The organism is Serratia sp. HNCC26DJ206 (genome assembly GCF_057180605.1).
The window spans coordinates 1-57,671 of the sequence record NZ_JBXUGP010000006.1; the positions used below are offsets into that span (position 1 = coordinate 1).

General features: G+C 53.0%; 29 protein-coding genes (1 of these 29 running past the window's edge). 3 read left to right on the forward strand and 26 right to left on the reverse strand.

Annotated elements, in window-relative coordinates:
- The 23 genes from AC2A1E_RS05380 to AC2A1E_RS05490 all read right to left on the reverse strand — a co-directional run.
- Positions 1 to 451, reverse strand: a 451-nt coding sequence (locus tag AC2A1E_RS05380; RefSeq protein ID WP_484382903.1) for a DUF6708 domain-containing protein, incomplete at its 3' end; no start/stop codon positions are given.
- Between the two features lie 27 nt (positions 452 to 478).
- Positions 479 to 1,201, reverse strand: coding sequence for a DUF6708 domain-containing protein (locus tag AC2A1E_RS05385; RefSeq protein ID WP_484383018.1), 723 nt, complete (start codon positions 1,199 to 1,201; stop codon positions 479 to 481).
- Positions 1,202 to 1,309: 108 nt separating this feature from the next.
- Complete coding sequence (locus AC2A1E_RS05390) at positions 1,310 to 2,113, reverse strand: DUF6708 domain-containing protein (protein WP_484382904.1); 804 nt, start codon at positions 2,111 to 2,113, stop codon at positions 1,310 to 1,312.
- A 14-nt stretch (positions 2,114 to 2,127) separates the two neighbouring features.
- A complete protein-coding gene (locus AC2A1E_RS05395) occupies positions 2,128 to 5,289 on the reverse strand; it encodes a T6SS effector BTH_I2691 family protein (RefSeq protein ID WP_484382905.1) in 3,162 nt (1,053 codons plus the stop codon).
- Between the two features lie 25 nt (positions 5,290 to 5,314).
- A complete protein-coding gene (locus AC2A1E_RS05400) occupies positions 5,315 to 6,196 on the reverse strand; it encodes a hypothetical protein (RefSeq protein ID WP_484382906.1) in 882 nt (293 codons plus the stop codon).
- An 11-nt stretch (positions 6,197 to 6,207) separates the two neighbouring features.
- On the reverse strand, positions 6,208 to 8,547 hold the full coding sequence (locus tag AC2A1E_RS05405) for a type VI secretion system Vgr family protein (RefSeq protein ID WP_484382907.1): 2,340 nt from the start codon (positions 8,545 to 8,547) through the stop codon (positions 6,208 to 6,210).
- On the reverse strand, positions 8,544 to 11,171 hold the full coding sequence (gene tssH / locus AC2A1E_RS05410) for a type VI secretion system ATPase TssH (RefSeq protein WP_484382908.1): 2,628 nt from the start codon (positions 11,169 to 11,171) through the stop codon (positions 8,544 to 8,546). The genes AC2A1E_RS05405 and tssH overlap by 4 nt, the downstream gene beginning before the upstream one ends.
- Before the next feature lie 183 nt (positions 11,172 to 11,354).
- Positions 11,355 to 11,846: an Hcp family type VI secretion system effector gene (locus tag AC2A1E_RS05415; protein ID WP_473190765.1), complete on the reverse strand. Its 492-nt coding sequence runs from the start codon at positions 11,844 to 11,846 to the stop codon at positions 11,355 to 11,357.
- Between the two features lie 12 nt (positions 11,847 to 11,858).
- On the reverse strand, positions 11,859 to 13,550 hold the full coding sequence (locus AC2A1E_RS05420; protein WP_484382909.1) for an OmpA family protein: 1,692 nt from the start codon (positions 13,548 to 13,550) through the stop codon (positions 11,859 to 11,861).
- A gap of 29 nt (positions 13,551 to 13,579) precedes the next feature.
- Positions 13,580 to 14,266 carry a type VI secretion system protein TssL, short form gene (tssL, locus tag AC2A1E_RS05425; protein WP_484382910.1) on the reverse strand — a complete coding sequence of 229 codons (687 nt, stop codon included), beginning with the start codon at positions 14,264 to 14,266 and terminating at the stop codon, positions 13,580 to 13,582.
- Positions 14,263 to 15,615 (reverse strand): type VI secretion system baseplate subunit TssK, encoded by a 1,353-nt coding sequence (gene tssK, locus AC2A1E_RS05430; protein WP_484382911.1) that lies wholly within the window; start codon positions 15,613 to 15,615, stop codon positions 14,263 to 14,265. Before tssK ends, tssL begins: the two co-directional genes overlap by 4 nt.
- Before the next feature lie 11 nt (positions 15,616 to 15,626).
- A complete protein-coding gene (tssC, locus tag AC2A1E_RS05435; RefSeq protein WP_484382912.1) occupies positions 15,627 to 17,195 on the reverse strand; it encodes a type VI secretion system contractile sheath large subunit in 1,569 nt (522 codons plus the stop codon).
- A 27-nt stretch (positions 17,196 to 17,222) separates the two neighbouring features.
- Entirely contained in the window at positions 17,223 to 17,720 is a 498-nt protein-coding gene (gene tssB / locus AC2A1E_RS05440; RefSeq protein ID WP_484382913.1) for a type VI secretion system contractile sheath small subunit, read from the reverse strand.
- Positions 17,721 to 18,888: 1,168 nt separating this feature from the next.
- The gene (locus AC2A1E_RS05445; RefSeq protein ID WP_484382914.1) at positions 18,889 to 20,418 is read right to left on the reverse strand and encodes a cryptochrome/photolyase family protein; all 1,530 of its coding nucleotides are present in this window, start codon (positions 20,416 to 20,418) and stop codon (positions 18,889 to 18,891) included.
- 75 nt (positions 20,419 to 20,493) lie between these two features.
- Positions 20,494 to 20,979 (reverse strand): TspO/MBR family protein, encoded by a 486-nt coding sequence (locus AC2A1E_RS05450; protein WP_484382915.1) that lies wholly within the window; start codon positions 20,977 to 20,979, stop codon positions 20,494 to 20,496.
- Between the two features lie 201 nt (positions 20,980 to 21,180).
- Entirely contained in the window at positions 21,181 to 21,831 is a 651-nt protein-coding gene (locus tag AC2A1E_RS05455; RefSeq protein ID WP_484382916.1) for a response regulator, read from the reverse strand.
- Between the two features lie 273 nt (positions 21,832 to 22,104).
- Positions 22,105 to 23,715 carry a TolC family protein gene (locus AC2A1E_RS05460; protein WP_484382917.1) on the reverse strand — a complete coding sequence of 537 codons (1,611 nt, stop codon included), beginning with the start codon at positions 23,713 to 23,715 and terminating at the stop codon, positions 22,105 to 22,107.
- A 6-nt stretch (positions 23,716 to 23,721) separates the two neighbouring features.
- A complete protein-coding gene (locus AC2A1E_RS05465) occupies positions 23,722 to 24,975 on the reverse strand; it encodes an HlyD family type I secretion periplasmic adaptor subunit (protein WP_484382918.1) in 1,254 nt (417 codons plus the stop codon).
- A 50-nt stretch (positions 24,976 to 25,025) separates the two neighbouring features.
- A complete protein-coding gene (locus AC2A1E_RS05470; RefSeq protein WP_484382919.1) occupies positions 25,026 to 27,284 on the reverse strand; it encodes a type I secretion system permease/ATPase in 2,259 nt (752 codons plus the stop codon).
- A gap of 497 nt (positions 27,285 to 27,781) precedes the next feature.
- Complete coding sequence (locus AC2A1E_RS05475; protein WP_484382920.1) at positions 27,782 to 28,267, reverse strand: LuxR C-terminal-related transcriptional regulator; 486 nt, start codon at positions 28,265 to 28,267, stop codon at positions 27,782 to 27,784.
- 267 nt (positions 28,268 to 28,534) lie between these two features.
- Positions 28,535 to 29,041: a hypothetical protein gene (locus AC2A1E_RS05480; protein ID WP_484382921.1), complete on the reverse strand. Its 507-nt coding sequence runs from the start codon at positions 29,039 to 29,041 to the stop codon at positions 28,535 to 28,537.
- Between the two features lie 109 nt (positions 29,042 to 29,150).
- Positions 29,151 to 35,189, reverse strand: coding sequence for an Ig-like domain-containing protein (locus tag AC2A1E_RS05485; protein WP_484382922.1), 6,039 nt, complete (start codon positions 35,187 to 35,189; stop codon positions 29,151 to 29,153).
- Positions 35,190 to 35,841: 652 nt separating this feature from the next.
- Complete coding sequence (locus tag AC2A1E_RS05490; protein WP_484382923.1) at positions 35,842 to 41,922, reverse strand: Ig-like domain-containing protein; 6,081 nt, start codon at positions 41,920 to 41,922, stop codon at positions 35,842 to 35,844.
- An 898-nt stretch (positions 41,923 to 42,820) separates the two neighbouring features.
- Here AC2A1E_RS05490 and AC2A1E_RS05495 point away from each other — a divergent pair.
- Positions 42,821 to 47,893, forward strand: a complete 5,073-nt coding sequence (locus AC2A1E_RS05495; RefSeq protein WP_484382924.1) for an Ig-like domain-containing protein — start codon at positions 42,821 to 42,823, stop codon at positions 47,891 to 47,893.
- A gap of 206 nt (positions 47,894 to 48,099) precedes the next feature.
- Here AC2A1E_RS05495 and AC2A1E_RS05500 read toward each other — a convergent pair whose 3' ends face one another.
- Together AC2A1E_RS05500 and AC2A1E_RS05505 are read right to left on the reverse strand one after the other, a co-directional pair.
- On the reverse strand, positions 48,100 to 51,540 hold the full coding sequence (locus AC2A1E_RS05500) for an ATP-binding protein (RefSeq protein WP_484382925.1): 3,441 nt from the start codon (positions 51,538 to 51,540) through the stop codon (positions 48,100 to 48,102).
- Positions 51,541 to 51,740: 200 nt separating this feature from the next.
- The gene (locus AC2A1E_RS05505; protein ID WP_484382926.1) at positions 51,741 to 54,320 is read right to left on the reverse strand and encodes an ATP-binding protein; all 2,580 of its coding nucleotides are present in this window, start codon (positions 54,318 to 54,320) and stop codon (positions 51,741 to 51,743) included.
- A 992-nt stretch (positions 54,321 to 55,312) separates the two neighbouring features.
- On the opposite strand from AC2A1E_RS05505, the gene AC2A1E_RS05510 reads away from it, so the two are divergent.
- Both AC2A1E_RS05510 and AC2A1E_RS05515 read left to right on the forward strand, forming a co-directional pair.
- Positions 55,313 to 55,957 (forward strand): response regulator, encoded by a 645-nt coding sequence (locus AC2A1E_RS05510; protein WP_484382927.1) that lies wholly within the window; start codon positions 55,313 to 55,315, stop codon positions 55,955 to 55,957.
- A 327-nt stretch (positions 55,958 to 56,284) separates the two neighbouring features.
- Positions 56,285 to 56,809 carry an NlpC/P60 family protein gene (locus tag AC2A1E_RS05515; RefSeq protein WP_484382928.1) on the forward strand — a complete coding sequence of 175 codons (525 nt, stop codon included), beginning with the start codon at positions 56,285 to 56,287 and terminating at the stop codon, positions 56,807 to 56,809.
- Positions 56,810 to 57,139: 330 nt separating this feature from the next.
- Here the strand turns inward: AC2A1E_RS05515 and AC2A1E_RS05520 are convergent, their stop codons facing one another.
- Positions 57,140 to 57,671: the 3' portion of an AAA family ATPase gene (locus tag AC2A1E_RS05520; RefSeq protein WP_484382929.1), read on the reverse strand. The gene runs 20 nt beyond the window's last position; the window shows 532 of its 552 coding nt (coding positions 21–552); its start codon lies off the right edge, out of view; the stop codon is at positions 57,140 to 57,142.

The window sequence follows — 57,671 nt, forward strand, 5'->3', positions numbered from 1 at the left end:
TGGACCATTTCCAACACGGGTTCCACCAGATACGTTTATAATCGAAAACGTAGATTTTTTGCCGTTTGCGATTAAAGCGAATAGGTTGATCGCGAGGCTCAAAAAAATAAACTCTCAGTGCGTAGACAAACCATAAAAAAAACACTCCCCCCCAAAAAATAAGTGGACTAATTACACTTAACTCATCCTCAAGTGACATAAATAAAATGACAAGAAAAAAAGACATAATAAAAAAAATTAGTACAGCCAAAAAAAACATCCCCCCCCAAGCCATTGGGCTATAGCGGGGAATTTCTAGCCAAATATCATTCAACTGATTCACCCACATCAAACGGGGCGGTACCCACTGTGGCTGACTGTTTTCTGGCATATCCTCCTGCCAGCGGTAAATGGGCGGATGAAGCCGGGATTCCGGCTGTTTGTCGAATAAAGGAAACGGGTTGGGTGCCATTTGATATTTTCCTTAATATACCCGTCATCATTCGAGTAAGGGCGCTATTGACTCACCTGCCAGCTGCCGCTGCGGGGCCGTGGTGGATTCCTGCTCCATCGCCGCAGGCCAACGGTCTGCCTTGCGGGGGCTCCAGTTATCTGGGCGACCAGGGTATTCCGGCTCCTGCGGCACGGGTTCATGTTTCATATATAAGCACAGGTAACTCCACAACTGGTGAAACTGCTGTGGAGAACCACCGCTGACCTTAAAACGTTCGATCACGTTATAAGTGCCGGGTTGGCAAACAGAGAAAAACAGTTGAAACCCGCCGCTGTAATGATCGCTGGAAAAACGGACTTCACCATGCACATCGGCCCAGTTAAACACACGGATCCTAGTGGGCCATTTCCACCACGGGTTCCACCAGATGCGTTTATAATCGAAAACGTAGATTTTTTGACGTTTGCGATTAAAGCGAATAGGTTGATCGCGAGGCTCACAAAAATAAACTCTGACGTAATAAATTAAATGTGAAAGAAATATAAATTCCACCATAAAAAATGAAATATTCATACCTAGATCAGAACTATCAAAAGGCAACATGGAAACAAGGCAGATAATCATAATAAACGGCATAATAATAACAAGAAAAAGCATTATCCCCCAAACAATAACGCCATAGCGGGGAATTTCCAGCCAAATATCATTAAGCTGGTTAAGATGTATCAAGCGTGGCGGCACCCACTGTGGCTGACTGTTTTCTGGCATATCCTCTTGCCAGCGGTAAATGGGCGGATGGAGCCGGGGTTCAGGCTCAGTGTCAAATGAAGGAAACGGGTTGGGTGCCATTTGATATTTTCCCTAATATACCCGTCATCATTCGAGTAAGGGCGCTATTGACTCGCCTGCCAACTGCCGTTGCGGGGCCGTGGTGGATTCCTGCTCCATCGCCGCTGGCCAGCGGTCCGCCTTGCGGGGGATCCAGTTATCTGGGCGACCAGGGTATTCCGGTTCCTGCGGTACGGGTTCATGTTTCATATAGAGGCACAAATAACTCCACAACTGGTGAAACTGCTGTGGAGAACCACCGCTGATCTTAAAACGTTCGATCACGTTATAAGTACCAGGCTGGCAAACAGAGAAAAACAGTTGAAAACCGCCGCTGTAATGATCGCTGGAAAAACGGACTTCACCATGCACATCGGCCCAGTTAAACACATGGATCCTGGTGGGCCATTTCCACCACGGGTTCCACCAGATACGTTTATAATCGAAAACGTAGATTTTTTGCCGTTTTCGATTAAAGCGAACAGGCTGATCTCGGGGTTCAAAAAAATAAACTCTCAGTGCGTAGATAAACCATGAAAAAAATACCCCCCCCCAAAAAATGAAAGAAATGACCATACCTAAATTTGGATTACGTAATGTAAAAAATAAAATAGGAAGGTAAATAATAATAAACAATAAGATAAGCATTACAAAGATCATCCCCCCCCAAGCCATTGGGCTATAGCGGGGGATCTCCAGCCAGATATCATTCAACTGATTTACCCACATCAAACGGGGTGGCACCAACTGTGGCTGACTGTTTTCTGGCATATCCTCTTGCCAGCGATAAATGGGCGGATGGAGCCTGGGTTCCGACTGTTCGTCGAATAAAGGAAACGGGTTGGGTGACATTAGGCGCTCCTGATTTAGTTTTCTGAGTTGGCGGTCAGTTGCAGGCTATCATTGGGTTGGGTTTTATCCGGCCAATAGGTCACCTTGAGTTCGGCATTGTTAAAGCGCACCAGATCGAGTGCAAACTCACCTTGCAGCACCAGCCCACTCTGGTCCCAGGTTGGTTTCAGGGTCGCATCGGTGGATAAGGTGGTGGATACCGACAGCCCCTCGCCCATAGGCATCATAGAGGTAAATGTCTGTTTAGCCTGCGTTGCCAACCCCGTCTGTTTGGCAGGAGAGGCGGTATGAGTCAACAACTGACTCCCAGCTTTCCCCTTCGCGGTGAGTTCAACCAGCCAGTCTGAACCGGTTTTACTGCAACCGGGCAAAACGACACGTACCACCGCCAGCCGGGTGCCCACACTATTGAGCATGATTTCAGTCCCCCACTGCCGTTGGATCTGAACCGATACGCCACTGACAATGGTGTAGTAGGCCTGCATCGCCTCTTGCAGGTTTGCCAGGTTTTTAACATCCCAGACTTTATCGAAATCACCACGGGCACTGTGGATACCAAAACAGGTATCACTGAGCCACACCTCAAGGGGGGAGCGCACGGCCTCTGCCGCCATGGTGGCCAGCACTGCACCCAGAATTGCCAGCCCAATACACATGCCTATCGGCCCTAACAGAGCAAAATTAGCTGTAACCCCCGCCACAACTCCCGCCAGTCCAGAAGAAAAAGTGAAAGCCCCCGCCCAAAAGTAACGTGATGCTGCAGTGCTATCCCCCTGTTTATCTGCGTCACTTGCTTTCATAAACATCCCAATACCGTCCACTAACGAGGCCACTCCTCCAATCACACCGGCAACGCGGATCAAGGGATGCGCATAGGAGACCAACTGGCCAAAAACCTCTATTTTCTGCCCGGCCCTCACCCAAGGGGCAGTGCCCCAGCGCACCACCATATGCCCAAAACCAACCATTTCAACGGCGGAAGCGGTTACCATCAGTGCGCTGGAGGTGAGCTTCATTTGTGCCTGAGTGTCCCCGGCCACCGTCTGTTGCAGCGCCTTGAGATTGTCATCCATCGCGCTTTTCTGCAGGCCCAGCATCACTGCCCCCAGCACAAACCCCAGGCCGCTGCTGCTCAGCACCCGGCGCGGCAGTTGGTACTGCTGGCGGGCTATTCTGAGTGACTCCCCCAGGCTCATGTTCAACTGCCCGGTGGTCAGGGATTTATCAACCGCATCCGAAGCCAAGACAAGGTCTGGGAAGTGGGCAAGGCGGCTGCCGTCTTTCAACAGGCTGCCGTTCTTCAGCGCATTCACACTGGTGCCCGCTTTGCGTGCCGCCTGCTTAAAGGCCGGAGAGTCAATATCTTTCAGCAAGGTGGCAAAGCGCACGTGGATTTTCTGCTCCAGCGTTTTTGGGTCAGTCACCTGCAGCCAGTTGCCCATCTGGGCCGTGCTGGTGCTGGCCTTCGGCCCTTCCCTGAGGGTGTTCCACACCGGGCGGCCATGGCCGTCAAGCTGGCTGCGTAAAATACTCTGGTATTCACGCACGGTAATTTCACCGGAGAAGATCGTCACAGCCGGCCCACCTTCGGCCACATAGGCCAGCGCCTGCATCGACCGTTCAAAACCGCGACGGGCCTTTTCCGACAGTGTGTCCCCCACCAGGCTGAACGCGCCGTTCATCGACATCGTCAGGCCGCCCACCTCAACATTAAATTTCAGGCTGTCAACATAGTCGCAGACCTCCTGAGCGTTTAAGACGCTTTTTAGGTTGGAGTACGTGGCCGACCCCTGGTAGACCGCATTGATCAGCCCGGTCTGGGTTCCCAGCAGGGCCATATAAGGGGGGCTTTTGGGGGTTTCCAGCCAGCTTTTCCACACGGACGTGGCCTTATCGAGCCCCGCCATCCCCCCCTGGAGACTACTGGCCAGCGTACCAAGCTGGGCCGCCCAACTGAGCACACTGGTGACGGGGGAATAGTCCTGTTCAATAACCGTCAGCCACAGCGCTGCGCGATACCATGCTTCGAGGTCTTTGCCCACTGACTGCATCGTCCGCATATAGCTGTCAAGGGTGAGGTGATACTTGCTGGCAAACGCGGCACGAGCCGGTTCGTTGTAATATTGCTGCATGCGCTCCATCGCCGAGCGTTTACTCGCTTTAACCATATCCTCACGGCTAAAGGTGTAGCCTGGGGTAGGAGAGTCACCAATAGCGGGCAAGGTCACCGCGGTAATCCCTTTATCCGCGTCAATCTGCTTGTTCATTACCGTCTGAATACTGAGAATGGCATCAGAAATCGTGCTTTGATGGAGGTTTTCAGGGTCTGAGCGATATTTCGCCAATGCCTCAACCACATCCAGGCGTGCGTAATTCAGCTCCTGGACGATACCCACCGCATCATCGAGCACAATGGCATTCACGGGCGCTTTATACTGCTGCGCCAGTTGAGCTATTTTACTCCCCAGTGCTGCCTGCTTGCTTTTATCCCCCCGAGGGTAGAAACCGTGCGCCCCACCTGTGCCACTCTCTTTGACCACAATATTTGGTAAGAACCCTGCCGCAAACTCCACCACATGGCTTTGCAACGTGGTCAGTGTCGGATCAAGCGTCAGGCTGCGGCCTGCCCCGGCGATGGTGACCTTGTTACCCGAAAGCGTCAGGTGGGTGAAACGGCTCGCCGGGCGTTTACCGCTTTTGTATTCATTCAGTACCGTCTTGCTCCACGCATCACTGCTAAACGCAATGGCTGCTTTTTTGTACGGCGCTTCGATATTGATAAAACTGGCCGAAATATCGTGGTTCTGCGTCAGACATGCCTGACTCAGTGGTGCGACTTTTTCGGCTTGCGGCATGTCATACGGATTAAACTGGCGCAAAAAACCCGCTTCCGTTACCTGATATCCCTGCCATACTTTGTCGTCCAGCAGAACGTACACATAACCCGCACGCAGGGTACGTAGCGCATATTTGAAATTACCGCCCGCCAACGCCACACCCTGATCGGGTACCGCAGGCTGCCAACCGGCCTTGACCACTAACTTTGGTACGGCAGCCACGCGCAGTGGATAAATAGCCACCCCTTTTCGCTGGCAGGCCTTGCAACCTGAAGGTGTACAGGCGGCCTGTTGGCTTGCCGCTGAGTTTTTCGTAGCTTGCTCTTTTATACCCATCATCAAAATTCCTTTTTCTCACACGTTATTACTGCTCGAGTTCCTGCCAGACTGCATCGGGTAGCGTGAGTAACAGTTGGTTGAAATACAGCTCAGGGGTGTTAACCGCTTGTTGTAACAACGCCTGTACGTCCTTATGTGCCAGAATATCAGTGGGTAACGTCAGTGAATTAAGCGCAAGGTAGAGGCAGTCACTGGTGTGATGCAGCCCCACTTGGCTTGCTTTCGCCCAGGCATCCACGGCCTGCAAGACTGCATTCTCAGGTAAAACGTCGGCAACCTGTTGCCAGGCAGATAATACTCGCCAGATATCACGAACGTGGCCCAGTGCCTGCTCGGTACGCCACTCCAATTGCCATTCCTCTTCTAGAGACGTGCCTGTCAGCACCCGCAGATGCCCACTGCAAGAGAGCCAGCCCCAGCGGCTTATCAGCCCGAGCAGTGATGCCAACTCACCAGGTTTGCTTAGTGCCTGCAACAGCTCAAGATGTAACGGTTCAAAAAACGGGATAATGGCATCCGGCTTGATTTTTCGGCAAAGCTCTGCCAACTGTTGCGCCAGGGCAGCGGGTGCCAGTGGCGTACTTATCCAACCACAGATATAACGTTTTTCAGCGAGTAATTCCCCACGGGAATACTCCTCGCTTCTGCGTATTATCTCCTCGCTGCAGCTTTCACCTGGCGAGGCCAGCAATAATAACATCGGGCAGTAATCTGGCGTGTAGGCCAGATCCGGACGGGAAACGCGATACAGTGCCCCAATTCCCCAGGTTGCCTTAAGATGATCGAGGTGTAACGGGCTCCACGACACCGTAGGTTTGAGCGGGTCCAGCAACAAATAGCGGTACTCCCCTTGTTGCTTTTCCAACATCTCTATCAGGGTATTTTCCTGAGAAGGCTGCATTTCCATTGGCGTCTCCATCACATGGCCTGCTCAACACATTTCGCTTCAGGCGGTAACGTTGGCGGGGATGCCTGATAACTCTGTGCCCCCAGTTGGTTCAGGCTGGCACACTTGATGTTGACCTCACCCGGCGAGAAGATCGTCACCCCGGAGCTTTCAATCACCAAGGCGGTCTGCCCGCAGGCTAGCGTGATTTTTTTACTGGCCTGAATATACACCTCATCATCTTTACTGATGATTTTCATGTCCTTGAGTGAGGTGAGCGCCATAGCATCGCCCTGCGCCTGAATGTCGACCTTGCCTTTGTTGGCATACATTTTTATGCCCAGGGTTTTCGCAAACAGGCTGATGATTTCACCAGCCGCCACAGTAAATTTCTTGAAGACGCTGAAATCACTGTTCTCCGCCGATGTCTGGATAAAATTGCTGCCGGTGCTGATTTGAATGCTCTGTGGCGAGACTTGCGCAATCCCCGCCGGGGCACTCATTAACAACACGGACTGCTGAAGGTCTTTGAGCGAAGACTCCAACAGTGCTTTCTGCGACTGGATTTCAGCCAGTTCTGCCTGGGCAGTCTGTACCGCGTTACTGAGTGATGTGGCCAGCCCCAGCGCCTGCTGCAGAGCGTCCAGCGCCGGTTGCATCTCCAGCACCTTGCCCTGTGCCTTCGCCTGCCCATCGGCGCTCATGAAGATGCCTTTCTCCGCCCGGATGGCCCCAAACAGGTCGGTGCGCAGCTCAAACCCTTCGCCGCGCTGCTGCTTCTCGCTGTCAACCAGGTGCCCCAGGTTCAGTTGGCTTTTGCCACCGTACTCGGTACTGAGCTTGATATGCTCCTGATTTCTCGTGTCATCCAGTCTGAGTTTGTTGTTGGCCGGAGTGCGCAGGACGTTGCGTTTGTAGTTGCGGATGGTGACGTGGTCGACATGCGCCGAATCATGCAGAACGTGCGCGATGTAAGGGCGGTCCGGATTACCATCTTCGTACGCAATCGCCACCTCCGTCCCTGCCAAAAGTGGAAGATGGAGTCCATAGACGTCTCCCGCATACGGACGGGCCTGCCGCACCCACAGGCTTTCGTAACCCGGCTCCCAACTGTCTCGGTCGAACAGCATGTTCACCCGGTAACGTCCGTCTTTGTCGATATGACCGTAGATATCGTTGGCGGTGGTGCTGGTCACCCGTGCCGGCAACGTACCGGCCATCTTGGGTTTGGGGAGCAACGCCGGGCGGAAACCGTAATCCTCGGAATAAGGAATAGCTTCGAACGCCACTTCATAGCTGCGGTCGCGCCGTGCCGAACTGGTGGTACGCACGATAACCACGCCCTGGGCAAACGCGGCCGGGGCATAACTGCCCGTCACCTTCAACTCCACGCCCGGTACCAATGTTGCGGTGTTGGCCACGCCGGTAAACCGGGTTTGTTGGTTCAGGTAGCGCTCATGACGCAGACGGGCATAAAAGGCCCCGCTTTCCGGCTCCGGCTCACGCCCTTCGCTGCCGGCGGTCAGGTAGTTGTCGGCGTAGTGATAGGCTTCGCCGTAGGTGGTGGCATCACCCCGGGTCACATCCACCTGGCTGCTCAGGTCGGCGGTGGCGGTGCGGTAGTTGTAATCGTGGGTGCTGACCGATTTCTCCACCACCTGATGGGCGCTGGACAGGGCCCAGACCGAGTCCGCGCCGCTGTCGTGCATGCCTGATGGGGGCACCGCCTGCAAGGTCATCCCCTGTTGGTAATGCCGCTGGTCGTCGTAAAACTCCACCACGTCAATATTGAGCTTCGGGTCGGCGGTAAAGCGGAACCAGATCCCCACCTCGGCCAGCAGGCGTGAGATAAAGGTCAGGTCATCTTCACCATACTGCATCACCTGTTCGCGGCGCGGATACTCATGGGCCAGCGTGAAGACAAAATCCTGCCCACGCATATCGTGGCGCTCACGCAGGATTTTCTCCACAATGCCCGGCACCGAGATATCCTGATAAATCGCGTTCTGGTGGCTGCGCGACAGCAGCGCCAGGCGCGGTTGCAGGCAGACTTCGTAGTGGCTTTCGTCGCGCGAGGTAGAGAGGCGCTTGAAGCCGGTGACCACCCCCTGAATAACCCGCTGGGGTTGTTGGACGGACACACCAAAGGCCTCCATCACCGGGGCCTGCAAGGTGAAGGAAGCGTCCTGCATCAGCATGGTGTCCGGGGCGATGGCCTTGTCGCGGCTGGTGAACTGGATAGCGTAACGGAACGGCGCGCTCAGCGCCTCTTCACCGGTAAAGCCCAGCACATCTATCGGGGCACTGCTGCCGCGTACTGCCAATTTGTGGTGACTGTGGTCGAAAAATAGCGCGGTGGACAGTTCACTCATCTTTTTTCTCCATCAAATTCGAGCAGGATGCCCGTGTCCTTGTCCCACCCCAGCGTCAGCCGAGTGGGGTGGTGTTTTGCGGCCTTCTGGCTAAGCAGTTGTTGGCTCAGCACCGGCAAGACATGCTGGTTCAGCAGGCTGTCGATATGGCGTGCCCCGCTGTCCGGTTGCAGGCAGGCGGCAACCAGGACGTCGCTCAGGCTGTCTTCCATCACACAACGCAAACCGTAATGCTGCTGCAACCGTTGGGCCAACTGCGCCAGTTTGATGGCGACGATACGCTTGAGCGCCACCGCGCCCAGCGGGCGGTAAATCAGGGTCTGGAAACGCGCCAGCAGCGCAGGCTGGAAATGGTCGCGCAACAGCGGGCGCAGCCGTTCATGTAATTCGCTCTCGGGCGCGTCGGGGTACTGGTTCAGGTATGACATCAACGCATCGCTGCCAAGGTTCGAGGTCATGACTATCACCGTGTTGCGAAAATCAATCTCGCGCCCTTCGCCGTCGCGCATAAAGCCGCGGTCAAACACCTGATAGAACAGATTGAGCACGTCGCGGTGGGCCTTTTCCACTTCATCCAGCAACACCACGCTGTAAGGGCGTTGACGCACCGCCTCGGTCAGCATGCCGCCCTGACCATAGCCGACGTAGCCCGGTGGCGAACCTTTCAACTGGCTGACGGTGTGGGCTTCCTGGTATTCGGAGAGATTGATGGTGACCAGCGACGCTTCACCGCCAAACAGGGTGTCCGCCAGCGCCAGCGCGGTTTCGGTCTTGCCTACCCCGCTCGGGCCAACCAGCAGGAACACGCCCTGCGGGCCATTATCCGCCGTCAGCCCGGCGCGGGTGGCGCGCAGCCGTTGCGCCAGGTCACCCAGCGCCACGTCCTGCCCGATAACCCGTTTCGCCAACTGGCGTTCAAGCTGCAATAATTCGCTCTGTTCGTCTTTCAGCAGGCTACCCAGCGGCACGCCGGTCCAGTCGGCAATCACCGTCGCCACCGTACGCGCATCCACGTCCAGCCACAGCAGCGGGTTACAGCGCTGGATATCGTGCAACTGCGCCCGGAGTGCGTCACACGCTTCACGGCGGTGGCCTTCCTGACGCGCGACCAGCAGTTGTTCGGTCAGCGCCCGCTCTTTCTCGTATTGCACCGCCAGCCGGACCTGATGTTTCTGCAATGCCCGCAGCCGGTCGCTGATATCCGCCAGCCGGGCCGGGTCAACGGCGGGGTCCAGCACCTTGTCCTGCTCAAGCGCCTGCTGCTCGATGGTCAGCGCCGCCAGCTCTGTTCTGAGGTGCACAATTTGCTCAGGCTCACTGTCCAGCCCCATTCGCACCCGCGCACTGGCGGTATCCAGCAGGTCGACCGCTTTATCCGGTAATTGTCGGCCTGTCAGGTAACGGCGCGAGAGCGTCACGGCCGCTTTCACCGCCGAATCGCAGATATGCACCCCATGGTAGCTGGCATAACGCGCCTTCAGGCCCCGCAGCATCCGGCAGGCGTTTACATCATCCGGCTCTTCGACTTTAACCAGTTGGAAGCGCCGCTCCAGCGCCGCATCACGCTCAAAATACTGCTTGTACTCCGACCAGGTGGTGGCCGCAATGGTGCGCAGTTCACCGCGCGCCAGTGCCGGTTTCAGCAGGTTGGCCGCATCGGCCCCGCCCGCCTGATTACCCGCACCAATCAGGGTGTGGGCCTCATCGATAAACAGCAGTATCGGCGTCGGTGACTGCTGCACCGCCGCAATCACGTTCTTCAGCCGTTGTTCAAACTCGCCGCGCACGCCCGCCCCCGCCTGCAACAGGCCTAAGTCGAGGGTGCGTATCGCGATGTTTTTCAAACTGGCCGGGACGTCACCTTCCGCCAGGCGCAGCGCCAGCCCTTCCACCAGGGCGGTTTTGCCGACGCCGGGCTCACCGACTAAAATCGGGTTGTTCTTGCGGCGGCGGGAGAGAATGTCCACCATCTGGCGGATTTCGTTATCACGCCCCAATACCGGGTCAATCTCGCCCGCCCGCGCTTTGGCGGTTAAATCCTGGGTAAATTTATCCAGCTCAGCCTGCAAGGCCTGATTCGGTTCGATAGCCGGGGGCAACGTGGCCTCCGCCGGGGCATCGACCGGCCATTCCAGGCGCGGGGGCTTTTCCGGGCGCTCTTCCGATTGCGCATCCAGCAGCGGCAGCAGGTGGGCCAGTTGCGTGGCACTGAGGCTGAGCAAGGGCCGGGTGGCGTTCTGGGTGACCAGGTGCTGGGCGGCGACCAGGGCCATCAGCACATGCAGCGAACGTACTGCCTCCGTATTGACCTGTGCCGAGGCTTCCAACCAAGCCTGTTGTATCAACTGCTGTAACGGGGCCGACAGTTGCGGCTTGCCCTGAAGCTGATGCGGCAAACGCTCCAGGTGTGCCAGCAGCCCCTGCCACAACGCATCCTGATCCCAATCATAACGCCGGGCGATCACCGACAGATCGCCATCCCCCTGCTCCAACAATTTGAGCAACCAGTGCTCCACGGTGATCTCCGCATGGCCACGGGTCTGGCACAACGTCGCCGCTGCCGCCAGCGCCTGGGCACAGTAAGGATTTAACCGATGTAATAAACGTGCTGCGTGAGTGCTCATGCCTCTTCCCTGTTCTCTTTTCCTGCCCGCCATGACGCCGTGCGGGCACGCTACCGCCCATAGCCGTTAACCGAGGCCCATAAGGTCATTGGATGCATTGTGAATGTGCTTAGCTCAATACCGGCGCGACGGAACTCAGCCAAACACACCAAGAGCAGGCGGTCTCCCGCCTGCTGTCAGGGCTTACGCGGTAGTACGTTCGTTCCAGGAATCGGAATGAATGATGTTGCCGTCTTTGTAGGTCCAGGTGATTTTCTCGTAGCGCAACTCGATCTGCTCCAGATGGTTGTGCTTCTCTTTGGCAGCGTCTTTGATGTCGTGCATCTTCGGCGCCACTTTCACCAGCTTGACGTTCTCCAGCGTGGTGTTGAAATACTCCACTTCCTGACCGGCGTCATCGATGCGGTACCATTTGAACTCGGCCTTCTTCAGCGTCTGACCGGTGGTCACCGCCTTGTACAGGTACGGGCTGGAGGCGTCGATTTCCTTGGTAAACAGGAACGGCGTATGAATGCGGGTCCCCGTCAGTTTACCGGTGTTGTTATCGGTCGGGATGTACAGGCTGTGATCCTGTGCCACCACTTCGATGCTGCCTTCGCGGTCTTTCACGTCCACAGACCCTTTGATGTCTGCACCGCCGTCGTCTTTCAGCCAGAGATAGACTGGAATTGCCATGTAAAACTCCTTTTATTGACGTAATAAGGTCACCTGCTCCGGTGACCGGGTTAGTGTTTCTGGCCCCGGGCAGGCCGACGCCGCCGGGACCAGAGTGATTTCAACGCGGCGATTGGCCGCCCGTCCGGCAGCCGTCTCATTGCTGGCTACCGGCTGGGTCGCCCCAAAGCCCTGCACGGCAAAACAGCTTGCCGACACCGTGCTGTTCTGCACCATCCAGTCACGCACTGCTTCCGCGCGTTTAAGTGAAAGTGGCTGATTGGTGTGCACATCACCGGTACTGTCGGTATGCCCGGCCACCACAATCAATTCACCGGGTTTGGCCTTGATGTTAATCAGTGCCGCCACCAGGACTTTGGTGGCGTCGGGTTTGAGCGTGGCCTTGCCGGTATCAAACAGCGACAGGCTGTCCAGACGCACAGTTTGCGGGGTTTCCACAGTCAGTGCGGTGGAAGAGACGGGTGCGGACACCGGGGGGATATAGCCTTTGATGGCTGCCATCAGCGGCTGACGTAGTCTCTCTCCCTGATACAGCCCGAGGCCCAGACGCAGGGGCTCACCGTTGCGAAACTGTTCATCCAGCAACGCCATATCCTGACGCAGCACGGCAACGGCGCGGGCTTTCAGGTCGTGGTCTTTCATCTCCACGCTGTCGTAATGGCGAATATCGAACACGACACGCTGCACGAGTTGCCGGTTTTGCCAGGCACTGCTGCATAACGCCACCACCGTGGCCCCCCCCAACAGAGTGACAGCATGACGCAATGCCCGCTGGCGTGGTGATACGCCACTGCCCACCGGCAGCGTGGAAAAGAGAAAATCGGGGAAAGGCAGCACGTTGTCTTCGGTCGTGGGTTCCGGGTGCCAGCCCACCACGCGGGTCAGGGCAGTGTGCGCCGCCAGCCACTGCTGCCAGAGCGAAGACGCAACCCGCCCCTGCAACCCGGCGACCTGATGCAGGATGAGCTGCTGCGGGGATACCGCGGCCACATCGTCGTTGTGTGTCTGCAATGCAGGCAGCACCTGCGCCTGCAGCCAGTCCTGGTGATGGCGGAACAGCACGGTCTGTTGCATCCGCTCAGCCTGCAGTGTAGGGCTGCCCTGGCATTGCCAGTCTGCCAGCGTTTCCGGCTGGGTGACGCTCGGCCACAGAGTGACAGGCGGTGCCTGCTGTTGAGAGAGCCAGACCGGGGTCGTGGCGAGCGAGGTCGCCACGGTGCTGCACAGGAGCAGCGGCACCGGGCAGCGGGTATCCCGGCGCAGTTGCACCAGTTGCCAACGGAGTTCCTGCAAAGTCGTGGATAACGCCCGTGCGTCTGCCTGTTGCTGCGGGTTGACCGAAATCATCACCGCCAACTGCGCGGCCCACGCCGGACGTTGCCACAGCAGTTGCTGCACATGCTGGCGAAGCTGGCGGCTGTCATCCACCCGCAGCCAGCACCCCTGCGCACTCTGGCGCAGCGTCTCGGTGCCGAACAGGGAGTCCAAACCATCACCGCAGACCAGCACCACCGGCAAGCGGGTGTTGTCCACCGGCAGCCCGTCAAAGCGGCTCGTGGTCAACGTCGCGTCAGGCTGGCGACCCGCTCGCCACAGCCCTGCCACACCGATAGCGACAACCAGCAGGAAAGCGACCCAACGAACCGGCGGTGAAAAGGGCAAAAAAACCAGACACAGCAGACTGGCCAATAACCCTGCCCACAACCAGAGACCCTGTCGCCACCGCGGATGCATTACGCCGGCCCCGGTAACAACGTCGGCAACAGGCCCGACAACGTATGATCGAGCCCCCACCACAGCAAGGCCACGGTGAGCCCGGCCAGCACCAGACGCACCGGCCAGTAACGCAGCCAGCGGCCCAGGCGATTGCGTGAGGCCGCGACGGCCAGAACCGGACGCGACGGCGCCATATTGAACGGTGGGACCCACGCGGAGAGCTGATCGACCAGGTGTTCACGCTCCGGCACGGTCAGTGAACGGTATCCGCCCAGGAACCCCAGCATCAGCACCCGATGGAAACAGACCAGGACGGCACTGTCCGGCGCAGGCTCGCGCAACACGCTGCGTATCCGCTCATACAGTTGATGACCGGCGTCCAATGTGTTGAAGAAATGGGCCTGCAACGGCGAATGGCTCCACACGAAGTAGGCATCATCCTGCACATCTCGCCCTTTCACGGTTTCATCCAGTATCGCGCACTGGGCATACAGGATGTGCTGACGGCTCGGCTCACTGACGTCCGCCTCAATCAGCGCCTTCTGGAGGTGCTCGATATCGGCCACGCAGCGCTGCCAGAACGCCTGACCCTCGCCTTCCGCACAGGTCAGGCCCTGACGCAGGCTGATCACCTGCAGCCAGGTATCCTGCAATAACGCGTCCATATCCACGTGCGGGGCAGATCGCTTCATCGACGGGCTCATGAGCGCAGCACCGCGAACAGTTCAAGCTGAATGTCACCCAGCGTACCCGGAACGTAGAACACGCAGGCCCCCGCCTCCAGCATCTGCTGCGCCGCCGGGTTGTTCAGATCCAGGGAGAAGTACTGATTCTCCAGACGCAACGGAATGGCCGCCGGGACATGGCTCAGCGGGCGCAACGGGATCCCGCTCAACGCGATGTTCACCACCTTGCCGACATCATCCGGCGCACCGACTTTACACAGTTGCGGGAACTGGGTTTGCAACTGTGCCGCCGGCAGGGAGGAACGCACGGACAGGTAGAAATCCACCTCTTCGCGCAGACGCGGATCGTGCAGGGCACCGCGCCACTGATTGACCCGCGGCTCATGCACCAGTTCAATCGCCACCACCCGTGACGGCAGGCTCACTTCCAGCAGGGTATTGAGCAAGGTGAAGAGCGGAGGGAACACCGCCGTCAGGCGATCGTGCTGATAAACCGGAATGGCCGTGACGTCATGCTCCAGGGAAAAGGTCAGCAGGCTGCCCGCCAAGCGGGCCAGTTCCTGGTACAGACGCTCAGGGTGTACCTGCGGGTAGCGCTGAAAATTCCCCAGCACCGGCTCGGCCCCGTTGAGGGCATTCAGCAGCCAGAACAGCGACACGTCGGCCACGGCAAAATCAGCCATGCGCGCGTTGCTTTCCCGGCGCATGCCCATCAGGCGTTGCAGACGCGCCCGCAGTTGCACCATCAATGACTCCAACTGCCCTTCACACCACGGGCTGGCCCGCAGGCTCAGCAACGGCGGGATAAACTGCGTGTCCTGCGCCCAGCGGCCCTGCGCATCGCGCAATAGCCGCACCACCGGGCAGACCTGATAGTCCCCGTTTTCCTGGGTGTCCAGACGCAGGGTGAGCTCATGGCTCATCACCGCAACCTGTTTTTTATCGTCGCCATACTGATTTTGCACATCACGCCATGCCTGACGGTAACGCACCGGCCGTTCGGCCCGCTCATCGGGTTGCAGGCAGTTGCCGCCGTTGGCATAGAGTTGCGGCAGGGCCAGCATCACCGTGACCGCCGTGGCGTCCGCGGGCAGGTTGGCCGCCAGGGTCAGCGTGGGCGGCAGGAGATCGGCACAGTCCGTGTCGATCAGCACACCGTCCTGAAACCGCACCTGCAGGCGCTCCGCTTTCAGACGCCCTTGCGCCAGCGCGTCCTGATCAAAAGTGGCCTGCAACACGCCCCAGGGATGCAAGACCCCCATCTGCGCGATGCATTCGTTGGTCCAGGCCTCCAGCGAGGCCTGTTGTTGAAACTGCTGCGGGGATACCAGGATCCCGCGTGTCCATAAAGGACGATCAATCTTCATCGTGTCTCCGTTTACGCCTTCGCTTTCGGCATCTGCGACACCAAGGACAGCGCCACATCCAACCCTTCGACCTGGAAGTGCGGGATGGCATACAGCTTGACGCGGAAGAAGCCCGGGTTGTCTTCGATGTCTTCCACCGTCACCTTCGCATCACGCAGCGGGTGAGAGGCTTGCAGGTCATCACCCGGGTCGGTCATCTCGGTCACCAGGCCGCGCACCCAGGTGTTGAGTTCCAGCTCCAGCAGGCGACGATCTTTGGTGGTGCCGATGTTCTCGCGCTGAATAAGCTTCAGGTAATGCGCGATACGCGACAGCAGGAAGATGTACGGCAGGCGTGAGTTGATGCGGCTGTTGGCCGTGGTATCTGCGGTGTCATACAACGCCGGTTTCTGCGCCGAGTTTGCGGAGAAGAAACAGGCATAATCGCGGTTTTTGTAGTACGACAGCGGAATAAAGCCCAGGTTGGCGAATTCAAACTCGCGGGTCTCGGGGATCATCACCTCAGACGGGATCTTCACCTGATTGCCGGTGCCCAGATCGTACAGGTGGATTGGCAGGTCGGTGACTGCGCCACCCGCCTGCGGGCCACGGATCTGCACACACCAGCCGTTGTCGATAAAGCTTTTCACCATGTTGGCGGCAAAGGCGAACGACGCGTTGGTCCACAGGTATTTATCGTGGTCCGGACCGGTGACCTCTTCCACATAGTTGAAGCTGCGCACCGGCACGGTATCCGGGCCATACGGCAGGCGGCCCAGCACGCGTGGCATGGTCAGGCCGATATAGCGCGCATCGTCGGTGTCACGGAAGGATTTCCACTTGATGTATTCGGCACGATCAAAGTAGTTGCCAATGTCTTTGATGGCCGCCACTTCTTCCATCGAGTTTTTGAGGAAGAACGCCGGGCCGACGGCACCGATAAACGGCATATGGGCAGAGGCCGCCACTTTCGAGAGGTTACGCAGCAATGCGACATCTTGCGGGCTGGCATCAAACTCGTAGTTAGAAATTACCGCTCCGATCGGCTCACCGCCAGGAGTGTCGTACTCGGCAATATAGGTATGGCGATACAAGCCGCTCTGGATAATTTCTGGGCTGTCTTCAAAATCCTGACGCAGATCGTCTTTGGAGACGTCGAGCAGCTCCAGCTTCACGTTCTGGCGAAAATCGGTTTTGTTCACCAACGATTTCAGGCCACGCCACAGGGATTCCACTTTCTGGAACTCCGGGTGATGCATCACCGCATCCAGTTGGCGGCTGATTTTTTCATCCAGCGCGGCGATATGGCTGTCCAGCAGGTTCTTGTCGAGTTTCTCGACTTTTTGCGCCGACTGCTTGAGCAAGTCTAAAAAGACGCTGACGGCGGCGGTGACGCGCTCATCGGCAGAAACGTCCGCCAGGGCATCGCCGTCCTGAAAGGCCTCAATGCCGTTAAGCTGGGAGACCGGGTTAAGGTTGATTTTTTCAAACAATGACGCGTAAACGCTGTGCGGCACCGGGGCGTTTTTTTCCAGCACGGTGGTGGTAGGGCTCTGACGTTGTGCTGTTCTTTCCTGCAGTGTTTCTTCCTGTCCAGACATCGGTTTCTTCCTTATCTTCCCGGGCGATTAACAGTTTTCGAGTGCCAGTATTTCCAGTTCCATCCGCAGCTCGTCGCTCAGCGCCTCATCCTTCAGGATGATTTCGAGCTCGCGGCGGAAGGTGGCGTTGTCCAGCAGGTTGGATTTGAGGTCGCGCAGCAGGTTGCGCATGGCCAGCATGGCCCGCAGTTGCGGGATTTGACGCGCCACCTGTTCCGGCTCGAAGTCTTTCATGGCACTGAAGCTGAGGTTGACGGCGGTGTCGCCGTGGTTATCGGACAGGGTATCGGGCACGGAGAGGGCGAGCTTAGGGTTGAATTCGGCCAACACGCTGTCGAAGTTATTTTTATTGACGCCGATTTTTTCGCGCTCAGACAGCGGGCGGTATTCTTGCCCATTGCTGTAATCGCCCATCGCCAGCAGTTTGAGCGGCAGCTCGACGCTTTTCTGTGCGCCGCCGGTGTGCAGGTCGAGTTTTATGTTAACGCGCGCTTTCGGCAATTCATTTTGGTAGGAATTGGACATGGGTCTCCCTGTTCAATTAAGACAATAAAAGAACGGTCTGCCCCTGGGGGATCAATAAGAATGGCTAACCCTGCCAAACAACAACTTCCTTTTTACATCATCGGATGCAGACGAAAAAGAGGGTCACAAGCCAGCACATTCCTTACGGGACAATGGCAGAGCGCTGTGTAAATAAGGTTTATCTGAATAAAGAAAGGATCCGGATAAAACTCACCGCAGGCAGTGTAGAAACCTTAATCAGATTAGTGAAACTCCGCAATGTAACTAAATATTACAAAGAAATCATCATCTGACATCCCTCATCACAATGATTATTAAGAATGTTCCAAAACAACATCACTAGCGCCTATCCGGCAAGGGATGGCGCGGAACAGTGAGTCGCTCAGCAACCGATTCACGTAGAGGAAACACGGTTGAAAAAGGCATTTATTGCCCAATAACTTTTATAAGGGCGGTAGGGTCAGCGGATGTCATAATTATAAAAAGCGTCTATCACACACAAATACATTCACCGAATGAATGCATTCTGCTTTTTTAAGCTAAGCGTGATTTATTTCTGACGTTAACCATCTGGTGGATGTTCTTCGTTTGCTCAGTCCCGTCCTTCTCTAAATATTAACGCTGTTGCCAGTACCGTGACGCTCGCCATTGACTGCTGGAGTTGTATCTTTGTGCTGATGATACCTCACGTTCAAAGATCGTTTCCCACCGTGAACGCAGCCTGCAATGGGTGGAGTTAAAAACCGTGTACCGTGGGTGATAGCATCGATTTAACATCAAGGGGAAATTTTCTTCAGTAAGCACATGTTCTCTTCGCTGGAATTATTCGACATGCTATTAAAAAAACTGTCTGCCCCATACTGCTTTTTCTGTTTGCTATAAACGCCAACGCCGAAAAAATTAATGGCGTGGGAGTGAAGAAACTGGATGTGACAGACTCTGTTGAACAACGCACAATGGATGCGGTGGTATTTTTTCCTAGCGCTGAACCTACAGAGACCATCAGCATAGGTCCCTACCAGATTGGGGCATTCCGATCGGAAAAAACCGTTATCCATTGATACTTCTATCGCATAGGAGTATGGGTAGCATGTGGGGTCACCATGACCTCGCCTCCCCTCTTTCACGACAGGGATAGAGGATCCTGCACATGCTGATTGCGGGTAGATTATAATTTTTCTATATCTGTCAGCAGGTTTTGCGCGTGCTGAACAATATCGTCATGCTCCTGTGGTGAGAATTTTTTTATCTGGTGATACACCATCGACAAACGGGGATTATGCGCCAGGCGCGACTGATGCTGAATAAAAAAATGCCAGTAAAGTGCATTGAAGGGGCAGGCATTCTCCCCCGTGCGCGTGCGCGGGTTATATTCACACTGTGAACAGTAATTGCTCATTTTGTTGATATAGGCCGCACTGGAGACATAGGGCTTGCTGGCCAGCAGCCCGCCATCTGTAAACTGGCTCATCCCAAGCGTATTGGGCAATTCAACCCATTCAAAGGCATCGATATAAATACCCAGATACCATTGGTGAACCTCGGCAGGCGTAAGCCCCGTGAGTAACGCAACATTGCCGACAATCATCAACCGCTGGATATGATGGGCATAAGCGTGCTCCAGCGACTGTCCGATAGCCTGCGCCACGCAGTGCATTCTTGTGTTGGCACTCCAGAACCAGGCAGGAAGCGGTCTCTGGTGATTGAAGAAATTGTTATCGCGATAGCCGGGCATTTTTGCCCAATAGACGCCTCTCACATACTCACGCCAGCCCAAGACCTGCCGGATAAACCCCTCGGCGCTGGCAAGAGGAACTTCACCGTTTTGCCAGGCCATCTGCACCCTGGCGACAACTTCACGTGGAGACAACATTTTGGTGTTGAGGGCAAAGGAGATCAGGGAATGAAACAGGTGCCAAGAATCGGTGTGCATCGCATCCTGCCACTGGCCAAAGTGACGGAGGTCATTACGGACAAAGTGTTCCAGTAACACCAGCGCTTCTTTTCGATCCAATGGCCAGCGGAAATCCCCCGCATGTGGCTCGCCAAAGCTCGGCACGTCAAGCCCGACGAGGGTACTCCAGAGTGCGGTATGATCGTGTACGGGCCGACGATCGTCTGGAGGCGCAGGCTCGCCTTTCCAGGGCTTGCGGTTCTCTGCGTCGTAATTCAATACTCCTCCTTCTGGCGTACCGTCCGGGCGCATCAGTACCTGCTCGCGGCGACGCATCGCGTGATAAAAATGCTCCATACGCCAGGTTTTACGCTGGCCAAAAAAGTTTGCTACCTGATGACGTTCACAAAAAAAGTGCTCGCTGTCCACGGTGACGGTCTCCACCCCGCAGGTTGCAGACCAGCGTTTTAACTGTTCGTCCAGACGCCACTCATCGGGGAGTTGCCAACAGAATGTCACTGCCTGATAGTAAGCAATAAGCGCATCAAGGTTGTCCGTCAGCGCCCCACGATTCGACGGGTCATCCAGTTGGACATAGCGTACCCGATGGCCTTGCAGGCGCAGTTGGCGAGCAAATTCGCGCATGGCGGCAAAGAGGGCAATAATCTTCTGTGCGTGATGGAGGACATACCGCGTTTCCTGCTGCAGCTCAAGCATCACGTAGACAACATGGTCTGAGCGCTGCTTGAACCAAGAGTGATCGGGGTTAAGTTGGTCCCCTAAAATAAGCCTGAGTTCCGTCATATTTCCCCTGATAACATCACGGTAAGCCATTTGCGGCTGCGTTGGTGATCTCGCGTTCTCGGCGCGGAAACGCGTTTAGTTGAGCCAGTAAATTGATGCATTCAAGATCGTGGCAAATCCAATCCATAGCGCGTAGGGAATAAACAGCCATGAAGCCATTTTGTCGTATTTTTTCGCCTGGATAATAAAAAGCAGCACCGTCATCAGCAGCAGCGTGATAATAATCAGCGCCTTACCCGGTTGATGCGCCAGGAAGAATACCGGGGACCACAGCCAGTTCAATACCATTTGCATGCCCCATAAAGCCATGACAAGGCTCTTGGGTGCCAATCGCCAGATCCGCCAGCCAGCCATTGCAATCATGATATAGAGTAACGCCCAGACGGGCGCAAATACGGCATTGGGCGGGTTAAAGGAGGGTTTCACCAGATTGGCATACCAACCATCAGGGGTGACTAAAAAGCCAAGCATAAATCCCATGCCAACAACCCCAACAAGAAAATAAATCAGTACGAGAAGATCGGTCGAACGTTTTCTCGAGCCTTTTGCTGCAGGCATCATGTCATCAATCCCTATTTGGAGAACGTACAAAAAGCCACAGGATATATCAACGTATTGCAGGATGCGTTCAATGGCTCGGTATATCAAGCATAGTACGGCTTTCAGCCAGAACCTGAGCATGCGGGTGAATTTTCAGACGCAACCAGCGGCTAACCGATCGCTATGTGTCCGCTCATGCCAGATCTGCATCATGTCGATAACCTAACCAACACCGGTTAAACCTGTTTCAAAAGCAAAGCGAAATAAATCGGCATCCCTTGAGATTTGAAGTTTACGCATCGCGCTGGTTTTCTGTGAACTGACTGTTTGTTTAGTGCGCTTTAACTGACTCGCGATATCGTTTACAGACATTCCCGATACATACAGCCTGATAACTTCAGCCTCTCGTCTTGTCAGTTTATGGTTAGCGGTTCGTGAAGCCATATTCCCCCCCAAGTCCTGCGCCACTGATTTGAAGTGAGGAGAAATATAAGTCGCTCCAGCATAGACAGCATGTATAGCAGAGATAAGGTGACCAGTATCCTCAGCCTTATTCAACACTGAACCCACACCTAACTTGAGTATTTCAGTAACAATTGCGGGGTTATCTATAATCGTGAAAACGATAATCTTTAATTCTGGGTGATGCCGTCTTAAGAAAGAAAGCATTGCCATACCATCTCCCGCAATACCTCCTGGCATAACATAATCAGTTATCAGAACATCACAATTAACCTGGTTTAATACATCAAGAACCTCTGTCGAGTCTCGCCCCTTTCCGACAATATTTAACGTACGAATTGTCGATAACTCATATGAAATACCCGAGAGTATTGCAGGGTGATCGTCAGCAATAACAATATTAATATTCATAATTCATCCAATTAATAATAACTATATCCTTAGCACTTTATTAAATTTGATAAAGTACTATCACATCGTTCTATACGCCAAATGCCAATAATGTCAGGTAGAGAAAGCCGCAGAGCCAACCCCGAAGAGCTGACTCCAACCATCGTTCAGATAGGCGAAAACACCCACCACCGCTTCAGATATGAAAGGCATATCCCCATCACTTTTGCAAATTGCAGGAAGTCGCCCTCCTCCTGCAACACAAAACACATTAGGAAAATTTCACGAAGTTCATCACTCAGATTTGCTCATATCATTCATTAACCAGTGACTTAACATTCCTGTACTTCCATAAGCTTTTATTACGGCCAGATAGCTGTCAAAACGGTATGAAACTTCATTGACACGATTATTGTTGTAATCACTTTCGGCAATCAGAACATCAAGCAGTGTGCGACGACCAAGGTGATACCACTGATCAAAAAATGCCTCCTTCACTCTTTCAGTTTCTTTAATCAGGCCAACATAAAGATCCGCCCTTGCCAGCAACGTATTGGCATCTTGCACTGCAGCACGAGCTTCAAACTCAAGATCCATTTGCTGCTGCTCTTTATTCTCCAGTTCAGCCTCTGCTCTCAACAACGCAGCCTCCCGAGCCGCTGTCGCTGAACCACCGCGGAAAATAGGCCAACTGACGGTTACCATGGTCTGCCAAGGATCTTGTCGACCAAAATCATCCCTACCCGTTGATTTAGTCACAACCCAATTGATCTGTGGTTTCTCAGCCGCGCGTAATGACTCAGCATGAAGCCTTGATGCCTTCGCCTCAGCTTCAGCCTGCAATAAGGCAGGATGATTTTGGGCCGATGACAGCAATTTATTCAGCTCAATATCTGGCAACGTAAATTTAATATTCTGCGGCATTCTGACCGGTTTATTACCAATCAGCTTGCGCAGTTTTATTTCAGCATCGCGCTCACGGGCCAGCCACGTATCTCGGCTGGCTTCGGCATCCATCAATCTCGCACGCGCCTGGACAAGCTCACTGGCCCGCCCTGCATCCGTAACTACTATGTCACCCAACATATCAACCAATCGCTTCATACGTTCGACGTATTGCTGGTTGATAATGCTTATCCGGCTCGCCTTCTCTTTTTCAAGAATAGTGCTGGCGACGTCCTGGGCCAGTACTTCCACGTTGGCCATATATTTCTGGACCGCTGCCGTTCCAAGCTCTTTTCGGCTATCGATGGTTTTCTCCGTGCGCCCCCAGTCATACAAGGTAGTCGTCATATTCAGATTGACCGCCTGGGTGGCTGGATTAGTACTCCGTCCCAATGATTTTGAACGAGTGTTAGCACTCACATCAATTTGTGGCCAGCGCTGCCCTTCCGCTTCACGCACATCAGCATTTGCCGCACCCAGTTCTGCACTGGCCTGTTTTAACGCGGGGCTGCGTTCAATCGCCTGTTTTAAAGCCCCGGCCAAAATAGCTTTAAGTACGTTGCTACCCACTGCACCACGCTCGCCGTTTTGACGATCGGTCTTTGTTTGACGCGCTGCATAAGTCCGGGTAGAGGAAGACTCTGCCGGCTTAATGGTTTCTTTAACTGCTACTTTCTTCGCAGGTGATAACTGCTGAGCTTGTTCCGCAATTTGACGGTATTCACCAAATGTGCCACGAAATTCAGCACTCTTGGGTTTTTCCGCAGATGAGAACAAACTCCATGATGAAACCTTGCGAGGTTCATCTTCCGCCGCCAACAATGGAATATCCTGTGTATTAGGTTGAGCATGCAGAATAGATGAGTAAATCATCCCAGAACACAGCAGAAGCTGCATTGAGGCATTCCACACTAATACACGAGCCTTTTTAGGCATATATTTTCTTTTACTTGGCTTCATTATGCATTATCTCTCGCGGAAAGCTTCTCTAGCTTTAAATACTGGCTTAAGTAAATAGTCCAAAATAGTTTTCTCACCCGTACGTATTTCTACCGTAGCCGTCATACCGGGAATAATTGGCAGTCTCTTACCACCAGACTCAAGCCAACTGGTATCAGTGAGTATTTGAACCCGATAATAAATAGCATCTGGGCGACCTGCGGCTAATTTCTTTTCATCTTGTAAAGTATCAGGGCTTATGAGGACCACCTTTCCTTTAAGGCCACCATAAATACCGTAGTCATAAGCAGACACTTTTACGGTAGCTGGGAGTCCTGGGCGCAGGAATGCAACATCCTGTGGCTTAATCTGCCCCTCAACAATCAGTTGATCTTCCAATGGAACAATTTCCATGATATCCGCACCCGGTTGAATAACACCGCCAATCGTACTGATGCTGACATTTTTAACCGTGCCATAAACCGGGGCATAAATAGTGGTACGCTCCAGCACATCTTTACGCCCTACCAGGCTTTCTGTCAGCTGTGCAACTTCAAGCTCAGACTTGGTCAATTCAGCGTTGGCCTCGCCCTGGTAACGGTTACGGCGCTCTACAATCTGGATCTCCAAATCATTGGCCTGACGCCTCATACGCAGCAACTCAACTTCGGAGATCAGGCCACGAGCGGCCAATGGCGCGGTCATGGATAACTCTTTCAAAATAAGGTCACGACTGCGCTCTAATGCACTCAAGCTATCATCAAGAGACTTTTTCCGTGATTCATATGCTTTGGTTTCCTGCGCAATCAACGAAGGATATTTCTGTAGTTCCTCTGGGAATTTCAACGGCGTCTGATAAGCTTCGGCCTCTAACCGCGCTATCATTGCTTTTAATCCCATTAATTTGGCATTCATTTCCTGATAGGTGGAACTCGCTCGCGTTGGGTTTATTTTGAGTAACGGCTGCCCCTTCTCAACAATATCACCTTCACGCACTAACATTTCATCGATAATACCAGCCTCTAGGCTCTCTATTACCTGCTCACGGCTTTTTGAAATAATCTTTCCTTCGCCTTGAGTAATTTCTTCTACATTCGCATAGTGTGCCCAGACAATCCCTGTAAATAGAATAATAACGATAATATATAAAACAGAGCGTGAGCCAGGTGCCGATTGAATAAGTAATGACTCACGCAAGTCACTCATAAAAGCCGCATCCCCCGCCTTTAACGGTGCAGACTTAGGCGTGCGCTTTAAACGGCGCAGAATTTTATTGAACATTTCTAAATCCCTTACGGTGTTTAACCAGGCTGATTCTCAGCCTGAATAATTTAGCTGGCAGCAGAAGAAGCTTTTACCGCCGGGTTTTGCTGAGTTGAAGGCTTTTTCCCCGCCGATTCACGATCGCTAGTTGCGCTCAACGCGGCAATAATTTCATTTTTTGGCCCGTCGGCGACGATACGCCCTTCATCAACTACCAGGATCCTGTCGACCAGGTTAAGTAACGATGTCCGGTGGGTGACCAATATCAACGTCTGGTCTTTAGTCGCATTATTCAGACGCGCCATAAAAATGGCCTCAGTCTGCGTATCCATAGCACTCGTTGGTTCGTCCAGTAACAGTATTTGTGGCCGTGCCAGCAAACTGCGCGCTAAAGAAACCAGTTGACGCTGCCCTCCAGACAATCCTTCCCCCATCTCACCGATAGGAAGGTTGATCCCCATAGGGTGTTTTTGTGCAATCAGGTCCAACCCCGTCAGTTGCAAAACGCGCAGCAATTCATCTGTAGAGGCTTCTGGACGACCGATCATAATGTTCTCGCGCAGCGTGCCGTAGAACAGACGAGCTTCCTGACCCACGTACCCCACGGTGCTACGCCAATCCGCCGGGTCAACCTGTGCAACATCAATACCCCCGATCAACATCTGCCCCGCTGTTGGTTGGTACAGGCGAGCAATCAGACGCAGTAACGTCGACTTACCGCTGCCTATTTTGCCCAATATTGCTACTCGTTCGTTGGGAGCGATGGAAACATTGATATTCTCGAGTACTGGCTGATTCGGTTTATCCGGTGGTGCTGGATAAGCGAATTTAATGCCTTTAAGTTCCAACTTTCCTTGAAGTGAAGGTAACGGCAAATATTTTTTATTAACTTCACGATCAAGCGGCATATCCATCAGGCGATTCAACGATGTCAATGCTGCTTTGGCCTGCTGGAAACGTACCGCCAATCCTGCAACCTGCGTCAAAGGAGCGGTTGCTCGCCCGGCCAGCATCACGGTGCCTATCAGGGCCCCTTGGGATAAAGAACCATTGCCTATTAAGTAAACGCCGAGCACGACAATAATTACCGTCTGCAACTGCTGCAGGAAAGTCACCAGATTCAGCGCGGTGCTGGTCAGCTGGCGCGATTTCATCGAAGTACTGGCAGCGGCCGCACTGAAAGCTTCCCAACGGCGCGTCATATAGCCTTCGCCGCCCACGGACTTGAGTGTCTCCATGCCTTCGATAGACTCCAGCAGCACGCCTTGTTTCAGCGAGGATTCCCGCAAGTTTTCACGCATAGTTCGCGCCAATGGCCACTGGATAAGCACGCTGATCAGTACGATGCAAGGTATCATCAACAGGGGAACCCACCCCAGCGAACCGCCAATCACAAAAATCACGCCAACAAACAGCAACACAAACGGCAGATCGGACAGGGCTGCTAAGGTTGCCGAAGTAAAGAAGTCTCGTACCGATTCAAATTCACGCAGTTGGTTGGCAAAGGCGCCGGCAGAAGGCGGCTTGTGCTCCATGCGCACCCCCAGCGCCTGTCGGAATAACCGAGATCCCAACACCAAATCGGCTTTTTTAGCCGCCATATCCAACAGACTGGCACGGGTATAACGTGTTATCGCTTCAAAACACATGGCAATCGCCACACCGATAGCGAGAGACCAAAGCGTCACGTAAGCCTGGTTTGGCACCACTCGGTCATAGACGTTCATGGTGAAAAATATGCTGGCCAGCGCCAGAATGTTGACAATAACCGCGGCAAGGGCCGCGCTGCGGTAGTAGCTGCGATAACGCCACAATGTGCTGAACAGCCAATGCCCGGCTGAGTGCGGGGTCTCTTCACCTGCACGTACATCGATCTGAGCACTGGGCTTAACCAGAATGGCATGCTCTGAATACCAGCTTGACAGCTCCTGTTGATCGATCTCTACCGGTGAGTCGAGCCCAATCTCAGGCAGAATGATCTGGAAACGCAGCTTACCTTCTTCATCACGTCGAGAAGCCAAGAGAATCGCCGCACCACGATCTTTGCGGAGCAATATGATAGGCATCAGATGTGAAGAAAACTCATGCGCACGGCGGCGAACCATGCTCGCAGTAAGATTTGCATTACTTAATGCACTCATAGCCTGAGACGGAGTCAGTTGATTACCTTTAGGTAACCCTGCACATAGGCTTTCAACACTCCTTGGAGATCCCTGGTATTCACACATCCACTGCGTGCACTCAAGTAGCGTATCCACAATCCGTTCTGGTGGTGGAAGAGTAAATGAGTTTTCGCTCTGATCCGGATGATCTTTTTCTGACAACATGATTCATAATCCTTTGGCGTCTTAATCGACCCAAGCTTTGGTAACGTTTGATTAATCAGACATAACCTTTTCGCTATGCCTATAAGAATCAGGGGGAAAAGGAATCAGGAAACACCAGTGTCTCCCTCTCGCTTTCTATGGAGCACACTTTAAATTCCAACGACTTCTATGTCTGTCAGGCGTGTTCGAATTTAAATGAAAGAGTGTAGGACCAGTACTAAATGGGGATTCTTACTTTTTTTATCCTGGGATGGATAGCTGGCTCCGAGTCTTGATATTAACCATGCGTAATGCAATGTTAATAATACTCATTAGGTTATTTTCATTAAATAAATTAATATAAGACTGAAATGCAATGTGTTGGCGCAGTCGAGTAACTATTGCCGAGGGACGCAAGATAATGGTCAATAACGATATCTGCCAAAAACATTTAATACCACAGCATCATTATCTGCAACCTTAGGCAATAAAGATGAATGCCACTCTCTAAAGTAAATTTATAGGACTTTGAAAATATCTTTATTTATATTATCAAAGAAATGATTAATATTATCTAAACCAACCTTTGACAGGGCACTCCTTTTATAATGAGATATTGTCTTATCCGACAGTCTGTTCTGTTTTGCCAGTTTAATATTAGACTCACCATTAAGAAGGTTTATAATTACATTCTTTTCCATACTAGATAATAGTTCTATCTTGCTCCCGCTCTCGTATCCCTTGCGAATCATCGCACGGGCCCCTATAAACGTTTTTATCCTCACACTCTGATAGCCAAAGTTTGAGCAAAGCTTCATAACGTTATGATTCTTTGATACAAACACCACATCATTATTCATTCTTTCAAAAAATAGTAATGTTTTAAAATTAGACACCATATCATCAAGACATACAATAAACAGTACTGACTTATCGTAACGCAATGTTTTAAATAAAGAGTTGAATGACAACCTTGATATTTCAGCATCAGGAAAGTCACTCATCAGTTTAGACACTCCCAGGTAAAAATAACTGTCATTCGTGACTATAAAAAACTCCCTCTTCATTCTCCCTCCGCAAAATTTATTTTTTTAAATATAAAAAAGGATTATATCCTCCACTTTTTATCACGGAGGATACTTTGATACTCACGCTGAGACTTGTTGTAATACGCAGGCAAGAATAACGAACGCGATTATCATTCAGCTAATACTAAGCGCTGCGAGGCTATTAAAGTTTAAATTACACATTTTAATCGCTTACCAGTCCAATTATTTGCAGATCAAAACGGCGGCCCGTGAAACGGCATGTTTTTGTTCACGGGTATACTTTAACTCTTGCTCAGCTTCAGCACGCGTTACAGAAACAGGCGCTGATTTGCCATCATTAGAAACTTTTATAAAATAGGTTTTTCCAGCCTCTAGCTTAACACGATAAAGCTCCTCCGTTTTGCCACGATATAATGGCGCATCGTGCCGATAAGCCCCTAAGGTATGCTCACCTGGGACAAGACAAAAATTGGAAAAACCACCGGGTAATAGGGATGTATGATAATGCCCATCAACATAGACATTGGCGCCGGATGATCTCTGCTCCCCAGAAACTGTACGGTAATAAATGACACGTGCTTTGTCAGAGGCAGTGGCTGGCAACGTATGATACTGCTCACCGAATACCGTCAGCTTAGGCATCTGCTGAACTGTCTGGCTAAAAACGTTAGGAACCAGCGCTAGCGATAACAAAACGGTCAAAATGACTTTTGTGTTCTTACGATACATTTTAAAAATTTTCCTTGATAATCCTGCTTGAGTTTACGCCCCTCGAAAGGGCGTAAACGATTGATATCTGAATATTGAAGGGGCCGACTGGCAGCCCCTTGCGTTAATGTTACGAGTACTGGACGGTAACCCCCTGCTGTACCAGGATTTCTGCATCCAGCCCGGTGTGATGATAAACATCGTAAGAGACACCTGCAGAAATCACCTCACCGAGGTTTTCCCAATCACCTACGTCCATGCCGTTAGGCAGCAGATCGCTCAACATCACCACGTCGCCCGCATTACCCTTGACCGCCATCTGTACGCTGTCGTCGTTGATGAATGCGCCACGGAAGCCCTGATCCAACACATCGCCCAGAGAAATCTTCAACGTGTTGTTGCCAGAACCGGTGATGTCGATCACTTCTACCGAACTCAAGCGCCCCGACCAGGCAGACAAATCCAACACCTGATCCGCACCGGTCAGTTTCAGCGTGTCAACGCCGCCGTTACCTTCGATCACCTTGACATTGTTGAGCAAGTTGACATCGTCTACCGTGAAGATGTTATCGCGGTTTTGCCCGTAGACTTCAGACACATCCCCTGTGATTCCCATATTCACGCTCGGTGCTGAACCGCTGGTGCTAGCAAAGCTCGACAGGTTACCGGCCTGATCCACCAGGGCTGCACTGGCACTGCTTACCGAACCCACGTCCAGCGTCACTGACCCGGCGGTGATATCCTGCGCAGTCAGAGTGTGCTCGAAGCGATGAGCACCGCCGTCGGCAACCACGGTAATGCGATCGCCTGCCATAACGTTTGCCGGGTTAAACTCAACCAGCAGATTTCCCCCTTCCAGATGGACCGCACTAGGCGCTCTCAGTGCGACAGCATCAAGCACCACCGCCTGCGACATGACAAAGCCACTGTTACCAGACTGATCAACCACACGGGTCTGGATAGCCCAGTTAGCTGCATGCTCACTCAAATCCTGAGCAGCCCACTTCGTGCCTTCCACCAGTGCGTCAAACCAGGTGCGACCACCGTCAGTAGACACTTGCAGAGTCTGCCCAGCGACCAACTCCCCACTCAACGTACCGTACATCAAACGCCCTACATTGCCGTTGTCGGTAACAAAGTCATTACCGTCAAAGCCGGAGTCCTTGCCCATTTCCGATAGGCGAGCTACCTGAGTTGGACCGTTTCCGGTATAGACGATCAGATCAAACGCATCAGAAGCGGTACTACTGTTACCTGCAACATTCACTGCAACTGCGGTGAAGCTGTATTCACCATCGTTCAGATCGCGGGTTGGCGTCACGCTCCAACGTCCCTGGCTGTCCGATTGAGTGCGGCCAATTTCGACACCAGCGCCATCATAAATAATCACCGTCATATCAGGTTCACTGCTGCCTGAGATTTGAGGACGACGATCATCGGTGACATCGCCGGAGGTCAACTTTCCTGTCAGTGGACCAACATCGTCCATCACTGATTCAATAACCGGTGTTTCTGGCAAATGAACGATAATCGTGGTCGGCCATGCCTGAGAGATACCAGACTGATTACCCACCGCGTCGGTCGCTCGTGCGGTAAAGCTGTGCTGACCTTCTAACAGTTCGCTTGCCGGTGTAAATGTCCAATTACCACTGGCATCGGCGTTAGTCTCACCAATCTTGGTGTTGTTATCGTAAATCTCAACCTTGGCGCCCGCTTCCGCTTTGCCTTTCAGCGTCGGCATCGTATCGTCGGTGATGTCACCTGGCTCAAGAATGCCCGTTTTTTCGCCCACATCGTCATAGAGGCTGTCAATGGTTGGCGCATCCGGTGGCGTGGTGTCCACAGTCACTACCCACGGATCGGACGGCTTGGATTGGTTACCGGCCTTGTCTTCGATGATCACTGCAAGCTCGTGCTCACCTTCGCTCAACGCCGTTTCCGGCGTAAAGGTCCAATTACCGTTTTGATCCACGGTGGTTTCACCGATCTTGGTACCGTTGTCGGTAACAATAATGGTGTCACCCGGCTCGCCTTTACCGTTCAGGGTTGGCTTGGTGTCATCGGTGCTGCCGCCATTGGCGATCGGCCCCTGTACCGTACCCTGATCGTCAAGCACTTCGCTGATCCCCGGGCCATTGCCATCAACCCCTGGCTGGTCTGGAGGAGTAATGTCAATCACCAGATCCCACGGTTGGGACGGCGCGGAAACGTTGCCAGCCGCATCGGTAGCACGGACGGTAAAGCTGTGATCGCCTTCTGCCAGTGCGCTTGCCGGTGTAAATGTCCAGTTACCGTTGGCATCAGCAGTGGTTTCACCGATCTTGGTGACGTTGTCGTAGATCGCAACCTTCGCACCAGCTTCTGCCTGGCCTTTCAGCGTCGGCGTGGTATCGTCGGTCACGTCACCCGGCTGCAGTTCCCCGGTCTTGCTGCCCGCGTCGTCATAGAGGCTGCCAATGGTTGGTGCATCTGGCGGCGTCGTATCCACAATCACCACCCACGGATCGGACGGTTTAGACTGATTACCGGCCTTGTCTTCGATGATCACCGCGATGTCATGTTGACCTTCGCTCAGATCGGTTTCCGGCGTAAAGGTCCAATTACCGTCTTGGTCCACGGTGGTTTCACCGATCTTGGTACCGTTGTCGGTAACAATGATGGTGTCACCCGGCTCGCCTTTACCGTTCAGGGTTGGCTTGGTGTCGTCGGTGCTGCCGCCATTGGCGATCGGCCCTTGTACCGCACCCTGATCGTCGATCACGTCGCTGATCCCTGGGCCATTGCCATCAACCCCTGGCTGGTCTGGTGGAGTAATGTCAATCACCAGATCCCACGGTTGGGACGGCGCGGAAACGTTGCCAGCCGCATCGGTAGCACGGACGGTAAAGCTGTGATCGCCTTCTGCCAGTGCGCTTGCCGGTGTAAATGTCCAGTTACCGTTGGCATCAGCAGTGGTTTCACCGATCTTGGTAACGTTGTCGTAGATCGCAACTTTCGCACCGGCTTCTGCCTGGCCTTTCAGCGTCGGCGTGGTGTCGTCGGTCACGTCACCCGGTTGCAGTTCCCCGGTTTTGCTGCCCGCGTCGTCATAGATGCTGCCAATGGTTGGCGCAACTGGTGGCGTGGTGTCTACAATCACGACCCACGGCTCGGATGGCTTCGACGGGTTACCGGCCTTGTCTTCGATGATCACTGCAAGCTCGTGCTCACCTTCGCTCAACGCAGTTTCCGGCGTAAAGGTCCAATTACCGTTTTCATCCACGGTGGTTTCACCGATCTTGCTACCTTTGTCGGTAACAATGATGGTGTCACCCGGTTCGCCTTTACCGTTCAGGGTTGGCTTGGTGTCGTCGGTGCTGCCGCCATTGGCGATCGGCCCCTGTACCGTACCCTGATCGTCGACTACGCTGCTGATCCCCGGGCCATTGCCATCAATCCCTGGCTGGTCTGGTGGAGTAATATCAATCACCAGCTCCCACGGTTGGGACGGCGCGGAAACGTTGCCAGCCGCATCGGTAGCACGGATGGTAAAGCTGTGATCGCCTTCTGCCAGTGCGCTTGCCGGTGTAAATGTCCAGTTACCGTTGGCATCAGCAGTGGTTTCACCGATCTTGGTGACGCTGTCGTAGATCTCAACCTTCGCACCGGCTTCCGCCTGGCCTTTCAGGGTTGGCGTGGTGTCGTCGGTCACGTCACCCGATTGCAGTTCCCCGGTTTTGCTGCCCGCGTCGTCATAGATGCTGCCAATGGTTGGCGCAACCGGTGGCGTGGTATCCACAATCACGACCCACGGCTCGGATGGCTTAGACAAGTTACCGGCCTTGTCTTCGATGATCACTGCAAGCTCGTGCTCACCTTCACTCAGCGCGGTTTCCGGCGTAAAGGTCCAATTACCGTTTTCATCCACAGTGGTTTCACCGATCTTGGTACCGTTGTCAGTAACAATAATGGTGTCACCCGGTTCGCCTTTACCGTTCAGGGTTGGCTTGGTGTCGTCGGTGCTGCCGCCATTGGCGATCGGCCCCTGTACCGTACCCTGATCGTCGATCACGTCGCTGATCCCTGGGCCATTGCCATCAACACCTGGCTGGTCTGGTGGAGTAATGTCAATCACCAGATCCCACGGTTGGGACGGCGCGGAAACGTTGCCAGCCGCATCGGTAGCACGGATGGTAAAGCTGTGATCGCCTTCCGCCAGTGCGCTTACCGGTGTAAATGTCCAGTTACCGTTGGCATCAGCTGTGGTTTCACCGATCTTGGTGACGTTGTCGTAGATCGCAACTTTCGCACCGGCTTCTGCCTGGCCTTTCAGCGTCGGCGTGGTGTCGTCGGTCACGTCACCCGATTGCAGTTCCCCGGTCTTGATACCCGCATCGTCAGAGATGCTGCCAATAGTCGGTGCATCTGGCGGCGTGGTATCGACAGTCACCACCCACGGTTCGGATGGATCAGACAAGTTGCCTGCCTGATTTAGCGTTACAAAGGTCAAATCATGCTTGCCATCGACCAGCGGGGTGTCAGGAGTGAAACTCCAATTCCCAGACGCGTCTGCCGGTACTCGAGCAATTTCCTGACCATTGTCGTAAATAATTACCGTAGAGTTCGGCGTTGCGGTACCTGCAATACTCGGGGTCGCATCGTCAGTAACATCACCCGACGCGAGGTTATGCACGATATCGCCATAATCGTCGTAGACTGAATCGACGATAGGCGCGTCAGGTGCACCAAGTACAACATTGATGACCCATGGGGCTGATGCCTCGGAAACGTTACCTACAAGATCGGTTGCCGTTACGGTCAAACTGTGTGAACCCGTATCGATTGGCGTCGCAGGAGTAAAGCTCCAGTTGCCTGATGCATCGGCTTGAACTTCACCAATCTTGTTACCATGGTCATAAATCGTGACCTTGCTACCGGCTTCAGCACGCCCTTTCAGCGTTGGCGTATTATCATCCGTGGCGGCACCATTCAATACCGGCCCCGTTACCGCGCCCACGTCATCAAGCACTTCGATAATCTGAGGTTGGGCTGGTGGCAAAGTATCAATGGTAAAAATGAACTTGGCGGAAGACAGACCGGTGTTGCCAGAGAAGTCGATACCCACAGCCCTGAATTGATATTGACCATCAAGCAGTGGAGAAATCGGCGTAAAGCCCCAGATACCGGCCTGATCGGCATAAGTCGTACCTACCAGTGCGTTACCGTTATAAATAGCAATCAGACAGTTAGCTTCACCTTTCCCGGTAAGCGTCGGCGTATTATCGTTGGTATAGCCGTTTTTGCTGATCGCCGCCGCCGTACCTGTGTTATCGGCAACTACGCTGGAAATTTCAGAGCGTGAAGGAGCCACCGTATCGATGATCAAGACGATGTTACTGGAGGTTTGATTGCTCGCTGCATCGCGAACATAGAGAAGCTGACCACCTTCCTGCAGTGGTACAGAGGGGGTAAATGACCAGTTGCCCGCCATGTCGACGTTAGTGAAGCCGATTGACTCACCGTTCTGGAAAACTTCCAGCTGTGCGCCAGGCTGCCCATTGCCTTCAAGCTTTGGTGTTTTATCGTCGGTAACGCTGCCACTCACTAAAGATCCCTGCTTGCTACCAATCTGATCATAAACAGCGGTGATTGATGGTTTTACAGCGGGTACCGCATCTTCTAACAGGTTTGCAGACAACAAAGGCATTACATTGGCATTCATTGGAGCAGGTGGTGCCGCATCCATTGGCTCTAATGCCATATTCATCAGCGCTGGTGCAGCACTCGTTGGCTCTGCTGCCACATTGATTGGCTCTGGCGTTACGCCGCTGGTTGGGTTCAGCGATTCACCCAGGTTTTCCATGGTTTGCAAAATGGTTGCATGCTGGATCACCTTCAAAGAGACCGCTTCAGCCTGCTCCTGCTGTGTCCCCAGATAAATGCTGGTCAAGGCTACCGGCCCTTGAGCTGGAAGATCCTCGGCGAAAACATGCTGGCGATATTCGCCATTATTGGTCAAGCTGAAAACTTTGCCGTTAGTCAGGGCAAAATCCTTGATGACAACGGTAGAAGGCGTCTGTGAGTCTGCATAAAACTTCAGATGCAGATCGTTATCAACCCGTTCTGCTGTCAGGTTTTCGTTAATATTAACACCGTCTCTCTCAGTAATAATATAGCGAGCACCCTCCATAGATTGGATAGGTAAATATAAACTCTCAACCTCATTTACAGGATAGAAAAATAAAGTTTCATCATCAGTTAAAAAAGCAAAGTTCATTGCGTTATTATCCGTATACGTATATCTATTTAAAGGTAAAGCAAGCCTAAAAAATATAAAAAGGTTTACTTCGGTAATATTTAAAACTAAGCGCGCGAGCCTCTTAGCTCTAACTCAGATGTTCTCTTCCTGACAAAGCATTCATAACCTCTGATGTCTCAACTCAGCAAATCTCTCATCGACTTACTGGATAAATCATGAAGTCTTTAGCCATACCCATAAGGGTGTAGGGTAAAACAGGTAAATGAGTTTCTCCTTCACGTTTGTCATTAGAGCACTACTTTAAATCCCAGCGGCTTATGTGTCTGTCATGCACGTTCGAATTCAAATGATGGGAACTAGGACTGGTACTAAATTAATTTCAGCATCTCCGCATACAAGCAGACAGAGTCTCATCGGCTTGTAAGGGGCATGGCATGATTCAAAATAGTTCGAGTTGCTTGTTGGCACGTCGCACAGAAGCAACTTGAAGTATCGCGGGTAGATTGATTTAAAGATAAAGCGGGCGTAAGCCCTGTAAGGCAAAGCCCGCTTTATTACTGACTTGGTCAGATGTTTTTAACTATTAATGCATTTGTACATCAACGCCTTGCTGGATCAGGATTTCTGCTTCCAGCCCGGTGTGATGATAAACATCGTAAGAGACACCTGCAGAAATCACCTCACCGAGGTTTTCCCAATCACCCACGTCCATGCCATTTGGCAGCAGATCGCTCAACATCACCACGTCGCCCGCATTACCCTTGACCGCCAACTGCACGCTGTCGTCGTTAACAAACGCGCCACGGAAGCCCTGGTCCAACACATCGCCCAGAGATATCTTCAGCGTGTTATTGCCAGAACCGGTGATGTCGATCACTTCGACTGAACTCAAACGCCCTGCCCAGGCAGACAAATCCAACACCTGATCAGACCCGGTCAATTTCAACGTATCGATGCCATCATTACCTTCGATCACCTTGACATTGTTGAGTAAGTTAACATCGTCTACCGTGAAGATGTTATCGCGGTTTTGCCCATAGATTTCAGACACATCACCCGTTACGTTCATATTTACGCCCGGTGCTGAACCGCTGGTGTTAACATAGCTCGACAGGTTACCGGCCAGATCAACCAGGGCAACACTGGCACTGGTTACCGAACCCACGTCCAGCGTCACTGACCCAGCTGCGATATCCTGTGCGCTTAACGTATGCTCAAAGCGCTGAGCACCGCCGTCGGCAACGACAGTAATACGCTCACCTTCTACAACGTTTGTCGGGTCAAACTCAACCAGCAGATTGTTCCCTTCCAGACGCACGCTGCCAGGCGCTCGCGGTGCTGTGATGTCAAGAGCCACCGCCTGCGACATGACAAAGCCGCTGTTTCCAGACTGATCTATCACACGGGTCTGGATAGTCCAGCTCCCTGCGTGCTGGCTCAAATCCTGAGCAGCCCAATTCGTGCCTTCCACCAGGGCATTGAACCAGGTGGCGCCATCATCGGTAGACACTTGCAGCGTCTGCCCGGCAACCAGCCCCGCACTCAACGTACCGTACATCAAACGCCCTACATTGCCGTTGTCGGTGACAAAATCCTTACCGTCATAGCCGGAGTCCTTGCCCATCTGCTCAAGGCGGGCAACTTGAGTTGGGCCATTGCCGGTGTAGACGATCAGGTCAAACGCATCGGAAGCAACGCTGGTGCTACCCGTAACGTTCTGAGCCACTGCGGTGAAGCGGTATTCGCCATCGCTCAGATCGCTCTCTGGCGTCACGCTCCAGCGCCCCTGACCGTCCGCTTGGGCACGACCGATTTCAACACCGCGGTCATAAACAATGACCGTAGTACCCGGCTCACTGTGGCCTGAAATTTCTGGGCGACGATCGTCGGTAACGTCACCAGAAAGTAGTTCACCCGTTACTGGGCCAACATCATCAATCGCCGCATCGATCACTGGCTTCGCTGGCTGTTCTACAGGCGTAGAGTCGATGACCAGACCCCATGCTGGTGACAGTGCTGAAGCATTGCCCGCTGCGTCGATAGCACGGGTGGTAAAGCTGTGATCGCCTAGCGGCAGCGCGCTTTCCGGTGTAAATGTCCAGTTACCGTTAGCATCGGCAGTGGTTTCACCAATCTTGATGCTGTTGTCGTAGATCTCAACTTTCGCCCCGGCTTCCGCCTGGCCTTTCAGCGTTGGCGTAGCGTCGTCAGTCACGTCACCCGGTTGCAGTTCCCCGGTCTTGCTGCCCACATCGTCATAGATGCTGCCAATGGTTGGCGCATCCGGCGGCGTGGTATCCACAATCACCACCCACGGATCGGACGGCTTAGACTGATTACCGGCCTTGTCTTCGATGATCATCGCGATGTCATGTTGACCTTCGCTCAGATCGGTTTCCGGCGTAAAGGTCCAATTACCGTCTTGGTCCACGGTGGTTTCACCGATCTTGGTACCGTTATCAGTAACAATGATGGTGTCACCCGGCTCGCCTTTACCGTTCAGGGTTGGCTTGGTGTCGTCGGTGCTGCCGCCATTGGCGATTGGCCCCTGTACCGCACCCTGGTCATCGACTACGCCGCTGATCCCTGGGCCATTGCCATCAATCCCTGGCTGGTCTGGTGGAGTAATATCAATCACCAGTTCCCACGGTTGGGACGGCGCGGAAACGTTGCCTGCCGCATCGGTAGCACGGATGGTAAAGCTATGATCGCCTTCTGCCAGTGCGCTTGCCGGTGTAAATGTCCAGTTACCGTTGGCATCGGCAGTGGTTTCACCGATCTTGGTGACGTTGTCGTAGATCGCAACCTTCGCACCGGCTTCCGCCTGGCCTTTCAGCGTTGGCGTGGTGTCGTCGGTCACGTCACCCGGTTGCAGTTCCCCGGTTTTGCTGCCTGCGTCATCATAGATGCTGCCAATGGTCGGTGCCGTCGGCGGCGTGGTATCCACAATCACCACCCACGGATCGGACGGTTCAGACTGGTTACCGGCGGGATCTTCGATGACCACGCTGATTTCATGTTCACCCTCAACCAATGGTGGCGGCGTGAAAGTCCAGGTGCCGTCAGGCTGAACCTGAACGCTACCCAACGGTTGATCATTGTCAAAGATACGTATGGTATCTCCCGGCTCACCTTTACCGTTAAATGTCGGCGTAGTGTCATCCGTTGTTCCACCATTGGCGATTGGCCCTTGTACGGACCCGACATCATCGATAACGCTGCCGATCCCGCTTTCCCCATCGTTTCCTGGTTTAGCTGGCGGAGTGCCATCGATATTAAAATCAAATACCGGTGTTGCCTGGCTCTCGCCACCCGCAGCAGTGATCACCGTTGCTGTGACGGCATGGTTCCCTTCCACCAGAGGCGTTTGCGGCGTAAAGCTCCACTTGCCTGAAGCATCACTGGTCACTGAACCCAGCGCAACGCCTTTGTCGTAGATCACAACCGTTGAATCAGGTAACGCACGGCCAGTAAAGGTTGGCGTGGCATCATCTGTCACCCCACCTTTGCTGATTGGGCCTTGTTTAACACCAAAATCGTCCACAACCGCATCAATAGACACCTCAACCAAACGGGTATCAACGGTAAAGGTGATAGGATCGCTGACTGTACTCTCGTTCCCAGCCCGATCGATCACCTGAGCCGTCAAACTGTGTGCACCATCAGCTAACGCCTGATCCGGTGTAAAACTCCAATCGCCGTTACCATCAGCGACAACTCGCCCGATCTCTGCACCTTTGTCAGAAATGACCACGGTTGCACCGGGTTCCGCCTTGCCATTGAAGGTTGGCTGAGCATCATCAGTGGTGCTGCCGTTAACGATCGCGCCCTGGATGTTGCCGACGTTGTCCAGTAATTCACCAGACTCAATGGTGGCTGGCGGTGTGGTGTCAATGATCAGTGGATAATCACCGGTTTGTGGGCTGACATTACCCGCAGCATCCGCAGCCAAAGCCGTCAGATTATTTACCCCTTCAGGCAAATCACTTGCTGGTGTGAAACGCCATTGCCCTGAAGCATCAGTGGCAACGCTGCCTAACAACTCGCCATTGCTATAAATGCTCACAATCGTACCCGGCTCTGAGGTCCCTGCCACGGTAGGGCGTGCATCATCAGTCACCGCATTCTTCTGCAGAGGCCCCTGGATGCTGCCAACATCGTCAAGCACAGCAATAATCGCCGGAGCGCTTGGCGCATTTGCCGGAATCAGTGAAAAATCGAAAGCTGATGAAGGCTGGCTCACATTGCCCGCAGCGTCGATCGCTTTCACGGTAATGGCATGGTTACCAATATCGAGCGCTGTATTTGGCGTGAAGCTCCAGTTACCCGCTGCATCAGCCGTGGTTTCACCGATCTTTTTGTCATTATCATAAATCTCAACTGTAGAGCCTGCTTCAGCTCTACCATTCATGACAGGACGGTCGTCATCAGTGACATCACCGGATTTAATCGCCCCGGTTTTGTTGCCTGCGTTGTCATAAATGCTATCGATCAATGGCGCAACCGGCGGCGTGGTATCCACAATCACTACCCACGGATCGGACGGCTTAGACTGATTGCCCGCCTTGTCTTCGATGATCACCGCGATCTCGTGCTCGCCTTCGCTCAGATCGGTTTCCGGCGTAAAGGTCCAACTACCGTCTTGGCCAACGGTGGTTTCACCGATCTTGGTACCGTTGTCGGTAACAATGATGGTGTCACCCGGCTCGCCTTTACCGTTCAGGGTTGGCTTGGTGTCATCAGTCGTTTCCCCGCTGATGATCGGCCCCTGTACCGGCCCTTGGTCATCGATAACTGCGTTGATACCCGGCCCATTACCGTCAATCCCCGGCTGGTCTGGTGGAGTAATATCAATCACCAGTTCCCACGGTTGGGACGGCGCGGAAACGTTGCCTGCCGCATCGATGGCACGGGTGGTAAAACTGTGATCGCCTTCCGCCAGTGCGCTTTCCGGTGTAAATGTCCAGTTACCGTTGGCATCAGCTGTGGTTTCACCAATCTTGGTAACGTTGTCGTAGATCTCAACTTTCGCACCGGCTTCCGCCTGGCCCTTCAGGGTCGGCGTAGTGTCGTCGGTCACGTCACCCGGTTGCAGTTCCCCGGTCTTGCTGCCTGCGTCGTCATAAATGCTGCCAATGGCTGGCGCATTCGGCGGCGTGGTATCCACAATCACCACCACCGGCTCGGATGGCTTAGACTGATTACCCTCTTTGTCTTCGACGATCACCGCGATCTCATGCTCGCCTTCGCCCAGTTCGGTTTCCGGCGTAAAGGTCCAGTCGCCGTTTTCATCCACGGTGGTTTCACCGATCTTGCTGCCGTTGTCGGTAATGATGACGGTGTCACCCGGTTGCCCTTTGCCGTTCAGAGTCGGCGTGGTGTCATCCGTGCTGCCGCCATTGGCAATTGGCCCTTGTACCGGTCCCTCATTGTCGATGATCTCGCCGATAACCGGCACATCAAGGTCAGGAGCCTGCTGAATGTCAGAGATGACCAGGTCCCAAGGTTGTGACATGCCAGAAGCATTACCCGCGGCATCAATCGCACGCGTGGTAAAGCTGTGATCGCCATTCGCCAACTCATTGCTTGGCGTGAATGACCAATCGCCATTTGCATTGGCAGTGGTTTCGCCAATCTTGTTACCGTTATCGTAGATCTCAACCTTTGCACCGGCTTCGGCCTTACCGACCAACGTCGGCTGTGTATCGTCGGTGGTCGCCCCAAACGCCAGCGCACCGGTTTCAGCGCCAACATCGTCAAAAATGCCTGCAATCGATGGATCTGCTGGCGACACAGTGTCAATAACAAATTCGAACGCATCCGACGGAGCACTCACTTTACCGTCAGCATTCTGTTCAACCATAGTGACGCTATGAGCGCCATCACCTAATGCATCACCGGGCGTGAATGACCAACGGCCATCCTGACCCACCGTGGTTTCCCCTATTTTCTTGCCGTTGTCGTAGAAAATAATGGTGTTTCCAGGCGTGCCGTTGCTACCCAAAAAGGTTGGGGTATTATCATCAGTTGCAGAGCCAGCAGTAATAGCCCCTTGCAGAGCGCCTTTATTGTCGATCACCTGACCCAGTTTTGGGGTAATGGCGTCTGGCGCGGCAGGCTGCTGCACTTCCGGAGATTGAGGGGCATCATTATGACTACCGCCGCTGTGCTTGCCAGGCCGGCCCTGGCTTACCATGGCACCAATCGCGCCTAATCCTAATGCCAATACGCCCAGCGCACCCAGTAGGGAATAGTTGTCGCTGGCAGGCAGTGCTTCCCCCCCCAGAACCAGAGGTGAACTTTCGCCATCAAGCAGCATAGCCGCAACGGCATTATGATCATCACCATCGGAAGAGATATATGGGTAGTAAACACCACCTTCAGCCATACCGATAAGTTCGGCATTCTGCAGGAAGAAATCCTCAATAATGAAGGTTGGCTGATCCAGTGAATCCCCTTCAAGACTGACATGCAGGTCTTTACCCACACGTTTAACCGTAATGTTTTCTGGAGCAAGACCCGTTTCTTTATCTGCCAGGATAAATTTACCATTGGCAATGGCTTTTATCTTTTGGGGTGAGCCAGCATTTTTGGAATGCAAAGAGATTTCTTGCTTTACTTCTTTGCCTTCAACTAATACCAGTTTTGTTGGCCGCGTTACCATATATTCTTCCTAATTAATTTCAATTTTCTAACAGTACAACCGTTACATAAACATCTTTATATAGAGAAATGTAACAATCCTGATGGTGTCTATAATGATGCTAAACATGGGGTCTGGGAGGCGGCTAAATTTCATCTAGGATAAGCTCGTTCCCATTGAAGCTATATTGAACAGATTTCTCGGGAAAGAGTCTTTCTGATTGGTATGAATTCTTGAGGTTTACCCGCGGTCATGTACGAAAAAGGGGAAAGCGCATTGATTAATGCGACTTAATCAAGTTTATGCGTTGTGGTTATGCGAGGTCGTCGGTTTGCTTTCTGGCCTCAGTCACAGAGTTAGCTATGTTCAAGTGCTTCCTGCCTTGCAGAAACTCCAAGCATCCGGGAACAATCAGAGTGCAAGCACAAACCAGGTAGACCAGAAAAACAAGAGAAATTAATATATTTCCAGCACACCATAAAAAAACTCAAGTTGCCTGAGAAAAACGCAATGCGTTTTTGAACAGCACTTCGGGCGAGCCAATCAGCCAACACCCAGGCAACTTGAAGGAAAAGCTAAGGGTATAACATTACCGTAACCTGGTCAGAATGCACTCCAGGCCGCGTACACACAGGCTGCACCAATTTCTTTAAATCTTCAAGCGTAAGGGGCGTAACAGGCAGAATTTCGAACTGGTCAGGTATTTATTTCCTGTTCCTACCCTTATTCTATCCATCGCGTTAATTCGCGACGTTTTCTAAGTAACTACGGCATAGACATATCTTGGGAAGACCACGGTTTTATACTTGGTATTAATGCTGGAAGTTGTGCTATTGCTGAAACCAGCGCTGGCTCAACTCATCGTTTGTGCTTGTTTTCTTAGAACTCCCTCATTAATTACCTGATGATTTAAATTTAAATGAAAAATATTACTGATAGCTCTATCCGTTTCTCAGTCATCACTGAAGGAGCATTAATACAAGCCGGTTATCTGGACGCATCTTTGAATGAGCCAACACAATATATCCCGTATATTCCGGGTAATACTTATGTGGTGCAAGACATTGAATCTGCGTCAATCGAGGATGTATTAGTTGCCGAACGTTCAGGTGAAGATCTGATTCTAACTTTGCGTAACCAGGAAAGCAGCCAGCCACATCTGGTTCTCGAAAACTTTTTCACCCACAACGGCCAATTGCACCAGATTACACCAGACGGTGAGTTTATCCGTACCCTGTCTGCCGAGGATAACCCCCAGCAGGACCCAGCCACATTTAACGCTGAGTCATTAGGCCACGTAGAACAGCAACCACAACATCTGGCGTTGAGCATTCTTAATGAAACGCCTGTCGCCGAACCCAACGACGCGTTGCCTCAAAACACCGAAGCGGCACCCGCTATGCCAAAACCGGCTATGCTGAGTATGGCCGCGTTGACGCCGGATGTAGCACCAACCATCACCCAAGCTCTCGATCAGTTGGGTGCGCGCCAAGGCGCCCTGAAATCAGGCAACGTGACTGACGATCAGTGGGCAGTATTACAAGGTACGGGTACTCCTGGTGCCACCCTTGAAATCACTGATAATGGCCTGGTGATCGGTGAAGTGCTGGTCGCTGCCAATGGCCAATGGAGCTTCGCGCCTGAAGAGAAATACAGTGAAAGTGGCCACGTTCTGGTTGCTCGTGACAAAACCAGTGGTCTGTCATCCGACACCTTCGCGTTGATCGTCGACTCTGTTGCTCCTTCACGCGCTGTGATCGACAGCATCAGCAGCGATAACAACGGCAGTACGCTGATCGCGAAAAATGGCTACACCAACGACAATACCCCATTAATCAAAGGCCATGCTGAAGCATTCAGCGTTGTAGGCATCTACAACGGCAAAAACATGATCGGTACCGCTCTGGCCGATGCGACGGGTGCCTGGGAGTTCTCTTCCGCTTTCACCTTCCCTGATGGCGCGTACACGATCTCTGCCAAGGCCGTCGACTTTGCCGGTAACACCGGGCTGGCGTCATTGGCCTACCCAATCACCATCGACACCATCCCACCTGCAGTACCCACCATCCTGCAGGCGTCTGATAACTTTGGTGCACAACAGGGTACCCTAAACTCCGGTGATTTGACGGATGACCGCACTCCTACGCTGTCCGGTAAAGCCGAAGCAGGCGTGACGGTGTTTATCAATGAAAATGGCAAACTGCTGGGCACCACCCTGGCAGACGCCAATGGCAACTGGTCTTTCACGCCTGCGGCACCATTAACAGACGGCGAACACAACTTCACCACCTCTGCCCGTGACAAGGCGGGTAATAACAGCAATGCCGAGAGCGATGCCTTTACTCTGGTAATGGGCGAAGACCGCGCGTCAACCCCGACCATTGAGAGCCCGACTGACGATGTGGGCAGTATTCAGGGGTTGTTGAAGCAAGGGGACTATACCGACGACGCCACACCGACTTTGCATGGTAAAGCGCAGGCAGGCGATACGGTAAAAATCTTTGATAACGGCGTTCTGATTGGTCAGACCAAGGCTAATGCTCAAGGCAACTGGAACTTTACGCCTGCGACCGCTCTGAAAGAAGGCCAGCATGCTTTCCAGGCACAGGCGAGTAATGCCACTCATTCACCCAGCCAACTTTCTCCTGCATTCGAGATCGTGCTGGATATGACTCCGCCTGATGCATCGAATTTAGCCATTACCGGCGTCTATGATGATGTTGGCACCATTACGGGCAACGTCGTTAACGGTGGCCGTACCGATGACCAAAAACCAACCCTCAGCGGTACTGGCCCTGCGGGCGAAACCGTGATTGTTTATGTCGCCGATGCAGATGGGCAGCGTGAAATTGGCCGTGCAAAAGTCAGCAACAACGGCACCTGGACACTTGGAGTGAATGAAACCTTAAGCCTGGGTACCCAAACCTTTAGCGCGGTCGCCATTGACGCTGCGGGTAACGCCACACCGAACAGCAACGGTTACAAAGTGACCGTTACTACCAACGATACCGTTGGTGGCTTCGACCTCAACGGCAGCGAGACATCGGGTGGCGCGATCAACACCACGGTCTATGGCAATCAGGCCAACCCACAGGTAACCAAACTGGCCAACGGCAATCTGGTGGTCGTCTGGCAGGGGGATAACGGTGGATATGATGTCTATATGCAGCTAATGGATCCTACCGGTACGCAAAAAATTGGCCGGGAGCAGTTGGTCAACCAGCGTCAGGCCAATAACCAGGACACCCCACAGGTGGTGGCGCTGGCCGATGGTGGCTTCTTGGTGGTGTTTGAGTCCTACCAGTCAAGCTCCCTGGACAACAGCGGTGACGGCGTCTTCGCCCGTAAATACAGCGCCAGTGGCGCTGCCCAGACCGATGAGTTCCTGGTCAACCAGACGATAGTTGGCGGTCAGCGTGTAGCCAGTGCTTTAGCCTTACCTGATGGCGGCTACATTGTTTCCTGGTACAGCGAGCAAAGCGGCGGTTCGATCGTACAGCGTATCTATGATGCGCATAACCAGCCGGTAAGTAATGAACTGGTGATTAAAAGTGGCGGAGCCGCTGGTGCCTATGGCGGCCCAGAAATGGTGCTGTTCGAAGACGGACCACACGCAGGCTGGTATCTGACCGTCTGGGCGGGTGCTGACAGTAATGGTACCGGCGTTCTGGGGCAACTGCGGAAAACTGACGGTTCAACCGCAGGCCCAGTCCTGACCTTGAATACCACGCAGGATGGTCTCCAGCAATATCCGGATGTTATCACACTGAAGGATGGCAGCTTTGTGGTGTTCTGGGACACCAACGACAGCAAAGCCGTGGGCAGTGACATCCGCGCCGCCCACTATAGCTTCAACCCTGTCACTGGGGCTACCACACTGATCGGTAACGGCGACTTTATCGTTAACCAATATCAGGTAGGCAAGCAGTACAAACCGGTGGGCGTGGCGCTGGACGACGGTGGTTATATGCTGATCTGGGGTTCAGAAGGCGGTGACGGCGATGGTTCAGCCATTTTTGCCCAGCGTTTTGATGCCAACAGCAACAAGATTGGCCATGAGTTCCTAGTTAACCCGACCACTTGGGGCAACCAGGGTTCTGGCTGGGATGATGTCGATCTGACGCATATCCTTGACGCTACGCTGATGGATAACGGTAATATTTACGTTACCTGGCACAGCGACAAGATCGACCCGAATGGTTATGGGATCGAAGGGGTGGTTATTGATACTGACGCCGGTTTCTATTCAGAATTCCAAGTCAATAGAGTCATCGCTAACAACCAGATAAAATCCTCGACTACTGCGCTGCACGATGGCAACTTCATGGTGGTCTGGATTTCGTATGAGGCAGGTAATTCAGACGTCAAGGGGCAGCTGTTTAATGAGCAGGGTATGCCAATTGGCCCGGAGATGCTGTTTAGCCAAGATACGAAGGCATACAATCAGTTAAACCCTACGATCACTACGCTGGCTGACGGCACCTTTGTCGTTGCGTGGGCAAGCGCCGAGGCAGGGAACTGTATCCGCACGGCTCATTACGGCTATAAGTATGATACGAATGGGCAAGTGATTGGTACCGTGCAAATTGGCACAGAGCATGTGGTCACCCCAACGCCTGGTGGAACCTATACCGATGCTCCACATATTACGGCATTAGATGATGGCGGTTATCTGGTGACCTGGCGCAAGGGCAACAGCTCTATGGTATCACGCCAGTATGATGCTAATGACCAACCGGTGACGGGTGAAGTATTAATTGGCGGCGCTTTACAAGATGGTTCGGGCACGGTATTAACCACGTTAGCCAATGGTCAGGTCGCGGTCGCTTATTCAACCCAGCAGGGGGTGGGCAGTACCGATCTCGACATCATGGTCAAGATTTACGATCCAGTGACGCACACTTACAGCCAAGGCTTTATCGCTAACCAAACTCTACCGGGTCTTCAAGGCTCCCCGAGTATCACCGCCTTGGCCAACGGTAATTTTGTTGTGGCATGGGATAATGATAATACCAGTGGGTTGGATCAGAATGCTTTTAGCGTTTATGGCCGTATTTATTCTGCCTCGGGCCTGGCACTGAGCAACGAATTTATCGTCAATACCTTTACGCCATATTCTCAACAGAAACCGGTGCTGAAAGCGAATCCGAACGGCGGCTTTGTGGCGGTTTATGAGTCCCAGGCCGATTCTGTGCCAGGTGCCGGGTCATGCGGTATTTACATGCAATTCTTTGACGATAACGGCCACCGTGTTGGTCAGGAAATGCGGATTAACCAGCTCGTGGTAGGAGATCAACGGGAACCGGATATTACCTTCCTGGCTGATGGCCGTCTGTTTGTCAGTTGGACTGACTATGGCGTAGGTGATGGTAGCTCCTCATCCATCAAGGGCCGCATTATCGACATGGATGGCACTTTGGGCGAGGAAATCACTACGCATAGCAGCAACCAAAGCCCTGCAGCACTTTTCGCGTTGGCTGATGATGCCGATCACGGCAGCCTGTGGATGTTGCTTGACGATGGTTCCACCTCTGGTCTGATGCTGAGCGGCGAATCCTTGTCGGCGGTGCGCGGCGGTGCGGGTGATGATGTGATTGGTATTAAAAATACGTCATTTGCTTCCATCCAGGGCGGTGACGGCATCGACACCCTGTTGCTGGACGGCAAAAACATGGCGTTGGATCTCGACGCACTGATCGGCCGCATCACCGGGATTGAGAAGATCGATCTCGGCCAGGGCAGCGCCAACAGCCTGAGCCTGAGTGCCTCGGCGCTCGAAGGGATGGGGCAGACCAATATGGTGATGGCCGACGGCAAGAACCAGTTGGTGATCAACGGCGACGGCTCGAACGCGCTGCAACTGCTGGATACGCAATCCGAGTCGTGGGCAGAAGCAGGTCAGGCCGAAATTGGTGGCGTGGTTTACCACACCTACGTTGCAGGTGCAACGGAGCTGTTGGTCGAGCAGAATATCAACGTGACCGTTATGTAATACCACAAGGGTTATCCTCTAACGGGGATAACCCTTCAGACTGCTGACAAAGCTCGTTATTAGGGGGAGCGTGCCGAAGGGGTCGTAGCGGCGTAAGCCGCCGGAGTGCCCCTCGGTGCGCTAGACCCGGGTATCTCGGGCTAAAAAAACACTTGTCATCAACCACAAGGGTTATCCTCTAACGGGGATAACCCTTTTTTACCCGCTTACCGGCGCTCAGCGAGCGCAGTCAGTAACTGATTTCCCAACCGCGTAATTTCTGCCCCTACTTTTTCTTCAGAACACAACGATGCCAACGTAATAATGCGGGCGATCAACGCCTCGGTTCCGTTATGCTTGCCTGAGGCTACAGTTTCTAAAGCCTGGCAGAATAATGCCAACGCCTGACTGGCTGATTTCACCCCGGAGTTTCTCACCAGATTATCCACATCAGACGCCTGTCTGACCCATTCATTCATTTCAAACACACCGAACGCACCGCTAAGAGAATGCAGTTCACGCAAAATAACCGTGGCATCTTCTGTCACACAGGCTTGTTTGATCGCAGCGAGTGAATCAGCACAGCTTTTCTCAAAAAGACGTTGAACATCCTCAGGCAGCGCCTTGCCATTCAGCAATCCGGATGACACCACCTCCCCCTTAGGCTGAATCTGCACATCATGATAGACGGCATCCAGGCCACACACCGTCAGTAACATCTCTTTCAATTCGTCCAATAACAGCGGCTTGGTCAAGACTCGCACTATTCCCGCCGCCTCACATTCGTCATACTCCTGCTGGGTGGCGTTGGCCGTCACCGCCACCACCGGCATCAAAGGCCATGCCACACGTACCCGCCGTGCCAGCGTATACCCATCCATGCCCGGCATGGACAAATCCGTCAGCAGAATATCAAACTGCTCCCGCTCCAGGCTGGCCAGCGCCTGTTCCCCCTCCTCCACCAGGCTCACCGTGCAGCCCAGCAGCTTCAACTGCTCCTCGAACAGGCGCCGGTTAACCGGATTATCCTCCGCCACCAACACCCGTAGCGCACCAGGCAGCGCCGCCTCCCCCTGCTCACGCGTCGGCAGACGCTCACCTTGCAAAGTGTACCGCAAGGCAAACGCCAACCCTTTCAATCCGTATACCGACGTGCTTAATACCCGCCCGGTAGCCACTGGTATCTCCGCACCGTCGTTGCTGCAGTCAACCACCCAGGCCGCCTCCTCCACCAGGCGATTTTCATCCTCGGGGTGCCAGGTGGCTCTGTCGCCCCACAGCACCAACGTCTCCAGGCTGTCTAACGTCGCGTCGTCAATCTGGACCGGATGCTGGTAGACACTCACTTCCAACCCCCACGCCGTCAATACGTTGCTCAGATACGCCCGAGCGCCCGGCATCGCCGCCAAGACACAAACCCGCTCCCCCTGGAATAACGGACGCTCCGCTGCGCCCACGTCCTGAGAGAGCGGCAGCGACAGTTGAAACACACTGCCTTTACCCGGTTCACTGGTCACCGACAGCTCGCCCCCCATCGCCTGCGCCAGCCGCGTGCACAGCGCCAGCCCCAGGCCCGTGCCGCCGTAGCGCCGGTTGATGGTTTCATCCGCCTGCCTGAATGCACGGAACACCCGTTCCTGCTGTGACAACGACATGCCGATCCCCGTATCCTCTACCTCAATCTTGATTAACGAAGTAGGCTCATCGACGCCGATCCGCAGCACTACCTGCCCTTGTTCGGTAAACTTCAGCGCGTTCGACAGCAGGTTGTTAAGCACCTGCCTCAGGCAGGTGGGGTCACCGCGCATCGGCTGTTTGACGGTATCTCCTAATTCCCCCACCAGTGCCAGCCCCTTGGCCTGCGCCACCGGGGCAAAGATAGCCAGAACGTGGGCCGCCACCTCCACCACATCAAACTCGATATGCTCAAGGTACAGTTCACCGGCTTCAATCTTGGAAAAATCCAGTACGTCACTGATGGTCGCCAACAGGCTGTCTGACGCCTGGCGGATGGTATTCAGCCGTTCACGCTGCCCGTCATGTGCCGAGTGCGCCAGCAGTTCAAGGTTGCCAAGGATGGCGTTGAGGGGGGTGCGGATCTCATGGCTCATCGCCGCCAGGAAGGAGGATTTGGCAGCACTGGCCCTGTCGGCCGCCTCTCTGGCTGCCGTCAGTTGCTGCTCCAGTTGCTTTTGATTGCTGATGTCAATAAAGGCCACCACCAGCGCATCCTCGCCGTGATAACGCACCGGGGCCATGCTGACCGACAGGCTGACCGGCTTGCCACTGTGTGCATCGAACGTCAGTTCCTGGTACAGTTGCTCCCCATCCGGCAGCGCCTGCTGGCGATAGTAGCGTGCCAGCTCGGCAGGCAGGCTGCTCCCTTCGGTATGGAGCCGTTCCTGCATCTTCAACATCGCCGGGCTGCGCAACAGCGGTTCGCCACTGGCCAGCGCCAACAGCCCCAGCCCCAGAGGAGCGGTTTCAATCAGGGTGCGGCTCAGTTGTTCGCTTTCAAAAATCTGTTCAGATTGCTGCACTGCGGGGGCCAAAACTCGCCGCTTAACCAGCAGCAGTAAAAACCAGGTTATCAGGATAATGAAGACTGCGGATAACGCAGACACCAGGATTTGCTGTTTTGTACCCGCAACAATCTCCCCCCATGAGAGGGAATAAACCAGTACCCAACCGCTTGGCCCCAGTTTCCAGCCATTGAGGAACTGCCCATTCTGGTAGAAACTTCTGCGATTCTCACCAAGTCCTTGTTTCTGCGCCTCCTGTGCCAAGTGAAGCAACTTTCCTGCGGAAAGATTGTTACACGGCAACATTAGCCGTCCATTTCGATCCAGGAGCAAACAGTTACCACTAGAACTGGAGGCGGGGAGTAAGGTGGAAAGTGTCTCAACGGGCAGTTCAAACACCATCACACCGAATCTCACGTCTTTAGCCTCCCAGATCGTTGTAGCAACACGGAATGCGGGTTGACCACTTAGCGGGCTTTCATAAGGGGGTAGCCAATGCAAGATCGGTTTTGCTGTACGATGTACTTCGTTATTGGCAGTAATCACCTGCTCTACCGGGCCGCTCAACTGTTCCATAAGCCCTGAATCCCGTTGATACTGTAACTTACGCCAGGTGCTGTCTGTCCACGGTGCTACCGAGGCTAACAAAAAGTTTCTGTCCGCGCTGTAGAGATAAACACTCAGCTTACCCTCATTGCGCTCTTTGACTTTAGTAACAACCGGGGAAATTTGTTGTGCCAAGGAAATATAGGGCCAGGCATATTCCAAATTCTGTACCGACTTATTCGCCATAACAAGAACGGGTTGATAGTCAGGCTTCGCCTGTATCAGTGAACTGGCGCTATTCGCCCAGAATCGCTGTAAAAACACCGGGTCTGGCTGTGTTTGAGAACTCAAAGCCAGTTCGATATTCTGCACACCATTGCGAATGGTAGTGGCGGTACGATTTTCCAGGGCCGATAATTGAGCAACATCCAGCGAGATTTCATCCTGCACCCTGGCCTGGTAGCCTCGTATACTCGCCCAAATCTCCAACCCACTGGCAAGCAATACGGTCAGGGTGATCACCAGCCCACCACCATTAATTAACAGGTAATGATGGCGGCGCAAGCGCCCTAATACACCCTCTTTATAACGACTGATCATAGGCAGGAGACTCTCACGTTTTTTTCAAGATACCTTATCGATGACATCAATAAGGCAGAGAGCAGACTTGTTCATCCAGAGGTTCCACTTGAAGTATGATGAATACCCCCAAGCCCACTCAAAATGATTATGGTGCAGTAATAAACAATTGTCAGGGTCACCCCTGTACTGATTTATTCACTTTCTATTATTGCCGTGTTTCAAAATGCCGGTGGAGGGATTATAGGTTGACGACGATGAAATAATTCCTGCTGGAGCATTTGCAGAAATGGCTCCAAGCGTTCTTCAGCATCGGATGCACCTGATTTGAGAAGTGACTCAATCTCTGCCAGTTTTTTTTCAGCGTCAGAAAAGTGATATACGCCCAGCGCCCCACGGAGCAGGTGTAATTCACGCAAAATCTCTGCCACGTTCCCAATACGTTGAGCCTGGCGAATTTTCTGACAAGACGATAAACAGAGACGCTCAAAACTATCCCAGATATCTTCTGGCAATGAATGGCCACCTAGTAGCACATTGTTTTGCTCTCCAGCCTGTGTCGCTGGCTGGGTATTGGCCATCTCCAGGCCACACACCGCCAGTAACATCTCTTTCAATTCGTCCAATAACAGCGGCTTGGTCAGTACACGCACCATGCCTGCCGCCTCACATTCGTCATACTCCTGCTGGGTGGCGTTGGCCGTCACCGCCACCACCGGCATCGAAGGCCATGCCGCACGTACCCGCCGCGCCAGCGTATACCCATCCATGCCCGGCATGGACAAATCCGTCAGCAGAATATCAAACCGCTCCCGCTCCAGACTGGCCAGCGCCTGTTCTCCCTCCTCCACCAGGCTCACCGTGCAGCCCAGCATCTTCAACTGCTCCTCGAACAGGCGCCGGTTAACCGGGCTATCCTCCGCCACCAACACCCGTAGCGCACCAGGCAGCGCCGCCTCCCCCTGCTCACGCGTCGGCAGAGGCTCACCCAGCAAGATGTACTGCAAGGCAAACGCCAACCCTTTCAATCCGTATACCGACGTGCTTAATACCCGCCCGGTAGCCACCGGTATCTCCGCACCGGCGCAGCTGCACTCCACCACCCAGGCGGCCTCCTCCACCAGGCGATTCTCATCCTCGGGGTGCCAGGTGGCTCTGTCGCCCCACAGCACCAACGTCTCCAGGCTGTCTAACGTCGCGTCGTCAATTTGGGCCGGATGCTGGTAGACACTCACTTCCAACCCCCACGCCGTCAATACGTTGCTCAGATACGCCCGAGCGCCCGGCATCGCCGCCAAGACGCAAACCCGCTCCCCCTGAAACTGTGGGCGCTCCGCCGCGCCCGCGTCCTGAGAGAGCGGCAGTGACAGTTGAAACACACTGCCTTGACCCGGCTCGCTGGTCACCGACAGCTCGCCCCCCATCGCCTGCGCCAGCCGCGTGCACAGCGCCAGTCCCAGGCCCGTGCCGCCGTAGCGCCGGTTGATGGTTTCATCCGCCTGACTAAACGCACGGAACACCCGTTCCTGCTGTGACAACGACATGCCGATCCCCGTATCCTCTACCTCAATCTTGATTAACGAGGTAGGCTCATCGACGCCGATCCGCAGCACTACCTGCCCTTGTTCGGTAAACTTCAGCGCGTTCGACAGCAGGTTGTTAAGCACCTGCCTCAGGCAGGTGGGATCACCGCGCATCGGCTGGCTGACGGCGTCACCTAATTCCCCCACCAGTGTCAGCCCCTTGGCCTGCGCCACCGGGGCAAAGATAGCCAGGACGTGGGCCGCCACCTCCAACACATCAAACTCGATATGCTCCAGGTGCAGTTCACCGGCTTCAATCTTGGAAAAATCCAGTACGTCACTGATGGTCGCCAACAGGCTGTCTGACGCCTGGCGGATGGTATTCAGCCGTTCACGCTGCCCGTCCTGTGCCGAGTGCGCCAGCAGTTCAAGGTTGCCAAGGATGGCATTGAGGGGGGTACGGATCTCATGGCTCATCGCCGCCAGGAAGGAGGATTTGGCAGCACTGGCCCTGTCGGCGGCTTCTCTGGCCACCGTCAGTTGCTGCTCCAGTTGCTTTTGACTGGTGATGTCAATAAAGGCCACCACCAGCGCATCCTCACCACGATAGCATGCCGGAGCCATGCTGACCGACAGACTGACCGGCTGGCCACTGTGCGAGTCAAACGTCAGTTCCTGGTGCAGCGGCCCGCTTTGCGGCAGCGCCTGCTGGCGATAGCAGCGGGCCAGTTCGGCAGGCAGGCTGCTGCTTTGGGAATGAAGCCGCCCCTGCATCTGCAACATCGCCGGGCTGCACAACAGCGGTTCACCATTGGCCAGGGCCAACAGCCCCAGGCCTACCGGAGCGGTTTCAATCAGGGTGCGGCTCAGTTGCTCACTCTCAAAAACCTGTTGGGACCGCCTGATTATCGGACGGAAAATGTAGAATTTAAAATAGATCAGAAAACACCAGACAAACAGCAGCGTTCCAAGGGTAATAAGCGCATCGCCGCCCACCTCAAAAGCAATAGCCGCCGCGATCTCGCGCCATGAACAGTGAAATACCAGAAACCAATCGGTATCCCCCAAAGCTGAAACGAAAGTAATCCCGCGTTCCTGATACGGTGCTGCGGTTTTATCTTCATCATGTAGAACCGATTGCACCACACTCAATCGCTTAGTATCAGGTTGCGCAGCATACTCGCTGATCACATCCCCTTGTTTTGATAACAGCGTATAAGAGCCCAGTTGAGTTTCCTGAGTATGAATTGATATCAGCGTTGGGGGTGAAAATTCCATAACCAGAACCGCAAACGGTACTCTATCCAGCAGGAGCGGTGCTGCAAGACGAAGTACTTTTTTACCTGAATAGGGGTTTGTATAAGGAGGCATCCAATATAAGCGGTTTAAATTCCGGTTGCTTGTTATCTGCCCAGGCGAGAATATACTTTTATCTATATCTTGCGTCAGCAAATTTAAATAATACTTTCGCTCTGATTGAAGCTGCTCACGCGCGGCCGGATCGGGGGCAGGAATAATGCCTATTATTCTGCTTCCCCTGCTGTATAAATAGCTGGATAGAATATCTTCTTCCGTCATCATGCTATCTGCAGACAGAACTCTTGCGATATAGGCAGTCAACCCAAAAAAATGTCGGGCAAGTTTTTCATTCGCCGTGAAATTTTCAGGACTATAGATCCATTGTGAAGCCTTGTCGGGTGTCGACGCTAAAAGCACTTGTTGATGGCTTAGGCGGTATTGGCGCAGAGCAACTTTATCGAGATGAATATCCTCTCGCAAGATCATTTCCGCACCGTTCAGCGCCGTCTGGAAAACGCTTTCTCGCCTGAAAATCTCCTTATCCAATAAGGCAGACTCAGACATAAAGTTTTGATGCAACATCTCAATGCGGTTGAGGACTTTGGTTTTTATCTCCATAAAAAAAATGAGAAAAAGCATAAGGGTGATAAAAGAACCGCAGCCGAAAACCAACCAGCGCTGGTAGCGACGAAAGCGTATGAGTGATTCAGTTTGGAGAATTAACACAACAGCATAAACGAACCAACAAGCAGTTCAACCTCATAAAAAAACGCTATCATGAGGTATATAAAAAAGATCGGAAACAGAAGAGCGGCAAAAACGAACTAGTCTTAGCATAATCAAAGAAATAACAGACAAGGACGAAACTTATCGGCAAAACTCTGCCAAATGACGAAGAAAAGCCTATGCTAGTAATACATACGTCATCATCAAACCCGTACCCTGACTTCGTAAAGGATGTGGCCTAAAACATGAAAATTCGCCTGTTGCTTGCTGATGATCACCCTGCGTTGCTGGCAGGGTTAATGCATGAACTGATTAAACTCCCTACCTTGGAGATCTTAGGTACGGCGTTGGACTCAGATACGCTAGTTGAGCTGTTACACAAAACAGAATGTGATGTGTTAGTAACCGACTACGTTATGCCGGGAGGTAAATACGGTGATGGTATTGGCCTGTTGTCCCATATCAGGCGTGTAAAGCCACAATTGAAAATCGTGGTTTTCACCACCTTGGAAAACCAGGCGCTAACTCAGGAACTGGCTAAGCTTGGGGTAAACGGTGTGTTAGGAAAAACGCAGCATACCAGCCAGTTAATCTCGGCGATCCATGCAGTTTATGCCGGTTCGAACTATTTTCCGACTAAGGATCTGATAACGGGTCATAGCGGAATTATGCAAGATCCCGTTCCACACCTTTCCTTGACCAAACGCGAAATGGAAGTTATCCGTCTTTATGTTTCAGGCCTGTCAGTTAATGAAATTGCCTCACAGTTACATCGCACCAAGCAAACTATTAGCTCTCAGAAAGCCAGCGCCATGCGCAAGTTAGGAATATCGCGTGATGCAGATCTGTTCCGCTTTGCATTTGAATCAGGCATTGCGCCAAACCAATAACTCAGACTCGTAGGCCCGAGAATAGGCTCAAGTACATCATCAAGCCTTCCCACATAGACGCAGGCTGGAATATCTAAGACACCGCTTCGCTGGATAGCTCATACATATCCAGCCCCCCACTCACATCACCTTTAGCCAAAGAACTAAAACATAGCTCTTTAATATATGACTAAGACAGAAAAGAGAATAATCAAAATCTGACATAACAGAATGTGCAATTAACAATCATTTACTGGTTTATTTTTGCACCGTAACTGCATAACATTTAACCACTCGTCAGGATTCCTCGCAGGAGTTCATTCTAGAAACAGTGATTTGAATTTAGTTATGTTGAATATTTTCACTCTATTTATTTTTGTTTTAAACGCTTTATTCGTTTTTTCTGCCACTGCAAGTACCAATACCAAGCAGCTTTTTTTTAACCCATCGCTTGTCAGCAAAAAAACCTCTGATAAATCGGGGTATAATGACACGCAGAGGCTTAAAAAAATCCTTGAACATTATGGTGAATGGGAAGGCGTACGCTATAAATTCGGCGGCAACTCACGTAATGGAATTGATTGTTCTGCCTATATGCAGCGCGTTTTTAAAGATGGATTCTCTTTCAGTTTGCCTAGAACATCGCACGAACAGATCAAACTAGGCTCACGCGTTGCCAAGAACGATCTCACTGCTGGCGACCTGGTTTTTTTTAAAACCTCGGAACAAGAACGTCACGTTGGCGTATACGTCGGGGATGGCAAATTTCTCCATGCCTCTGTCAAAGTAGGTGTCACGGTTTCAGAGCTGGACAATCAATACTGGAAGACAAAGTTCGATCAGGCGCGACGCATCAATCACAACGAGACTTAATAAGTTCACTAACAGCTGGCAACACATCAGTGAATGGATGCGGGCTAGATAGAGGACGTACTTTCAGAACCAGGAAGTGCCCTGAAGCGCGAGATTCATCCAAGGCCTTGTGGTAGGTTCGGATAACGAAGTACCCAACCAGCATGATTCCCACGATAGGCGGAAATACAATGGAGATGATTGAAAATGGAGAAACATCACGCTGTTGCCACCAGGAAATCAATATCCGATATCTGTTAGTGTGAGCGGGAAACTCGACTCATCGGTTTACCTGATCATACTCCCTGAATGGGAGATGACTTTCATTAAAGAAAAATTATTCCTTGATTTTCAATTGCAAGATATATAATACATTATTGCTTTCACCGCATCATCGCATTCCGTATGATTCGTAATCTCAATAACCGGACACGCCAAGCCTTCAAGCCATTTTTTATGCTTGTACGCATTTCTACTTATTTCTACAGAAGTATCATAGGCAGAAGCCCATTCAATAAAGCGTTGAGATTTCTCATAATACTCACCCCCAGGAGAAACGGCTTCGCAGTATCTTGCCAATTCCCTCTTCCTGATACGTTCGATCCTGACATCGTTCTTTACGTACACATAGACGACGAGATCGAAATAAGGGATAAACCTATCCCCCCAGCCACAAAGGGAACCACTCAGTATCCATTGCTTGCTTGCGGTTAATGCAGTCAATAATCGCTGTTGTCTTTCCTGGTATTCACGAGCAACGGTAAAGGGAGGCGTGGTGTTATGCCAGTAAATATCATCCGTATCTATATGCTGATAATTTGTGATTTTGCTCAGCCGCGCGGCAATCGTGCTAGTACCGGAACCAGAGGCCCCCATGATGTGT

Coding starts and splice junctions, on each gene's coding strand:
- AC2A1E_RS05500 (WP_484382925.1), bottom strand. CDS start 51,540: ATGATCAGTCGTTATAAAGAGGGTGTATTAGGGCGCTTGCGCCGCCAT.
- AC2A1E_RS05465 (WP_484382918.1), bottom strand. CDS start 24,975: ATGTTCAATAAAATTCTGCGCCGTTTAAAGCGCACGCCTAAGTCTGCA.
- AC2A1E_RS05490 (WP_484382923.1), bottom strand. CDS start 41,922: ATGGTAACGCGGCCAACAAAACTGGTATTAGTTGAAGGCAAAGAAGTA.
- AC2A1E_RS05455 (WP_484382916.1), bottom strand. CDS start 21,831: ATGAATATTAATATTGTTATTGCTGACGATCACCCTGCAATACTCTCG.
- AC2A1E_RS05400 (WP_484382906.1), bottom strand. CDS start 6,196: ATGGAAATGCAGCCTTCTCAGGAAAATACCCTGATAGAGATGTTGGAA.
- AC2A1E_RS05475 (WP_484382920.1), bottom strand. CDS start 28,267: ATGAGTGACTTTCCTGATGCTGAAATATCAAGGTTGTCATTCAACTCT.
- AC2A1E_RS05495 (WP_484382924.1), top strand. CDS start 42,821: ATGAAAAATATTACTGATAGCTCTATCCGTTTCTCAGTCATCACTGAA.
- AC2A1E_RS05445 (WP_484382914.1), bottom strand. CDS start 20,418: ATGACGGAACTCAGGCTTATTTTAGGGGACCAACTTAACCCCGATCAC.
- AC2A1E_RS05460 (WP_484382917.1), bottom strand. CDS start 23,715: ATGAAGCCAAGTAAAAGAAAATATATGCCTAAAAAGGCTCGTGTATTA.
- AC2A1E_RS05450 (WP_484382915.1), bottom strand. CDS start 20,979: ATGATGCCTGCAGCAAAAGGCTCGAGAAAACGTTCGACCGATCTTCTC.
- tssB (WP_484382913.1), bottom strand. CDS start 17,720: ATGTCCAATTCCTACCAAAATGAATTGCCGAAAGCGCGCGTTAACATA.
- AC2A1E_RS05485 (WP_484382922.1), bottom strand. CDS start 35,189: ATGGAGGGTGCTCGCTATATTATTACTGAGAGAGACGGTGTTAATATT.
- AC2A1E_RS05470 (WP_484382919.1), bottom strand. CDS start 27,284: ATGTTGTCAGAAAAAGATCATCCGGATCAGAGCGAAAACTCATTTACT.
- tssC (WP_484382912.1), bottom strand. CDS start 17,195: ATGTCTGGACAGGAAGAAACACTGCAGGAAAGAACAGCACAACGTCAG.
- AC2A1E_RS05515 (WP_484382928.1), top strand. CDS start 56,285: ATGTTGAATATTTTCACTCTATTTATTTTTGTTTTAAACGCTTTATTC.
- AC2A1E_RS05395 (WP_484382905.1), bottom strand. CDS start 5,289: ATGATGGGTATAAAAGAGCAAGCTACGAAAAACTCAGCGGCAAGCCAA.
- tssK (WP_484382911.1), bottom strand. CDS start 15,615: ATGAAGATTGATCGTCCTTTATGGACACGCGGGATCCTGGTATCCCCG.
- AC2A1E_RS05385 (WP_484383018.1), bottom strand. CDS start 1,201: ATGCCAGAAAACAGTCAGCCACAGTGGGTGCCGCCACGCTTGATACAT.
- tssH (WP_484382908.1), bottom strand. CDS start 11,171: ATGAGCACTCACGCAGCACGTTTATTACATCGGTTAAATCCTTACTGT.
- tssL (WP_484382910.1), bottom strand. CDS start 14,266: ATGAGCCCGTCGATGAAGCGATCTGCCCCGCACGTGGATATGGACGCG.
- AC2A1E_RS05510 (WP_484382927.1), top strand. CDS start 55,313: ATGAAAATTCGCCTGTTGCTTGCTGATGATCACCCTGCGTTGCTGGCA.
- AC2A1E_RS05415 (WP_473190765.1), bottom strand. CDS start 11,846: ATGGCAATTCCAGTCTATCTCTGGCTGAAAGACGACGGCGGTGCAGAC.
- AC2A1E_RS05390 (WP_484382904.1), bottom strand. CDS start 2,113: ATGTCACCCAACCCGTTTCCTTTATTCGACGAACAGTCGGAACCCAGG.
- AC2A1E_RS05480 (WP_484382921.1), bottom strand. CDS start 29,041: ATGTATCGTAAGAACACAAAAGTCATTTTGACCGTTTTGTTATCGCTA.
- AC2A1E_RS05505 (WP_484382926.1), bottom strand. CDS start 54,320: ATGGAATTTTCACCCCCAACGCTGATATCAATTCATACTCAGGAAACT.
- AC2A1E_RS05405 (WP_484382907.1), bottom strand. CDS start 8,547: ATGAGTGAACTGTCCACCGCGCTATTTTTCGACCACAGTCACCACAAA.